The organism is Pedobacter borealis DSM 19626 (assembly GCF_000708285.2).
Lineage (GTDB): Bacteria > Bacteroidota > Bacteroidia > Sphingobacteriales > Sphingobacteriaceae > Pedobacter > Pedobacter borealis.
Genome location: NZ_JAUG01000027.1, coordinates 1 through 48,598 on the forward strand (window position 1 = coordinate 1; position 48,598 = coordinate 48,598).

The 48,598-nt window shown below is 38.0% G+C and carries 45 protein-coding genes and 1 tRNA gene; 19 read left to right on the forward strand and 27 right to left on the reverse strand.

Going from position 1 to position 48,598, the window contains the following annotated elements; translation table 11 throughout:
* Positions 1-504: 504 nt before the first annotated feature.
* The 10 genes from AW17_RS09760 to AW17_RS09805 form a co-directional block, all read right to left on the reverse strand.
* Positions 505-1,035 (reverse strand): hypothetical protein, encoded by a 531-nt coding sequence (locus tag AW17_RS09760; RefSeq protein WP_029275949.1) that lies wholly within the window; start codon positions 1,033-1,035, stop codon positions 505-507.
* Positions 1,032-3,329 carry a patatin-like phospholipase family protein gene (locus AW17_RS09765; protein WP_245235035.1) on the reverse strand — a complete coding sequence of 766 codons (2,298 nt, stop codon included), beginning with the start codon at positions 3,327-3,329 and terminating at the stop codon, positions 1,032-1,034. The genes AW17_RS09760 and AW17_RS09765 overlap by 4 nt, the downstream gene beginning before the upstream one ends.
* Positions 3,330-3,377: 48 nt before the next feature.
* Positions 3,378-3,851: a TspO/MBR family protein gene (locus tag AW17_RS09770; protein ID WP_029275951.1), complete on the reverse strand. Its 474-nt coding sequence runs from the start codon at positions 3,849-3,851 to the stop codon at positions 3,378-3,380.
* Between the two features lie 45 nt (positions 3,852-3,896).
* Positions 3,897-4,661: a M28 family metallopeptidase gene (locus tag AW17_RS09775; protein WP_245235036.1), complete on the reverse strand. Its 765-nt coding sequence runs from the start codon at positions 4,659-4,661 to the stop codon at positions 3,897-3,899.
* A gap of 11 nt (positions 4,662-4,672) precedes the next feature.
* On the reverse strand, positions 4,673-5,206 hold the full coding sequence (locus AW17_RS09780; protein ID WP_055726091.1) for a carboxypeptidase-like regulatory domain-containing protein: 534 nt from the start codon (positions 5,204-5,206) through the stop codon (positions 4,673-4,675).
* A 643-nt stretch (positions 5,207-5,849) separates the two neighbouring features.
* Positions 5,850-7,214, reverse strand: a complete 1,365-nt coding sequence (locus AW17_RS09785) for an ABC transporter permease (protein ID WP_029275954.1) — start codon at positions 7,212-7,214, stop codon at positions 5,850-5,852.
* A 9-nt stretch (positions 7,215-7,223) separates the two neighbouring features.
* Positions 7,224-8,669: an ABC transporter permease gene (locus AW17_RS09790; protein WP_029275955.1), complete on the reverse strand. Its 1,446-nt coding sequence runs from the start codon at positions 8,667-8,669 to the stop codon at positions 7,224-7,226.
* Positions 8,669-11,176, reverse strand: coding sequence for a TonB-dependent receptor (locus tag AW17_RS09795; protein ID WP_051691740.1), 2,508 nt, complete (start codon positions 11,174-11,176; stop codon positions 8,669-8,671). Before AW17_RS09795 ends, AW17_RS09790 begins: the two co-directional genes overlap by 1 nt.
* A gap of 15 nt (positions 11,177-11,191) precedes the next feature.
* Positions 11,192-11,887, reverse strand: coding sequence for an ABC transporter ATP-binding protein (locus AW17_RS09800; RefSeq protein ID WP_029275957.1), 696 nt, complete (start codon positions 11,885-11,887; stop codon positions 11,192-11,194).
* Positions 11,888-11,973: 86 nt separating this feature from the next.
* Positions 11,974-12,330 (reverse strand): hypothetical protein, encoded by a 357-nt coding sequence (locus AW17_RS09805; protein WP_029275958.1) that lies wholly within the window; start codon positions 12,328-12,330, stop codon positions 11,974-11,976.
* 319 nt (positions 12,331-12,649) lie between these two features.
* Here AW17_RS09805 and AW17_RS09810 point away from each other — a divergent pair, with 319 nt between their 5' ends.
* The 3 genes from AW17_RS09810 (at position 12,650) to AW17_RS09820 (ending at position 15,071) form a co-directional block, all read left to right on the forward strand.
* Positions 12,650-13,189 (forward strand): RNA polymerase sigma-70 factor, encoded by a 540-nt coding sequence (locus AW17_RS09810; protein WP_051691741.1) that lies wholly within the window; start codon positions 12,650-12,652, stop codon positions 13,187-13,189.
* 159 nt (positions 13,190-13,348) lie between these two features.
* Entirely contained in the window at positions 13,349-14,494 is a 1,146-nt protein-coding gene (locus AW17_RS09815; RefSeq protein WP_029275960.1) for a FecR family protein, read from the forward strand.
* A 16-nt stretch (positions 14,495-14,510) separates the two neighbouring features.
* Positions 14,511-15,071, forward strand: coding sequence for a phosphatase PAP2 family protein (locus tag AW17_RS09820; RefSeq protein WP_280739956.1), 561 nt, complete (start codon positions 14,511-14,513; stop codon positions 15,069-15,071).
* A 176-nt stretch (positions 15,072-15,247) separates the two neighbouring features.
* Here the strand turns inward: AW17_RS09820 and AW17_RS09825 are convergent, their stop codons facing one another.
* From AW17_RS09825 to AW17_RS09835, 3 genes are read right to left on the reverse strand one after another with little or no spacing between them, the layout of a single operon-like run.
* Positions 15,248-16,174: a metallophosphoesterase family protein gene (locus AW17_RS09825; RefSeq protein WP_245235037.1), complete on the reverse strand. Its 927-nt coding sequence runs from the start codon at positions 16,172-16,174 to the stop codon at positions 15,248-15,250.
* Entirely contained in the window at positions 16,174-17,964 is a 1,791-nt protein-coding gene (locus tag AW17_RS09830; protein ID WP_029275963.1) for a RagB/SusD family nutrient uptake outer membrane protein, read from the reverse strand. The genes AW17_RS09825 and AW17_RS09830 overlap by 1 nt, the downstream gene beginning before the upstream one ends.
* A gap of 31 nt (positions 17,965-17,995) precedes the next feature.
* Positions 17,996-21,205 carry a SusC/RagA family TonB-linked outer membrane protein gene (locus AW17_RS09835; protein ID WP_029275964.1) on the reverse strand — a complete coding sequence of 1,070 codons (3,210 nt, stop codon included), beginning with the start codon at positions 21,203-21,205 and terminating at the stop codon, positions 17,996-17,998.
* A 194-nt stretch (positions 21,206-21,399) separates the two neighbouring features.
* Between AW17_RS09835 and AW17_RS09840 the strand changes: the two genes are divergently transcribed.
* A complete protein-coding gene (locus AW17_RS09840) occupies positions 21,400-22,023 on the forward strand; it encodes a TetR family transcriptional regulator (RefSeq protein WP_029275965.1) in 624 nt (207 codons plus the stop codon).
* Here the strand turns inward: AW17_RS09840 and AW17_RS09845 are convergent.
* Both AW17_RS09845 and AW17_RS09860 read right to left on the reverse strand, forming a co-directional pair.
* Positions 21,995-22,255 carry a CBU_0592 family membrane protein gene (locus tag AW17_RS09845; protein WP_157280255.1) on the reverse strand — a complete coding sequence of 87 codons (261 nt, stop codon included), beginning with the start codon at positions 22,253-22,255 and terminating at the stop codon, positions 21,995-21,997. The two genes, AW17_RS09840 and AW17_RS09845, sit on opposite strands and share 29 nt — an antisense overlap.
* A gap of 899 nt (positions 22,256-23,154) precedes the next feature.
* Positions 23,155-23,877: a class I SAM-dependent methyltransferase gene (locus AW17_RS09860; RefSeq protein ID WP_029275969.1), complete on the reverse strand. Its 723-nt coding sequence runs from the start codon at positions 23,875-23,877 to the stop codon at positions 23,155-23,157.
* A 91-nt stretch (positions 23,878-23,968) separates the two neighbouring features.
* On the opposite strand from AW17_RS09860, the gene AW17_RS09865 reads away from it, so the two are divergent.
* Complete coding sequence (locus tag AW17_RS09865) at positions 23,969-24,856, forward strand: LysR family transcriptional regulator (protein ID WP_036669561.1); 888 nt, start codon at positions 23,969-23,971, stop codon at positions 24,854-24,856.
* A gap of 362 nt (positions 24,857-25,218) precedes the next feature.
* Here AW17_RS09865 and AW17_RS09870 read toward each other — a convergent pair whose 3' ends face one another.
* Complete coding sequence (locus AW17_RS09870) at positions 25,219-25,863, reverse strand: helix-turn-helix domain-containing protein (protein ID WP_029275971.1); 645 nt, start codon at positions 25,861-25,863, stop codon at positions 25,219-25,221.
* Between the two features lie 278 nt (positions 25,864-26,141).
* On the opposite strand from AW17_RS09870, the gene AW17_RS09875 reads away from it, so the two are divergent.
* Positions 26,142-26,522, forward strand: a complete 381-nt coding sequence (locus tag AW17_RS09875) for a hypothetical protein (RefSeq protein ID WP_157280256.1) — start codon at positions 26,142-26,144, stop codon at positions 26,520-26,522.
* Positions 26,523-26,587: 65 nt separating this feature from the next.
* Here AW17_RS09875 and AW17_RS09880 read toward each other — a convergent pair.
* A tRNA-Arg gene (locus AW17_RS09880) sits at positions 26,588-26,659 on the reverse strand.
* 295 nt (positions 26,660-26,954) lie between these two features.
* Here AW17_RS09880 and mgtE point away from each other — a divergent pair.
* Both mgtE and AW17_RS09890 read left to right on the forward strand, forming a co-directional pair.
* Complete coding sequence (mgtE, locus tag AW17_RS09885) at positions 26,955-28,331, forward strand: magnesium transporter (RefSeq protein WP_029275973.1); 1,377 nt, start codon at positions 26,955-26,957, stop codon at positions 28,329-28,331.
* 43 nt (positions 28,332-28,374) lie between these two features.
* Positions 28,375-28,956 carry an HAD hydrolase-like protein gene (locus AW17_RS09890; RefSeq protein ID WP_342421707.1) on the forward strand — a complete coding sequence of 194 codons (582 nt, stop codon included), beginning with the start codon at positions 28,375-28,377 and terminating at the stop codon, positions 28,954-28,956.
* Positions 28,957-29,985: 1,029 nt separating this feature from the next.
* Here AW17_RS09890 and ychF read toward each other — a convergent pair.
* Positions 29,986-31,086: a redox-regulated ATPase YchF gene (gene ychF, locus AW17_RS09895; protein WP_029275975.1), complete on the reverse strand. Its 1,101-nt coding sequence runs from the start codon at positions 31,084-31,086 to the stop codon at positions 29,986-29,988.
* Between the two features lie 282 nt (positions 31,087-31,368).
* Between ychF and AW17_RS09900 the strand changes: the two genes are divergently transcribed.
* The gene (locus tag AW17_RS09900; RefSeq protein ID WP_029275976.1) at positions 31,369-31,830 is read left to right on the forward strand and encodes a hypothetical protein; all 462 of its coding nucleotides are present in this window, start codon (positions 31,369-31,371) and stop codon (positions 31,828-31,830) included.
* 70 nt (positions 31,831-31,900) lie between these two features.
* Here AW17_RS09900 and AW17_RS09905 read toward each other — a convergent pair whose 3' ends face one another.
* Entirely contained in the window at positions 31,901-32,224 is a 324-nt protein-coding gene (locus AW17_RS09905) for a DUF3276 family protein (protein ID WP_029275977.1), read from the reverse strand.
* Positions 32,225-32,303: 79 nt separating this feature from the next.
* Positions 32,304-34,094 carry an ABC transporter ATP-binding protein gene (locus AW17_RS09910; protein WP_029275978.1) on the reverse strand — a complete coding sequence of 597 codons (1,791 nt, stop codon included), beginning with the start codon at positions 34,092-34,094 and terminating at the stop codon, positions 32,304-32,306.
* Between the two features lie 455 nt (positions 34,095-34,549).
* On the opposite strand from AW17_RS09910, the gene AW17_RS09915 reads away from it, so the two are divergent.
* From AW17_RS09915 to AW17_RS24440, 8 genes are all read left to right on the forward strand, one after another.
* Entirely contained in the window at positions 34,550-35,638 is a 1,089-nt protein-coding gene (locus tag AW17_RS09915; protein WP_029275979.1) for a Glu/Leu/Phe/Val family dehydrogenase, read from the forward strand.
* A 50-nt stretch (positions 35,639-35,688) separates the two neighbouring features.
* Positions 35,689-36,639 (forward strand): transcription antitermination factor NusB, encoded by a 951-nt coding sequence (gene nusB / locus AW17_RS09920; protein ID WP_029275980.1) that lies wholly within the window; start codon positions 35,689-35,691, stop codon positions 36,637-36,639.
* Positions 36,640-36,641: 2 nt separating this feature from the next.
* Complete coding sequence (locus AW17_RS09925; RefSeq protein WP_029275981.1) at positions 36,642-37,100, forward strand: DUF1573 domain-containing protein; 459 nt, start codon at positions 36,642-36,644, stop codon at positions 37,098-37,100.
* A 67-nt stretch (positions 37,101-37,167) separates the two neighbouring features.
* Complete coding sequence (gene yajC / locus AW17_RS09930; RefSeq protein ID WP_029275982.1) at positions 37,168-37,488, forward strand: preprotein translocase subunit YajC; 321 nt, start codon at positions 37,168-37,170, stop codon at positions 37,486-37,488.
* 124 nt (positions 37,489-37,612) lie between these two features.
* The gene (locus tag AW17_RS09935) at positions 37,613-38,560 is read left to right on the forward strand and encodes a YbbR-like domain-containing protein (RefSeq protein WP_029275984.1); all 948 of its coding nucleotides are present in this window, start codon (positions 37,613-37,615) and stop codon (positions 38,558-38,560) included.
* Entirely contained in the window at positions 38,560-39,177 is a 618-nt protein-coding gene (gene coaE, locus AW17_RS09940; protein WP_029275986.1) for a dephospho-CoA kinase, read from the forward strand. The genes AW17_RS09935 and coaE overlap by 1 nt, the downstream gene beginning before the upstream one ends.
* A gap of 43 nt (positions 39,178-39,220) precedes the next feature.
* Positions 39,221-40,162 (forward strand): exonuclease, encoded by a 942-nt coding sequence (locus tag AW17_RS09945; protein ID WP_029275987.1) that lies wholly within the window; start codon positions 39,221-39,223, stop codon positions 40,160-40,162.
* A 94-nt stretch (positions 40,163-40,256) separates the two neighbouring features.
* Complete coding sequence (locus AW17_RS24440; RefSeq protein WP_162799929.1) at positions 40,257-40,400, forward strand: C1orf53 family protein; 144 nt, start codon at positions 40,257-40,259, stop codon at positions 40,398-40,400.
* A 54-nt stretch (positions 40,401-40,454) separates the two neighbouring features.
* On the opposite strand, the gene AW17_RS09950 is transcribed toward AW17_RS24440, so the two are convergent.
* The 7 genes from AW17_RS09950 to AW17_RS09980 all read right to left on the reverse strand — a co-directional run bounded on the left by AW17_RS09950 (position 40,455) and on the right by AW17_RS09980 (position 45,229).
* Positions 40,455-41,060, reverse strand: coding sequence for a Uma2 family endonuclease (locus AW17_RS09950; RefSeq protein WP_029275988.1), 606 nt, complete (start codon positions 41,058-41,060; stop codon positions 40,455-40,457).
* Between the two features lie 30 nt (positions 41,061-41,090).
* The gene (locus AW17_RS09955) at positions 41,091-41,735 is read right to left on the reverse strand and encodes a Uma2 family endonuclease (protein WP_051691744.1); all 645 of its coding nucleotides are present in this window, start codon (positions 41,733-41,735) and stop codon (positions 41,091-41,093) included.
* 70 nt (positions 41,736-41,805) lie between these two features.
* Positions 41,806-42,411: a Uma2 family endonuclease gene (locus AW17_RS09960; protein WP_051691745.1), complete on the reverse strand. Its 606-nt coding sequence runs from the start codon at positions 42,409-42,411 to the stop codon at positions 41,806-41,808.
* Between the two features lie 70 nt (positions 42,412-42,481).
* On the reverse strand, positions 42,482-43,087 hold the full coding sequence (locus tag AW17_RS09965; RefSeq protein ID WP_029275992.1) for a Uma2 family endonuclease: 606 nt from the start codon (positions 43,085-43,087) through the stop codon (positions 42,482-42,484).
* A gap of 130 nt (positions 43,088-43,217) precedes the next feature.
* Entirely contained in the window at positions 43,218-43,934 is a 717-nt protein-coding gene (locus tag AW17_RS09970) for a ZIP family metal transporter (protein ID WP_029275993.1), read from the reverse strand.
* 3 nt (positions 43,935-43,937) lie between these two features.
* The gene (locus tag AW17_RS09975) at positions 43,938-44,501 is read right to left on the reverse strand and encodes a phosphatase PAP2 family protein (protein ID WP_029275994.1); all 564 of its coding nucleotides are present in this window, start codon (positions 44,499-44,501) and stop codon (positions 43,938-43,940) included.
* Complete coding sequence (locus AW17_RS09980; RefSeq protein WP_029275995.1) at positions 44,498-45,229, reverse strand: class I SAM-dependent methyltransferase; 732 nt, start codon at positions 45,227-45,229, stop codon at positions 44,498-44,500. Before AW17_RS09980 ends, AW17_RS09975 begins: the two co-directional genes overlap by 4 nt.
* 271 nt (positions 45,230-45,500) lie before the next feature.
* On the opposite strand from AW17_RS09980, the gene glmM reads away from it, so the two are divergent.
* Positions 45,501-46,886: a phosphoglucosamine mutase gene (glmM, locus tag AW17_RS09985; protein ID WP_029275996.1), complete on the forward strand. Its 1,386-nt coding sequence runs from the start codon at positions 45,501-45,503 to the stop codon at positions 46,884-46,886.
* Positions 46,887-47,019: 133 nt separating this feature from the next.
* A complete protein-coding gene (locus tag AW17_RS09990; protein WP_029275998.1) occupies positions 47,020-48,168 on the forward strand; it encodes a cysteine desulfurase family protein in 1,149 nt (382 codons plus the stop codon).
* Positions 48,169-48,598: the final 430 nt, after the last annotated feature.

Here is a 48,598-nt window from a genome sequence, read left to right on the forward strand (position 1 = left end):
TCATTTTGTGGCGTTTTAATCAAGTTTTCTGTTAAGACGGTCGTCACCCTGAATTTATTTCAGGGTCTTTCACGCTAAAAAGATGCTGAAATAAATTCAGCAGGACGATAAAGCGGGATTAGGCGTAAATAAGATATAATTTTCAGCAAATAATTATCGAACTCAGGTTTATAGGAAGGCAATTGCAGAAGTCATTGCTCTCTGTAGTCCCGCTCCCGCTTCTGCCGATTGAAATAATCGGCATCTCGCTTCGATCGGGCTTAGGTGGCTACAACAGTACTGCTATCCGTGGTAAAATAAACCCGACCGACAGCGTTATCCCGATTTAAGACGATTTTTTTTATCGTTATAATTTTATCGGGATTAAGCAAAGGGCGGGACTGGTATAACCGAAGCACCACAGGCCTTGCTTTTCAAAAAAGAATAAGAGAATTTATAGCATGAGATTGCTTCGTCGTTCCTCCTCGCAATGACGATTCGTGATGAAAAATTAATTCAAAAACATCAAACGAGGTTTTTTAACCCATCGAATATGCTTTCGAAAAAGGTAGAAAGGTTTAAGCCATTGCTGTGGTTAAAATACACAAATACCAGAAAAACAATGACCACAAATATGATCAGTTTGCGGAAGGCAAAGGCAATAATTACCAGTATAATCGGAATAATGAAAAGCCATAAACTATTTATGGCATACGGACTTAAATCGGTATCTTTTTTATACACATACACCAGTTTGCTGTGGGTGCCAGAGTCGTTTTGATGTTTAATGTAAACGAAGGTAGATTTATCAATTGGTAAAGGTAACACGGCTATGCCATCGTTAAATTTCAATACCTGTGTAAAACCACTTACACTAAAGGTGTAGGTTCCGTTTATATTTTCGTTGGGGTTGTTTAATGAATCGGCGGCTATTATGGCCAGTTTATTGTTTTTAAGCAAATTTTCTTTTACCAGAAAATTATTGATTGCTGCGTTTTGCGCATGGCTGAAAAACCAGGTTAAACACAGCGAAAGCAAGAGTAAGATTCGTTTCATTCGATAGAACGTTTATTGTAAATTAAATAACCGATATGCAATAATACACCATTTCTTTTAACTGCATCATTATATAAATTATAACTTAGGCTTATAGGGCCGAGCGGTGAATGGTAAACTAAACCTGCAGTACCTGCATAGCGTATTTTTGTGATGGCTTTGGCATAATCTACATCCTGAAAATTATTCAGCTCAAACTCCTTATGGGGTAAAAATAAATAACCTTCCAATCTAAAATCGAGATTTTTTTTAACATTATAAATGTTTTTTATTCCGCCAGCAGCATAGGTTGTGGCCCTGAATTTATCCAGGAATAACGATCTGCTATCTTGCAAAGGATAAAAGGCTGGAGCAGTTAAAAGCGTAGCGTAATAATTGCTAAATAAAGGTTGGTTAGAGAAAACGCCTTCCACAATATAACCCAATGTATATTTTTTGATGTGTAAAAAGTAGTTTTCCTGGGTAAGTTTTATGCTTCCCCATTGGCGCAAATGACTGCTGCCCGGAATTTTAACAAAACCTGGAGTGGCTCGGAAAATATTGCCTGGATTATAGTTTTCGCGGCCTGTGGTGTAATTGAAACTTAGCGAAAAGCTTTGACCTCTGCTGGCATACTGTTTCCGGTTTAATGAATTTTTTTCGAGATTTAAGGATCCCCTAAATCCATTAAAAATAGTTTGATCGAGCAGATCGCCTACCGCAAAGGTATTGTTTGGGCTATAGCGATCATTATTATTTATAAATGTAGAATGAAGAACAATTTTGGTATTGTAATTTAAAGGCATTCCCATCATAAGGTCAATCTTACGGTCAGATTGTTCGATGTAAATGGGGCGTGGGTTTTCGATAAATATCTGGCTGGTATTATAAAAATTCCAGTGATTATGGGTTAACTCTGCGGCCAGAAACAAGGGTAATCTGGTTGGATAATCTATCCGGCCATTAACCTGTACCGATTCGTAAAAGCGGCCTGAGTAAAAGCTGGTTCCAAAAGTATACGATTTTCGGTTGAGGTAATTGTACTGGGCACCCAAAAAAACATTGCTGATGGGCCTTGTAGATATATTGCCGCCTAATTCGAGTTTAAAGCTTTTTTTTGGCTGTGCCACCACCTCAAAAGTATAACTGTCTGTTGCAGCCTGATATGAAATTTTAGGAAATACGGTTTCGAAAGTTTGGTCGGCAACCAGTTTATAATACCCACGTTTAATATCCTGCAGGTTAAAAGTAACTTTATCGCTTTTGAAAAGCCTTTCTACATATTTTTTCTGCTGACTGTTTACACCGGTTACGATGATGTTGCTGAACTTTAGATCTGGCTTTCTCGCATTAAATTTTTCCCTTCTTTGTGCCAGTTCTTCATCGCTCACTCTTTTGCTGATTAAAGCTTTAATTCTAGGCATATCGGCCATTGTTGCATCATAGCCTTTTTTGATCAGCTCTTCTACAGGAGCAAAATTAGTTACACTATAAGTAGCTAAATTGGGCTGGATATATACGCCATTTTTTCCGATCATGGTAGAATCTGATTTGGATAGAAACATGTATACCAAAAAGCGGTTCATTAAACGATCGTCGATGTTTTTAGGGTATTCGTTATAGGTTTTTGAAGAAACATTGGCGCCGATCACATAATCTGGCTTAAAGTCTCTTTCCATTACATCAGCAGGGAAGTTATTGTACAAGCCGCCATCAAAAACATATTTTCCATCTAGTTTAATGGGCCGGTAGATAATCGGAACCGTCATGGTTGCCCTTACTGCTTCCGCTAAACTCCCCTTACTTACCGTGATACTTTTTTGCGAAAGCACATCAGCAACCATACAGCGATAGGGAACAAAAAGATTGTCGAAATTATCTTTAGAAACGGCAGAGGCCTGCGAAAAAAGCTCAAGAAAAGCAAAATTTAATGGAATATCGTTAATGAGGTTAGAACGGAAGCTAAAATGAAAACCTGTATCTATAGCCACTTTCGCCGTGAGCATCGAAGCATTAGGTGCATTTTTCTGGAAATAGTAGGTATAATCACTGGTATAGCGGCCATTTAGCCAATTTTGAAAATCATTGCTTAGGGCTATTTTTTCTATCTCCGCCGGGCTATAACCTGCAGCATACATGGCGCCAACAATGCCACCCATCGATGTGCCTGTAATGTAATCGATAGGGATGTGGTTTTCTTCTAAAGCCTTTAATGTACCAATGTGCGCCAATCCTTTTGCACCACCACCGCTAAACACAAGACCTACCTTTTGCGCCTGCAATTGGTTACAGCACAGAACGAAGAGGATCAGCAAAAATCTTTTAAAAGCTACCACTCCCTAAAAATAGGGTTTTCTTTTAAATTAGTTCAATATGAAAATGTTGTATGTTAAAAATGATGCAAAACTTACCCAAAGGATGTAGGGGATGAATATTAAACCCGCCCATTTGTTTATTTTATAGAACATGGATGCATTGATCACAATGATGATCAACAGTAAAATAATTTCGGCCAGGGCAAAACCCAGCTCGTGCAGGTAAAAGAAAATAAACGACCAGCCCAAATTTAAAATTAACTGGATTAAATAAATGGCAACTGTTCGCGGGAAATGAACAATTTTATCGCGTCTAATCCATACCAGATAAGCTGCAATACCAATAAGTATATAAAGTGTAGTCCAAACAGGAGCAAAAAGCCAGTTTGGAGGATTAAAGGATGGTTTGTTTAACGTTGGGTACCAGGTTTTAACCGATTGAGCGGTTGCCCAGCCTCCTAAAGCACCAATACTCAGTGTGATGGCTATATTAACAATAAAAGCTAAAGGTTTAAATTTCAAGCGCTAAATTTGAGTTTAAACAACGGTAAATCCTAAATGTTTTTATTACCTGCCAATACCAGGCACTATTGGTAGGCTTTCAGTGTCGTCATTTCCGATGCTTTGTACCGCGAATAAATAATTGTCTTTACTATAAGGTAATCGTAATTCGGTGGCAGAAGTGAAAAATTTCTTTTCCCAAATGGCGCTGCTGGTTTCGCGCATTAAAACATAATAGCCCTTTACTGCGCCATTAACAGGTGCTTTCCAGTATAAAAAGGTAGAGTTGCTCAGGTTTTTTACATCAACTTTTACTTCGCTAGGACTTGAGGGAGCTTTGGCCAGATTGGCCAAAACCGCAATATTTATACCTGTATTTTTACGTAAATATTCGAAATCCATAAATTCCTGAAGGTCGCCATACTTAATGCCTTTCTCAGTTCTAAGGTCTTGGTGCTGGTGATCGAAGTTTTCGTTCATTTCGGTTATGCGAACCGCTGTAAATCCATTTTCTACGAATGGGGTATGATCTCCACCCCGGAGAAATCTGTCGTTCCTGTAAATTAATTTAATTTCTAACTGATCTACATAACGTTCGCCTATTTCTTTAACATACCGTGCCAACTGACGGCTTTTACCATCATTCTCTAAACCAAACTGACGGATGCTCTTCGCATTTTTATCCAGATCAAAGCTGGGTAAGCCCTCACTAAATACACGGAGCCTGGTATTGTCGATGATTTGCGTTTCGCTACTGTTGTTGCTGCCAATCATATCATTGTTTAACATGGCATCTACATTCCAGTTTTCTTTTTTTGCATTTGCCGCCATAAAACCAGCGCCTAATAACGATTGTTCTTCCCAGGGCGTTCATTCGAAGTGATATCTACACCTGCTGCTTTGCCTTGCATGGCCTGTAAGGCATTGGTTACCGGCCTCGATCTGATTTCTTTAGCACCCACGCTTACAACCGCTCCGGTTAAATCACTTTTCTTTACAGTGTTATAACCAACAACTACAACCTCATCTAAATCATTTGTAGCGCTTTTTAATTGAATATTTATAGTCGTTTTTCCATCTACAGGTACTTCTTGTGTGGTATATCCAATGTACGAAACCACCAAAACCGGGCTGCTTACGGTTGATGGAATAGTAATGGAGAAAGCACCATTGGCGTCGGTAGAAGCAACAATGGTAGTGCCCTTCACTCTAATGCTAACGCCAACCAAAGTTTCACCTTTTTCATCAACAATCTTTCCTTTAAGGTTAACAGCTCGTTTGCTCGTTGAAATGTTTGTATCCACAGTTCCTGGTGTCGTTTTACGGTTGGCCGCATTTGCAGTATTCGCCACGCAAAGTAAGCACAATGCCGACATACCCGTAAGCAGGATTTTTTTGTACGAAGAGCCTTTTCGTCGTTTTAGATTTTCTGGATAAAAATTAAGATCTATAGTTTTATTGGTTATGTAAATATTTGGTTATTTAGCCAAATAGCATGTTAGATGGAGTATGCTATCTGTTTTGAGGGCATATAATTAAGCAATTAATCCATTCTTTCCTGGATGTATTACCTGTTTTAGGATGAAAAATGAGTTAGTTTTTAATGTTGACTACAATAGTCGTTTCTTTGCCTTAAGGCTTTAAAATGGTGGTATAGGGGCGATTAGGTGCAAACGATTGCATTGTTTGACGTGTAATTTTTCTTGCTCATATAGGTATCGATTAAAAGAATTGATGATATTTGGTTATACGAGATTAGAACTTTTATTTCGTTAGTCCATCCTGTAAGGTATAGCCAGATGTAAAGAATTTTCTTCTTTGGCTAATAGGTTTTAGTACATTGTTCAATAGGTTATTTGGCTGCAACGTGGAATTAACTCATACTGCTTTTGACTTCGGCTAATTTCTATTCGACAGGCCGTCACCTATTCGATATTTATAACTTCTTAACGGTTTATGATAAAAAAAATGGTCCATGTAAACACAGACCATTTTTATATTGTTTCAACCACAGTAAACCTAAAATTGTTCCTGCCTTTTAAAGTTAAAAGCTGTTGTTCCAATTAGGATTACGGTTAGGATCGATATAGATAGCAAATTAACCCAAACTGAAGGCGTTTGCTGCGGACTATATTTTTCCAGTTTATAGTCCTTAATATCTGTACTGTCTACTGCTTTATTAAGAAAGATGCCTGGATAAAAATGCAAGCGGATCTGCTCATGATATTTTCTAACCGCCTGCTGGAAATCGAGGTGGGTATTAAGATCCGATCCAGCCATATTGTTTATCCCCAACTGGGCTTGTATCGTAGGGAAGAAAAATGCAAGCGTATTTGTAAATCGCTGTCTGGCGGCCAGTTTATTCTCAATTGCGCGCCTACTTGGCATTGCCTGGTCATCGCCCATTTGTTGCATGGCATAATACCAGAACCAGCTAAAAGTTTTCTCTTGTGGGAAGGGATATTGCTTCAGTTCCGGATAATGTTCAAAAAATGGTTTCATGGTAACTTCTTTGGCCATATCCCATTTTTCGTGATAACCCTCGCGTTGGTTAATTACATTTTGCAATGCTTCTGGCATGGGATATTTTCGGGTAAGAAAAAGGTTAAGTGATGCTGGAATTACAATGCAGATCAGTACCCAAATGGCAACCAATGCCGATGCATTAAAATTCGATGATTTTGCTAAAGAAATGATAAAAAATGAAACTGCAAACCAGAAAGCCAGATAAAAGATAATGAGTGTAGTTATTGAAAAGAAAATGAAATCTACAGGCAAATGCAGATAAAGAATAGCTACAAATAATAGTAATAAAGCAACAGAAAAAATTACGGCTACCCTAACTAAAAATTTTCGCCAGATTACCTGAAAAGACCGGTTGGTTTGCGCCCTTAAAAGCGACCAAACTCCACTTTCTTTTTGCTCCGAAAGTAAGTTATAGTTAAAGGCAATAATCACCAGGGGAAATAAAAAGATAAACACAAAACTCAGATCCATATTGCCCAAAAGCAGGCTTACCGGGTTATTAATATCTGTATCGTAAATCTGACCTTCTAAACCCAGCATGGTTACCGAGATTAAATAAGGGTTAATATCCCGCTGCCCATTAGCAAAGGCGGCCCAGGCATTGGGCGCATTAGCCAATGAAAATTTATTGTGGTAAAACAATAAGCCAATATCTTTACCAAAATGATCGATATTGCTGAGGGTGTTTTTCTTTTGTAACATTGCTGCTTTTTCAATTACGGCCTGTTGGTTGGCAATAAATGTTTTGCCGAAATACAAACCGGAAAAGCCTGTAATCAGCAGCACAATGATGCCTATCCATGAGGAGCTGTTTCTAAAAAACAGTTTAAATTCGAGGTTATATATACTTTTTTTCATCCTTAATAGCTATATCGTTTTAATCCACCTGGCAATGTATTGTAGCAGTAGGATCGTTGCCAATAACCAACAGGTTAAAGCACTCAGTGCCAATAACTCATTTGTTATTACTGAACTTAATTTGCCAAAGTGGTAATTGAAATCAGGTTGTTCGGCCCAGTTTGCCTTACTAATGGCCAAAGGTTTTTCTTCTTCTCCTGGAGCAATGTTACTGATCTTATCAATTTGTAGTTTATTCATCTTTTGAGCCAGCTGATAGCGGTAGGCTTCTGCCTGGTTCTGAAAATCAACAAAGGTGTCAAAATCAGAGGCTGTTATGGCCATCGAAATATGCTTGAGGGATAAGTAAGGGTTCATGAAACCTGCTACCTTTGTAATGCTGTTCTGCTTTTCAAAAATTTTATTCAGTTCCTTTTGGTGGTTGCTGTAAATTTTTGAGGTTATTTTTTCGCCCTCTGCCATAATATAACCACCATAGTTAAAAGGCAGTTTTTTTACATCGGTAACACCGTAAGTTTTGAGTAGTGAGTCTTTAATCGCAGCATAATGTGGGTCATCTGGATTATGGCTATCGCCCTGTTTATGGATGTCGGTAGCAATGGCATCGGCAAACTCTATTTTAGATGGGGAGGGGTAAATTTTTACGCCGATTGCCTGGGTGATCCTCGGCATAATGACCATAAAAAATATCCAGCAGGCGAATAAAGTAGTTAGGGCTGATTTAGAACTGCGTGCAAAAGCCGAGACCAAAACCGTAACAGCAGATACAATGAAGAAATAGATCGCATAGCTAAATATCAATACCATTAAGCGCAAACTGGCATCACCACTAATCTGCCAATGACTTAGCGAGGCCCATAACAAAATGGTAAGCAGCATAAGGGGGGTAAATATCGACAAACAAACACCAATTATGCCCAATGTTTTGCCCCAGAGGAGCTGTTTCCAGCTTACATTTTGGCATAGCAGGATCTTTAATGTCCCCGATTCGCGCTCAGCCGAAATACTGTTGTAACCTAAGAAGAAAATGAGAAGTGGTACCAGGAGTTGCAGTACCATGGCCACACTAATTTCGCCGAAGCGCAACATTCCGTTAGAAAAACCTGCTTCACTAAAATTCACTGTGTTTTGTTTGTGCGCTTCTAAAAAGATCGATACACCCGCAAAACTTTCTATCCCAAAATCGAAGAAACTCAATTCATGTTTCTCGCGAAAGGCGAGGTAACCATAGTGCGCCATCCGGTGTGGGTGTTTATCTGGCTTTGCCAGCCATTGTGCCCTAACCAATTCTTTATAATGCAGGCGCTGATTGTTTTGTGTTTTAAAATTCTGCCAGCCTACATAGGTAGCCAAACAAAGTGACAAACCTAATAAAAGGGTTAAGGCTAAGGTGGCCCTGTTGTTAAGGACGGTTTTAAAAGTTTGTTTGGCTATAGTGCTTATTCTATTTGGCATTATATTCTATAGGTTACGTTAAACATTACATTTCTTGGTGTACCGGGGAAAAGGCGTAGATAGTTTTGTGCGCCAACCCAATAGGTTTTATTTAAAATGTTATTCATATTTACAGCCAGTTGCACTTTAGAACCAGCAGGCGAATAATAGAGCGCGGCATCTAACAAGGTATAAGCAGGCAGTACAAAATCTCTGATGTACAAGGGAAGTTTCGTACCACTGTACTGTAAACCTGCTCCAAAACCTATTCCCTTTAGCTTACGGCTTTCAAAGTTGTAGCGTGTCCATAAACTGGCACTGTGTTTTGGCGTGTTCTGCACCCTTTGACCAATTAAATCAGGATTAAAATCATCCTTAATAATGGCATCTACATAACTATAACCCGCATTAAACTGCCAGTTAGACCTGATAAAGCCAGAGGCTTCGAATTCGACACCACGGCTGCATTGGGCACCGCGTTCTATCAGGCGGTTTACATCCAATGGATCATTTGCATTCATCAATAGGTTTTTCTGGTTGATTTCGAATACCGAAATGTTAACCATTAAACGTTTATTCAACCATTCGGATTTTGCACCAATCTCTTTTAAATCACTTTCTAAAGGTTTAAAATTGGTGCCTAAAGGTGGCGGAACAATAACCAGGGTTGAGGTATTGCCTTGCGGCTGGTACCCTTGTAAATAGGTTGCGTAAAGGTTAATGTTTGCGTTTATGGCATAGGTAATTCCGGCCCTTGGCAAAAGCTTATGCTGATAAATTTTCTTTTCGGTAGCCAATTTGTAATTGCTGTAATCCTCGTACCACTCTTGTCGTAAACCCAATGTTAAGGTAAGCTGATGATATTTTATCTGATCCTGTAGATACACTGCATTAACCAAATTATATGCAGCCGGAATTTCTGTTTTGGTAAAAACGTAATCGCTTAAATTTTTAATGGTATAGCTTGGGTTTGCTAGATTAAAGTGCTCTACATTGGGCACTGGTGCATTTATACCATTTACGACCTTAAATAAATAGAGGTCTTTCTTTGTGGGATCGTACCTAGCTGCAATGGTTCCATCTTTTAAACGGTAGCCCTGAGCTGAGTTTTCGCCACCGCCCCGCAGTTTCTGGGTGTTTATTCTATCGTACCCGATTACCAGCTTGTGGCTAAAGCTAAAAGTATTGGCGTTTATACTGAAATAGGCGCTTAGATTGTCGGTTCGCCACTTTTGCTGACGCTGAACGGCACGCATGGCTGCTAACGTAGGGATAGGTTGATTGTTTTCATCAACGCCAAAAGCATTGGTAGTTCTATTTTCTAAAAGATCTTCGCTCCAGTTTTGCTTCATATAGGCCACATTAAATACAATATTCTCTGTAAGGTTATGTGAAAAATTGGTCATCAACATTAAATCCTGGCTGTTAAAGCGGTCGTTACTGGCGCCCATATTGAAACTGATCGGTGTACTTTTTAGATCTGTTTTACCAGCAATTGCACCAAAAATAGCCTGCCCACGGTCTAACCTCGAATTGCTGTTGTTCATCACCACTTCTACATTTAAGCTGGTTCGATCGTTCGGGATGTACGAAAAAGAAGGAGCAATCAGGTAACCCTTTCTGTATTGCAGGTCTCTGAAGCTTTTACTGTCTTCATAACCTACATTAAGCCGGTAAAGCAGCGTTTTATCTGTGTTTAAAGGGCCTGTAAAATCTAAAGCGCCTCTAATGGTGCTGAAACTTCCGGCCGAGAGACTAATCTCTTTGCGATCTTCAGTCAGCGGTTTTTTTGTTACCAGATTAATGCTTCCCCCTGGGTCTACACTCGAAAATGTAGCGCTCGCCGGACCTTTTATTACCTCTATCCGTTCCAGGTTATTGGTTAAAGGCTGGTTAAAATAATATTGGCGGGTACGCATGCCATTAATTATAGCACCCTCTTCGTTCTGGTTAATTCCCCTGATCGAAAATTGGTTGTAATAGCTGCTTTGTGATACGCTGGTTACATTTTTAACCGCATCGGCCAGTACAGCCGCCTGCCTGTCGGCAATTAATTCTTTCGAAACCGAAGAAATAGACTGTGGAATGTCCTTGTTCAAAGTAGCTGTTTTAGTGGCCGAAAAAGAATAGTTGCCATAGTACTTTTTGCCATTGGTACCTACCACTTCAACGGTCTGCAATTCTTCGTTGGCGCTTTGTAGCACAATTGCATCCAGTTTTAAATCACCAATGTCATTAACGGGGTAAATGCGATTAAAAGTGCTGTAGCCTATGGCACTAATGGTGATGGTATAATTGGCCATTTGAGGTAGAATAACTGAGAAATTACCGAGCGAATCGCTACTTGTATTCAGTTGATCTTTCCCATTCTTAAATTTAATAGTGGCTTTTTGGATAGCTTGATTTTGGATATCGATCACTTTTCCACTCACCTTAATCTGAGCAAAAGTGATCAGGCTAAATGTGCTGAAGAGCAATAGCAAACAGATTGAACGGAAAATAGGAAGACCTTTATATATTGGGTACATGAAATGGATTTGTTTTTAAATAGTTTGTAAGTATAATTCCTGAAGATCGGCTGCAGTGATGTCGCTGGCTTTAAGTGTATGGATTAATTCGCCTTGTTTCATAATGCCAATGTGCGATCCTACATTTACCGCATTAAAAATATCGTGCGTAGCCATCAGAATTGATTTACCCTCGGCAGCTAATTGTTTAACCAGTTGGGTAAATTCTGCGGTGGCTTTTGGGTCTAATCCACTGGTAGGCTCATCCATTAAAATGATTTTTGCATTTTTGGCTAACGCAATTGCAATCCCTACTTTTTGGCGCATGCCTTTACTGAAGCCCGATAAATGCTGGTGGTGGGCAGCTTCCTGTAAACCACATTGCTTTAAAAAACCGGTCAAGCTTGAAGTGCCATAGTTAAAGCCTGCCAGTTTAGAAAAATAATCGAGGTTTTCGATGGCTGAAAGATTGCTGTAAAGCATAACCACTTCAGGAATGTAGGCGAGATGTTTCCGCCGTTCGTCATCGTGCGCAGAGATTTCCTCGTTATCGATTAAGATTTTTCCACTACTTGGCTCAATAAAACCTAAAAATAAATTAATGGTAGTGGTTTTTCCGGCACCGTTTTGGCCCAGAAGGCAAAATACTTCACCAGGATTAACGGTTAAATTAAGCTGATTTAAGGCGCGGTAAGATTGATAATTTTTGGATAATGAAATGGCTTGAAGCATAATAAAATATTGGCGCATACCAAACAGGCATGTGCATTAAACAGAGTAAATTTGAAGGTTATGAAAAGAAACTTCTTATACGAAGGTTAAGCCGTTAGGGTAGGCGGGCCTTTATTGGCACAGGATAAGGTATAAACAACAGAATGCCTCATGTGGTAAACGCAGGGTTTAATCGTTGGTTTAACTAAGGATAAAGCAGAGGCAATAGGAGCAGGAAAATCGAAAAAGTGCGATCGGTGTTTCAATACCTCGCACAATTTACATTTTAGCTTTGCCGAACTCAATTGTTTAAGCAGGTGCGCTTCACTGTAGCTTTGCTTGCTGTAACCGGTTTTTTCGGCACCATGATGATGCAGGCTTTCTATCAGTGTTGCATTAAGAAATACCGCCAATAGCAATACCGCCCATATACGGGCAAAAATTTCTTTACGATATGTGTACACTGAATATTTCAATGCAACAAAGTTACATTTAAAAAATTAAAATCAAATCTTTTATTAGGATTGGTTCATTGACCTGATTATTAAACATTGACCATTAGTTCACTGGCCATAGGTCACTTTCAATAACAGCTGCCAACCACCAACTATTTCTTCAATAGTTCACTTCTCCTGTCTCTTCAATAATGCAACATTTGTGCTACTTTGCGAAAAATAAGTAAATTGAGCCGTTATTTTTTTGCTTAGTATTGCAAAGATATTCCTTATACTAAGGAAACCTGATAATTTACAACTATGGCCTGATAGTTTGCTTGTTAGCGATATGCAAAGCAATGATCGGTCTGCGTTTGAAAAAATTTACAACAGGTATTGGAGCAAGTTATATTTATCAGCCTATCATATTTTACGCAATAGGGAGGCCGCTGAAGATATTATCCAAGAAATATTTGTAAGCCTTTGGTTAAAACGGGAATATACCTCAGTCGATAATCTCAATAATTATCTGTTTACTTCTGTTCGTTTTCAGGTATTTAAAGCCATTAGAGATGGGAAGTTACTCACCGATTTACTTCATGATACCGACCTTTTGGTGAGCCCTCACAATGCCGAAAATGCTTTTGCTGAAAAAGAGATTGCACAACGTTTAGATGAGAGTATTGAGCTGCTACCTCAAAAATGTAAAGAAATTTTTATCCTGAGCAGAAAAGAGCATCTTAGTGTAAAAGAAATTGCCGAGCGATTAAACCTTTCACCAAAAACGGTAGAGAACCAGATTACCATTGCATTACGCCGCCTGCGTACCGATATGGGCGAATTCTTATTTTGGGCCATTTTATTACTGGCCGGCATCTGGGATAAATAAATCAGTCCCTATCCTCTCCTGCAAATTTCAATCTGATTGTTTACAACAACTTAACTTTGTTTAATTTTAATTGGCTGTTTTATAGTGTGTTATGTGAAATTTAAAATTTCTTTTGGGGGATGTACTTCGGTTTGGGTACATACACCAAACCACAAGCAATTGAAAAAAGCAGAATTAACAAGTTTAACAGAAAAATACATAGCTGGTACTGCCAGTGGAGAAGAACGCCTTAAGTTAGAATCCTGGTACAACGATCAATTGAACCAAAATACTTTGGCGGATGAAAAACAGATTGATGAAGAAGATCAAATTGAAGTAGGCGAAAAGATTTTTAATAAGATTAATCAACAAATAGATCAGCAAGAGAAAAAACGACCGAGCAGGTATTTTTATCGTATAGCTGTTGCCGCCTCATTAATTGCCGTTTTAGGATTTGGTTGGTTTATTTTAAGTAAACGTACCGATCTTAAAAAAATAAATAAATCAGCTAGCTTAATCAAACCCGGTGGCAATAAAGCCTTTTTAACACTTGCCGATGGAACTAAAATTAATTTAGATCAGGCGCTAAATGGCACAATAGCCAGGCAGGAGGGAATTCAGATTACCAAAACAGCTGATGGACAATTGGTTTATACCATTTTAGAAAATAAATCAAGCTCGGCTAAACCAGGATTAAACACCATCAGTACACCAGCTGGCGGCCAGTATCAGGTTACGCTGCCCGATGGGACCAAAGTTTGGCTAAATGCGCTGTCATCATTAAAATACCCTACCACTTTTACAGGCAAATACAGAATGGTCGAGCTTACTGGTGAAGGTTATTTCGAAGTAGCTAAGAATAAAAACAAGCCTTTTAAACTTAAAACAACAAATCAAGAAGTAAGCGTTTTGGGTACCCATTTTAATGTGAGTGCCTATGCAGATGATGCCGAAATTAAAACAACCCTTGTAGAAGGTGGGGTAGCCGTTAAAAACTTTAATCCGCAGGCCACAGGTTTGCTAAAACCCGGGCAGCTGGCTGTTTTTCACGGTACAGGTTTCAAAGTGAGCAATGTTGATGTAGAAGAATATATCGCCTGGAAAAATGGGTTCTTTATGTTCAATAATGAAGGGATTAAAGAAGCCATGCAAAAATTGGCCAGGTGGTACGACGTTGATATCGAATATGTTGGTGATTTTGATGGGATTTATTTCGGAGGATCTTTTTCTAAACACAATAACCTGCAGGAAACCTTAAAAATATTAGAATCTACCGATAAGTTTAAATTTAAAATAGAAGGAAGGAGGATTAAAATTTTAAAATAACCCGTTAAGTTTTAATCTGAAAAACGGAAACAGTACTGCATTTTTAGATGTATTAACCGGGTTTTTCTACCTCATGTGGGTACCTGTTCCGCTGGCATTTGCTACTTATCTTTTCTTTAAGAATAAGGAACAGTTTGTTCGGTTTTCGCTCACCTTTGTTTGGGTAAATCTGTTAGGATTTGTGTTGTACTACGCTTTTCCGGCTGCACCACCATGGTATGTACAGGAACATGGCTTCGAATTTATCGCGAAAACAGCTGGCAATACCGCTGGATTGGCCTGCTTTGACCATTATTTTAACATTACACTTTTTCATGGCATATACAGCAAAGGTTCTAATGTATTTGCGACCATGCCATCGCTACATTCATCCTATCCTGTTATTGTTGTTTATTATGGTTTAAAAAACCGCTTGGGGAAAATCAATATTTTCTTTGTTACTATAATGCTCGGGATCTGGTTTTCGGCCGTTTATACCAGTCATCATTATACCCTTGATGTATTAGCCGGTTTAAGCTGCGCCATATTGGGTATTATCTCTTTCAATTATTTAATGCTATTTAATGCGCAATACTAAGCTGAAACAGCTTGTAGCGAATATGATAAGCGCCATTCGTAATTAAAAAAGCCCAATATCCGATCTTAAACAATCAGCTATTGGGCTTAGGGGCACAAGTTATTGGAATTAGGAATGAAACTAATTATTTAACACTTATTCATTAGTTTGAGCATGTGATCTGGTGCTCAATATTATTAGAAAGTGTGTGGGAAATATTCATTTTCAACTGTTCCATCATCGTACATTTTAAGTATTGCATACCCGGGAGGTGTTTCCAGGTAATAACCAGGGCCTGCCGATTCTGCATCGCCCTTGCCCCACCAAAAACCACTCATGGCTCCATTGCAACAGTATCGAACACCATTGTAAACGGTTTGATCGGAAAGATGGTTATGGCCGCTCAGGCAGATTTTTACCTTATCCCGGTGTTTGTAGAAGAGATCTTTCAGTTTTTTACAATCCGAATGTCCGCCACCAACCAATACCTGGGTGGTGCCCAGGATTGGATAATGTGACATAAGCAGGGTAGGTGTACCAGCAGGCAGGTTTTTTAATTCCTGCTCAAGCCAGTTATACTGCTCATCATCAAGCGAAATTTTGCTGTTATTTCCATCAAGGATAATAAAATGCCAGTTCTTTTTGGAGAAACTATAATAACGGTTAGGAATCTTTAGCCGTTTCACCACATAGTTCTTGCCATACATTTCATCCTCTTTTGTAGGTGCTTTCCACCAGGTATCATGGTTGCCTATACAACTGTGTATTTCGTATTGATCAATTGCTTTAATGCAATCATCCCAAATACCCCATTGTTCGGTTACCTGATTGCGCACTACATTATCGTAAGAAGCATCGTTAATCGAATCTCCTCCGTTTAAGAAGAAATCAACTTTATGTTTGCTGATAATCTGTTTTAAACATGCTTTAAATCGCTCAGGAGCATTTTCTCCTGCACGTATGTGCACATCGGTAATATGTGGAACAGTAAGCATCAGTTTTTTGCCTTTTGGTTTATCCAAAAGTGCTTCTGAAGCCAGCGCTGGTAATGTACCTGAAAATGCAGCACCTGCTGAGATCCCTATGGCCTTTAGTAAAGACCTTCTTTTTATTTCTGTCATCATTACCAACCAAAAATTTGTTTCAGTTTAGGGTTTAGGATTACTTGTTGTTGCGGAATAGGGCGATAATAAAATTTTGGTTCCTCAAAAATTCTAACCACATTTTCTGTTACGATATTACCTCCAGTGTTGCCGTTCTTTAAATAAACCGTTGCATCAGTTCCGATTAATCCTGCACGGTAATAAATAAGTTTTATCCCAAGTGAGTTTTTTTCTTTCTGGTCTTCGCCAGGTATGGTTGCCGTTCTGTCAATCAGAATAATATCATCAACTCCGTCACCAGTAAGGTCGTATTTGCCCAATCCAGCGAAGTACATGCCTTCAGGACTTTTGGTAAGCAGTTTACCCACCTTCCAGCGCATTAAATCATCAAAGCGCATGTTTTCGAAAGCATATTCTACCCTGCGTTCCCTTCTAATTTCAAGTATAACACCTGCGTTAGCGGTAACATTTGGATATTGCAACTGCAATGCTGGATCAGGATTTGCATTTGCCGTTGCCAGATTAAGATCAGGCAAGCCTGCTCTTCTACGAAGCAGATTTACCGATTGGTCTAGCTGGGTTTGTGTTAGTGTACCTAATTCGGCAAGTGCTTCAGCATAGGTTAATAGCACTTCTGCATAACGGTATACCGGAAAATCTACACTATTTAAGATCGAGTTATCGGTACTGTTTACATAACCTTTCAACTGATGGTAACCTGTAAAGTTTTTATTTAAGCGCTGAATATATGGTGTAGGATCCGGTACTCTTATCCACCCCGGGTAAACCATGGTCTGCGACATCCGTGGATCGCGGTTTTTAAATTCTGCTACAAAACCCAATTGTGCGTAGTTTGCTACATCAGTAAACCTACTTCCATCTCTCATTAAGTAGGTTTGTAACAGATCTTTCGCTGGTGCCTGCTCATAATCGCCAAATACCGTCGAATTCACATTCTGGCTTTTACTCTTACTTAGGTCGAAGATGTTAACTAATATCACTTCGCTATTGGCAGTTAAATCCTGACTGGAGAAAAGCGTTGCATAATCTTGTTCCGGCTTTCCTGTATTGTAAATGTTAAACTTTTTGCCAGCGATGATCTCACCAGAAATTCTTGCTGCAGTTTCTAAAAAAGTATTTGCCGAACTGCTTAAATTCAGTTCGTTATGGTATTTACGATAAGTACCCTCGTAAAGTGCTGCCCGCGCATATAAGGTAGCTACTGCCCATTTTCCTGGGGTACCTACCGGAACACTTTCCCTTACGTTTTTATAGGCAAAATCAAGGTCTGCCATTATACTGTCGGCAATCAATGTCCTTGGATCGCGGGCTTTGTAAAGTTCATCATCACCTGGTTCCAATGTACCCGAATACCAGGGTACATCAGAAAAACGCTTTACTTTGTCTAAATAGAATTCCGCACGATAATACCTGGCCAAACCTGCATAGTGGTTTTTAACGGAAGCAGAAACCTGTGCTTTTCCATAGTTTTCCAGAAAGTAGTTAATGTTTCTTAATCTGCCCCAGCTCCAGCCAGATGTAATATTCTGGGCATTCGTGTTACCCGTCATGACATTTTTTATCTCAACTGCCGCGGTGGTGGCTACGTTATCTGTACTCTGATCGTTAAGATAAGTATTGCGGTCTGGCTGAGAGAGTAGGCCATTTACGTAAAGTGAAAGATCACTTTCGGTATTAAAGAACAGGTTAGGTGAGATGGATGTTTGTGGAAAACGGTCCAGCCCAGCTTTTTTACAGGCTGCGAGCATACCCGCAGCTGCAATAAATACGATATATATAAACTTTTTCATTTTTAAAATGATTTAAATGTGAGGGCTTAGGTTAAAAATCGAGGTTTAAACCAAAAGCATATCTGCGTTGGTAAGGGTATGCCCAGGCACTTGGTCCTTGATTAACCGCTTCCGGGTCGATAAACTTCTTGATTGAAGAAAACTCATATAAGTTTTCTCCTGTAACAAATACACGAAGACGGTTTACATGGAATTTTTTGGTCCATTGAACCGGTAGCGTATAACCAAGCGATACATTTTTGATTCTCAGGTAAGCACCATTTAGCAAATATTTAGTTTGGGGAATATCTAAACCCGATCCATAATTGGCATCAGCAAGCCACGATTGCAATACTGGATATTGCGAATCGGTATTGGCATCAGCAAGTCCGGCAGCAATATATGAAGCAGAGTGTTTAGCTCTTTGTTCTGGCGAATCAGCTGCTCCACGGTAAAAATCAAGGTTCCAGGGGTAAACGTTAGCATATGGCTGTTGATAAGGACCCCAGAAAAGGTAGTGGTGAGGATAGAAATCTCTTTTTAATACGCCTTGCAAAAACACAGAAAGATCGAATCCACCCCAATCCATATTCAGGTTGGCACCAATGGTATAACGGTCAGAACTGTTTCCAATGATTTTTAAATCTTTTGGATCGTTAGCGCTCAGTCCTTTTTCTATTTTTTTGTTCCCGTCAAGATCTACATATTTTGGCCATCCCTCAATAATAGAAAGGGCACCCCATGGAATAATTGCAGATTCATCTAAAGCGGCAATTTCTGCCTTATTACGGAAAACCCCATCATTCTGTAAGCCCCAAATCTCCCCAAGAACTTGTCCTTCACGGTAATTTGAAAATAGGTTCTGATCATTTTTGAACTTGGTAATTTTGGCTTTAGAATCGGCCAGGAATACTTTTGCATCAAAGCTGAAAGGTTTTGAACCGAGATCAAACCTGTCTCTATAGGTTACCGAAAGTTCCCATCCTTTGGTGCGTAGATCGGCTGAATTCTGACGTGGTACACCGGTACCCAACACACCTGGCAGTTCTTGTCCTGCAGTAAGCATGCCTTTGGTATCGCGGATATAATAATCGAAAGTGAAAGACAGTTTATCATTCAACAGGCCAATATCGGTACCCATATTCAAGGTAGAAACCCTTTCCCATGTATAAGTTTGAGGATCAACGCTTAGTCCCGGAGCACCATTAATTACCTGGTTCTGCCCATTGCCACCAATTAAATAACCTGAAGTGCCTGGTACAAGAGATTGGATATAACCAAAATCGCCCACATTCTGGTTTCCAAGATCGCCATATGAGGTACGTAATTTGAAGGTAGATATTGCGGGTGAAAGTGATTTGAAGAAATCTTCACCACTCACTATCCAGGCAAGCGATGCCGAAGGGAAAAATCCCCAACGTCTGTCTATCGGGAAACGTGATGAACCATCATACCTTCCGGTAGCTTCCAGGATGTACCTGTTTTTGTAGGTGTAATTTAATCTCGAAAACGCACTATTGGTTGCATAAGCCGAATAGCCCGCACTGGCTGTAGCCGTACCGCTGGTAAGCGATAAATATGGCAGAGAAGAAGAAATAAGGATATCTTTACTTGCGTTTATAATAGAATAGTTATAATCTTCGCTATTAAAACCTACCATTGCACTGAAGAAATGATCGCCTAGCGTTTTTTTATACGTGCTATATATATTAAAGGCATTGTTATACAGGTAACCATTGTTCTCGGTTACTGAACCTGTTCCACCTTCTTCGCGGATATCGTTTGGGCCATAACCGATTTTATATTTTTTGCTATCGTTATGTGTTTTCCAAAGCTCGCGTTTAAAAGATGCATCAGCATTTACCTGAAGATCACCTTTTAAAAATAAGGCTGTAGCACTGGTAATATTCTGGAAACCGAACATGTTTTGGAGGTTGTTTCCGCCATCAACAAGTTTTGCAGCCAGTTTACCAGCAGCGGTATTTGCCCAGGTACCATCAGGGTTTTTAGCCACATCGGTAGGCATGAGGTAATACAGATCGGTAATGTTTCCATTTGGAAGTGCCCGTTTGGTTTGATAAATATTCAGGTTATTATCAACTTTAAGCCATGAAAGGGGAGAAAAGCCCACTTTTGACCTTAATCCATAACGGTCCCAGTAATCGGTAGTAAGTTTATTTAGTCCGTTATCTCTGCTGTAATCTGCTGAAAGGTAATAGGTTAATGGTTTTTCGTTTACGGCAGCTCCACCAGAAAAGGTAAGGGTATGGCTTTTAGATAAACTCGAATTATTGAAAAAGTAATTGTACCAATCGTTGCTGCCCATATAGGCCCATTTGGTAGGATCTGTTGGGTTTAACCGCGTATCGGCTATGGAAGGATTATCTGACCGTTCCTTTGCCCAGCGGTAATACTCATCGTTATAATTCACATAATCCCATGGGGTATTATCCGTAGAGGTTTCCAAAACCCTCGAAAAAATATAAGGATCGGTTACTGGTTTAGGTAATAAGGTCGGTTTTCCCCAAGATTGTGTGGTATTGTAGCTAATTACATTATTGCCTGCAGCACCTTGTTTAGTGGTAATCAAAATTACGCCAAATGCGGCACGTGCTCCATAAATAGCTGCCGATGCTGCATCGCGCAATATTGTAAATGAAGTGATATCAGATGGGGTTAAGCGCAACATATCGTCATTGCTGGTAGCAGGAATCCCATCAATAACAATTAATGGTGAGCCACCATTAATGGAAGTATATCCCCTGATGTTGATGTTGGGTACACTGCCCGGCGCACCACCTGCATAAGTGATATTCAACCCGGGACTGATACCTTGTAAACCCTGCAATACGTTGGTTACCGGTCTCGATTCGAGCTGCTTGCCAGAGATCTGATCAATTGCGCCGGCAACATTGATTTTTTTCTTGGTTCCAAACCCAACTACCACTATCTCATCGAGGTTGGCAAAGTCAGGGGATAGAGCAACATCGATTTTTGTTCTGCCAGCAACGGAAATTTCCTGCTGCTTGTAGCCGATGTAGGAAAAAATAAGAGTGGCATTAGGTTTTACACTGCTTAAGGTGTAAACACCACTACTGTTGGTAGCGATGTGCAGGTTTGTCCCTTTTACCGTAATGTTTACGGCAGGGAGCGTTTCGCCCGTCTTTGCATCAGTGACCACACCTTTAATGGCGATCCCCTGAGCAAAGCCACTAGCGGATAGGATCAACAGCGTGAACATCCAGAATAGCTTTTTTTTCATTTTTCTTATTATTTAGTTGTTTGATTTTGGAATGATAGGCACTTTTCAGCGGCGCTAAATTGAGCATATCATATTAAAGTTAAGTTAAGACTAAATTAATATATTAATTGAATGTTCATTCAATCTATTGAAAAAAATAAATTTGCAGAATACAACTACTTTTGATTAGTTTGCCTAATTAAATTAACTGCACGATGGGACGTAAAAGCCTAAAAGAGACAAGACGACTGGAAATTATTAAGGTATTTTACCAGGTGGCCAAGAAAGAGGGTTACGAAAATACCTCTATTGCGAAGATTGCAAAGGTGATGGATATTAACCCAAGCCTTATTATTCATTATTTTGAAACCAAAGAAGGACTTACTTATGAACTGATCGATCATATACTCGACCGGTATTTATTGATTTATACGATAAAGCACAAAGGGAAAGCAAAATTAGACGATTTGCAAGGCACTATTGAAATGCTGTTTTCTAAAAAATGGAACCTGCTTTTTGATGATGGATTGTTTTATACCTTTTATGCTTTGGCATTTAGAGAGAAAAAGATCAAATTGAAGTATAAACTTATTTTGGATGCCCTCCGCAATGGTCTAGCTTTAATGATTGAACAGTGCAACGAACAGGATATTACACATGTGGAGACCCCTCAGGTTACCGCTGATTTTATTTTTGTACTGGTTGATGGTGCATATTTTTACCTTTCAATGGAAAGCGATAAAAAAGCATATTTAGATCGTTTAGCGTATTATAAACAAAAGGCATATGATGCCCTTTCTATACCACCCCCTAAGGCTGTTTCTGCTCCCGTTTGCTAAATTGCCTGCTTAAAGCATACAAACCAATAGACATCCAGAGCACATTTGCCGCGGCATTTGGTAGATCGTGGGTGTCTAACGCAGTTATGGCTAAACATAAACCACCCAGTATGTTAAGTGCCTGAAAAGAGAGTGAATCGGCACGGATTAATTTCATGCTTAAAAAAAGATAGCCAAGCGTACAAAATAGCACTCCCGACCATCCGATAATTGACATCACTAAATTCATCATATTTATTGTTTGCTAGTAAAGCTATGAAATAATGTGATTACCTCTAAATCAATTAGCGGGCAAAAAATCACTTCCGTTTCTATTTTGATAACCTAAATAATTGCTAAACTAGAATTTGTTTGTGGAGTTACATATTTTATCCAGTACTGTGTATTTTAAACACAAACTGTTATATTTAGCTGAAACAAAAGTAAATATGGATTCAAACATGGTTACCCTCAGCGTGATCAATTACATTAATGATTATTATAACTCGCTTACAGATTTAAATAGCGACACAAATTCAAAAACTTTTACTAAGCTGAGTGAAATCAGGGAAAGAAATAAACGTCATATTACAGCGTTTTCCCAAATGTGAAATTTCGCGATAGCAAAACCAGCTACTTGCAGTAGGTAGTTTTAAGCATGAAGTTAAAGCGAAGATCGAAACATTATCGAAGAAAGAAATAGAAGATTATCTCGAAACTTTTAAAAAAGGCGCTAAAAAAATAGCCAGGTTTTATAGAAAGATCAGGGAATAACTGCGAAAATTCCCTGATACTGAGGTGATAAACTTGTTTTTGGTTATCTATATGGTTAGTATAAGTTTTCAATTTTTTGTGTCATGACAGCAGCAATCGATTCAATCGGCAACGACCATGTTCAAGGTGCATGCCCATGTGGTAAGGGTGATAAATCGGATATGGAAAGAATTCCACGGACATTTATGATGAAAACCCTGTTATTCTGGTTACCTATGAAACGTTATAGGTGTTACCGTTGCATGCGAAACCGCTGGGTACTAGGAAGAAAATCACATCAAATCGGCCAATAAAAATCTATTCGTGTAAAACCAGATTGCTTTTACTTATCAATGTGACGATAGGCAATACCCAATAGTATCACCTATCAACATCTTCTTATTTTATTGCACCAAATGCTGCAAAATAAGAGTTTTTATGCAGGATCTCGGTAACGCTAAACCCAACTTTTTGCAATAATGCCAATTGATAGTTTAAAGAACGTGGGGTATCTTCATATTCAATATAATCAAACACTTTCTGTTTATATGCTGCACCACCAAGTGCTTCCAGGTATGCCCCGTATTGATCTTGAAAAAGATTATCGATCAAAACGGAATCGTGTGCAATGAGGTCTGAAATCCAGATACTGCCTCCAGGTTTTAAAGCCTTGTAAACTTTGGTAAAAACAAGTTCCCAATCGGTATCGGTGCGCAAATGATGAAATGTTGCAGCAGCAAGTATAATATCGAAATGATTATCGGGTAAATTAAGGTTCCGCATATCGTTCTGTATAACAGTTACTGTTCCGGTAGTTTGTACCGATACCCTATCTCTTGCACGCGCCAACATCGGTAAACTCAAATCGTTAAGTGTGCAGTTAAGGTTTGGAATTTTACTGAGCATTTTTAACGTGTAATTGCCCGCACCACATCCAATATCCAACAGTTCTTTTGCATTTGGATTAATATATTTGGCTGCTCCGGTGCAAAGCTCCATGGTAAGTGGCGCATCGATGGTGGTTTGTTGTCCACTCTCTAAGTTCGAGAAACGTTCTACATCGTTATCAAACCTTGTTTTAATTTCTTCATTTGTTGCCTTGTGCGAATAATCTTCATTCATTGCTTTAATTTTTTTGTAAAGTTAGTGCTGTTGATCATATTTGTAAAATATCAATTTTTGCATATAACGATACCTATTAAGTATTATAAATATGGAACTCAGACATTTGTTGTATTTTAAAACTGTTGCAGAAGAACTTCATTTTACTAAAGCAGCAACCAAACTTTTTATCTCGCAGCCTCCTTTGAGCAGGCAGATTAAAGAACTTGAAGAAGAACTCCAAGTACAATTGTTTACCAGGAGTAATAAGCGGGTTGCATTAACAAATGCCGGAAAGTACTTTAAGGCTGAAGTGGATGCCATGTTTGCCAAACTGGAAGAGAGTAAAGAAGTGGTTCGTAAAATTCATGAAGGCGTTAGCGGCGAATTAAAGATTGGTTATATCAGTTCGGTTTACCAATCGCACCTGGCAGAAATTTTAAAATTAATGCACCAGGAATTCCCTTATCTGAAGACAAGTTTGTTCGAAGTGCCTACACTTGCTCAAATTAAAGAGCTCGAACATGGTGGTTTAGATGTGGGGATTTTAAGAGCACCGGTTTTATCGGAAAAATTGAAAGTAGAATCTTTGTTTTTTGATCCATTTGTGGTGGTTATTCCTTTAACAGACCAAAAAATTGATGCCAAGAACGGACTTGCCGATTTTTTGAAGAAAAGCCCGTTTATATTCTTTAATAAAGATTTTGCAACGCAGTATAACCAGAAACTTATGGAGATTTGCCAGCGGATGGGCTTTAGTCCCGATATTACCCACGAGGCCAACAATGTACATTCCATATTACAATTAGTAGAAGCAGGACTGGGGGTATCTATTTTGCCATTATCGTTAAAAAAGCAATATGCACAGTTGAAAGTATCTTTTATTGAATTTGATGCTATTCCGGTTAATACCGAAGTCGTATTGGCCTATAAGGAATCGAATAAAAATCCGGCATTAACCTGGTTTATTAAACACTATGCTGAGTTAAAAATCAATTGATTTTCAATAAGAGAAGCATAATGAAATCCAGTACCGTTAATCAATATACATTGATTAAAGACCGATGAGATTGAAAGAAAGGCTGTTCTCTGACGGGAGGCAGTCGTTTTTACAAATCTCAAAATCCTATAGTCACTCATTGGGCATTATTTTTCAAAAGAAACGGTCAACTGTCTTACTAGCGCAAGTCTTAGTAGCTAGGGCAATGTTGTTGGCTGACTTGTGCTTTAAAATTTTCTTAAGAGATTAATATATTGATTTGACTAAAGCACAAGTCAGGCCTTTGCTTGTGCTTGTGGCGCTAAGACTTGCGCTAGAATATGACCTTCAAAGTTCGGTTCTTTTTGGTCAGAATTTTTTTACTACGAGAGTGACATTTTTTTTTGATAACCAGTGGGTGCCGTTCCTGTCCATCGTTTAAATGCACTTACTTCATTGTAGCCAAGCGTGGTAGATATTTCTTTTATCTGAAGAGAATCATCTTTCAAATACATTAAGGCAAGGTTTTTACGGGCTTCATCAGTTAGCTGCTGAAAATTGATCTCCTCACTTTTTAGCTTACGCTGAAGTGTATGTGGACTGGGATTAAAGTTACATGCAATATCTTCCAGGGTAACCATTTTTAAATAGGAGTTAGACCATATGTAATTATAGATACGCTTTTTTAATGCCTGGTCGATACATACGTATTTTGCCAGAGGCCCTCTCCCAAAAGCAGAACTTGCTGGTGCTTTATTAATGCGTTGAAATGGTCTTCGATTACGCTCAGATTGACATACGAAATAATTTTGTTTAATTTTTAAACAGGCTCTAAGTAAACTTAAATAAATGCCGGACAGACTATTTCGTGCTGTCCGGCCTGTGATCTTTAATATTAAAAATAGATGAAAGCAACTGAATCTTCCTCTGGAAGAGGTATGGCGGAGCCAAAGTTGGTGTTCATCTTCAGCCTTCAGAAAATGGGTAGTAGCGGTAATGATAATCAATAGCAGGATAATGTTTTTCATCTAGTTGATTATTAGTTTTCGGTTACAATATTTCCGCTTGTTTTCAGCTTCTCATTGGGCTGGCTTCCACCAATCGATAATGTGATCTCGCCTTTTAGTGGAGCCCTTCAAAAGGAAAATATAAAAGCTATTTCTATTATCACTGTATTTCACCGTGCCGATTTAGAATTAATGCAATAAAAGCAAATAAGGTTTTTGAACAAGGATTGTCTAACCTCAAACCTATTGATGGTATGCTAGATCTGTATGAGGATGCTATCAGGTATAATTTCGAAGCAATGGTGAAAGGCAGTTCTGAGAAGAAACGGATAACCAAAATGGATGTGGAGGCACTAAACAATAAGATAGATAAAATAAGAGGGCTATTGATTAATGACCAAATCTCCCCTGAAGATTATGGTGTTATCAAAAAGCAGTTGGAAGAAAAGATCTACAATTTAAAGAAAAATCTAAATTCTTTTGATAAAAAACAGGATGATTTAAATAACCTTATCAAAAATTTATCGAACACCCTTTTAAACATTGAGAAAGCATATTTTGAGGCTGAAATAGCCCTGAAAAGTGAAATTATAGCAACAATTTTCCCCGAAAAATTAGTACATCATGAGGATGGTTGTCGAACACCTAGATTGAATGAAGATGTTGGGTTATTTGTCTGATTAACAGCGAGTCGCGTAAAATAAAAACGAGACAAACCGCTTAAAAACTGATTTGTCTCGTGAGGTGCTCCCGACGAGATTCGAACTCATATCGATGGTACCGGAAACCATAATTCTATCCATTGAACTACGGGAGCATAAGGCTGCAAATATAGAAAAATCAAAATCATTTCATTACAAAAACAAGTCTATTTTTAATCTGTAAGTTCATATCAAAATTAACTTCCTGCTGTTGAGATATTTTTTATGTTAAAAAATGATTAAATCATAAAGCAACGGGCTGCTTTATTGAGTTTATTCCCCTTTATTTTTAATTTAAGAAACCTTTCTGGCTAATTTTAAACCTACACCGTTGGCTTTTTAAGAAATAAAAATGCACCTTTGCGAACCGTTAATAGAGGTTTAGGCATGTAATAAATTAGATTGTATTTTATGGAAGAATTGGTTGTGGAAGAGATTCAGGAACTGCTTGAAAAAGAAAATGATAAGGCTTTAAAGCAATATCTCGATCAACTGAATATTTCGGATGTTGAAGAACTGATTGATGAACTTCCACAATATGCAGCCAAATTTATCGAAACCCTATCCCTTAACAGGGCGGTAAACGTTTTTCGGATTCTGGATTTTCCTACGCAAGAGCGTATCATTAAAAAACTTTCGGGCAATAAACTCAATCAGATTATCAAAGATCTGCCACCCGATGACCGTACAGCACTTTTTAGCGAGTTAAAAGGCGATGTGGTAAAAAAAATGATTACGCTTTTACCACCCGAAGAACGTAAAGAATCGCTTGCACTTTTAGGCTACAAAGAAGATAGTATTGGACGTTTAATGACACCCGATTACATCGCCGTAAAACCCGAATGGTCTATCACCAGGGTTTTGGCGCACATCAGGCGCTATGGAAAAAACTCCGAAACCATTGATGTAGTATATGTGATCGATAAAGAAGGAGTACTGTTGGATGATATTAGGATCCGTGAGGTTTTACTGGCCGATCCTGAAGCAATTATTGGCGAACTTACCGATAAACGTTTTATTGCCCTAAAAGCAAACGACCCTCAGGAAGATGCAATCAATATCTTCAGGATGAACAACCGTGTGGCTTTACCCGTAGTGGATGAAAATAACATTCTTTTAGGTATTGTTACCGTTGATGATATTTTGTGGATTGCAAATGAGGAATATACAGAAGATATGCACAAAATTGGGGGTACTGAGGCTTTGGATGAACCTTATCTCGATATCCCAATCCTAAAACTGGTTAAAAAACGTGCAGGATGGTTAATCGTACTCTTTTTAGGCGAAATGTTAACCGCAACAGCCATGCAACACTTCGAAATTGAACTTGAAAAAGCAGTAGTATTATCGCTTTTTATTCCATTGATTATGAGTAGCGGGGGTAACAGTGGTTCTCAGGCCTCAACATTAATTATTCAGGCTATGGCCTTAGGCGAAGTAACCATCGCTGAATGGTGGCGCGTGATGCGCCGGGAGCTCGTTTCGGGAGCCTTGCTGGGTATTATTTTAGGCACAATTGGTTTTATCCGCATTGTAACCTGGCAAGAGTTGCACCTTTACAACTATGGCCCGCATTGGTTTTTAATTGCGGCTACCATATTTTTTACCCTTGTTGGCATTGTATTATGGGGCAGTTTAATCGGTTCGATGATGCCAATTATTTTGAAAAAACTGAAACTCGATCCAGCAACCTCATCAGCACCATTTGTAGCTACTATGGTAGATGTTACCGGAATTGTAATCTATTTCAGTGTTGCCGTATTAATTTTAAAAGGCGTTTTACTCTAAATCTAAATCATGCAAAAGTAAAATTACCACACTTTTTACCGATATCGGTGGCGTTTTATTAACCAATGGCTGGGACAGGCATGCAAGAGACGAAGCTTCTGTGCTTTTTAACCTCGACTCTGTTGATCTCGAAGAACGCCATCACCTTACCTTCGATACCTATGAAGTGGGTAAATTAACGCTTGATGAATATTTGGAGCGTATCGTTTTCTTCGAAGAACGGAATTTTAGCTACGATGATTTTAAGGAGTTTATGTTCAAAAAATCACTTCCTTACCCCAAAATGATTCAGTTGATCTGCGATTTAAAAAAGAAATACAACCTTAAAGTAGCCGTAATCAGCAACGAAGGCAGAGAATTGAACCAATATCGCATCAATACTTTTAAACTGAACGAATTTGTCGATTTTTTCGTGTCATCTAGTTTTGTGCATTTCCGTAAACCCGATGCCGATATTTTTAAGGTAGCAATAGATATCTCGCAGAGCGATGTAGAAACGAGTTTATATATCGACGATCGGATGCTCTTCGTACAGGTTGCTGAAGGTTTAGGCTTAAAAGGCATTCATCATACCGATTACGAAGATACCAAGGTACAATTGGCCGCTTACGGGTTAGAGGTTTAATTTTGAAGTTATTTCCCGCAGATTTCGCTAATTCCCGCAGAATAATTTTTCGTGATGTCAGATGTTACCATCTGACATCCTGAAACTACTTTCAATGCAACTTTATTATTAAGTTGTCAAGTTGTCAACTTTCGATTAAATTAATGCTGTATGCCAATAGCTAAAATATTTTTTTTGAAAAGCAATGGCAGTAGATATTTTAAAGCTTGCTCCCGCTTTTCATTACAAGTCCTCGCTATTGCTGTGGGCTTTCCATTTTAATCGGGTTTAAATGGCAACTTAGCTGCTAATATTTTAGGCTGGGCGCAGTAATATAATTCCGTTTTTTTGTGCCTCAGTGGCTAAGATTTGAAGAAAGAGTTTGTAAAAATAATTATTTGTGGTTAATTAAGTGCTTCGATACGCTTCGACTCCGCTCAGCATGACAATGGTGTAGGTATCCGCACTTTCTGTGTCTCCTCCAGCGTTCGTCATCCTGAATTTATTTCAGGATCTTTCACGGTTGATGTTTAGCGTTGTTACCATTTGAGAAATATAAGTTCATTTAAGCTTACTGCTTCAAATGGCAGACTGGCTGCCACAAAGAAAAGGAAACAACGACCTTAATTATCTGTGTATACCTGTGGTTAATTAGGTGTTCCAACTCCGCTCAGCGTGACAATTGCATAAATTCCATTTAACTATGTTTTCATGATAGAGATCACTTATAATACTTGAAGAGTTGACAACTTTCTGTGCAACTGTGCCATTAAAGTTGTCAACTCTAATTTAAATAGATTCCGTGTCTCCCTGCCTGAATGACTATGCAGGTTTGGCAAAGACTTGAGAAAAGTGTAAATTAATCTGTATTATCTGTGGTTAATTAAGCACTTCAATACGCGCTTCGACTCCGCTCAGCGTGACAATCGAGTGGGTATCCGTGCTTTCTATGTCTCCGTGGCAAAAAAGTCTTCAAACAAAAAAAGCCACTCTTTCAAGTGGCTCTCTATCGTTATGCTTTTTTAAAGTCCCCTTTAGGGGATTTAGGGGTTATACATTAAATCTAAAGTGCATAATGTCGCCATCTTCCACTACATAGGTTTTTCCTTCAACACCCAATTTACCAGCATCTTTGCAGGCGTTTTCAGAACCTAAGGTTACGAAATCGTTGTATTTGATTACCTCAGCACGGATAAATCCTTTTTCGAAATCAGTGTGGATAACACCGGCAGCTTGTGGCGCTGTAAAACCTTTTGTAATAGTCCAGGCCCTAACTTCTTGTACACCAGCGGTAAAGTAAGTGTAAAGGTTTAATAATTTATAAGCCGCACGGATCAGTTTATTTACACCAGATTCAGTTAAGCCTAAATCGGCTAAAAACTCCTGACGCTCCTCGTAGCTGTCCAGTTCAGCAATTTCCGATTCAATTTTAGCAGAGATCACTAAAACTTCAGCATTTTCGTCAGCAACATTTGCTTTAACTAAATCAACATATTTATTGCCGTTAATTACCGATGCTTCATCAACATTACAAACATACATTACCGGTTTTTGCGTAAGCAAGCCTAAATCTTCAATAAAATCGAAATCATCTTGAGCCAACGCTGCAGTACGGATAGATTTGCCAGCTTCTAAATGTGCTTTAACCACCGTTAAAATTTCATAGGTACGTTTAGCATCTTTATCGCCACCTGTTTTAGCCATTTTTTCAACTTTTTGAATTCGTTTATCAACGGTATCCAAATCTTTAAGCTGTAGCTCAGTATCAATAATTTCACGATCACGGATCGGATCAACAGAACCATCCACGTGAATTACATTTCCGTCATCAAAACAACGTAGCACGTGAATAATTGCATTGGTAGCACGGATATTTCCTAAAAACTGGTTTCCCAGGCCTTCACCTTTCGATGCACCTTTTACCAAACCCGCAATATCTACAATCTCGATTGTATTCGGTTGTACTTTGTTTGGTTTAACCAACTCGGCCAGTTTGGTTAATCTATCGTCAGGTACGGTAATTACGCCAACATTGGGCTCAATAGTACAAAAGGGAAAGTTTGCAGCTTGCGCTTTTGCATTTGATAAACAGTTAAAAAGAGTCGATTTTCCAACATTTGGTAAACCAACTATACCACATTGTAATGCCATTATTTATTAGTCTTTATATCTTTAGTTTTTTGGCCATTGGTCCATAGTCTTATAGTCAATAGCCATTGTGTTTCGTTCTCAAGCTTTAGTTTTTTGGTCATCTTCCATCAACCATTTACCTTTTCCGCCTTCCGCCTTCCGCCTTCCGCCTTCCGCCTTCCGCCTTCCGCCTTCCGCCTAAAATTCCGCGCAAAGATAAGCTTTTAAAACCTTTATTTAAACCCTTGCTATTGTATCAAATCTATATTTTATCTAAGTTTAGCCCAAAATAGATAGAGATAAATGGAAGATTTTGAAAATGAAGTGCCCCAGGAAGTAAAATTGGTTGTTACCGAAGAAATGCGGAGCTATTTTTACGATATGAGTAAATGGGCAAGATTTTTATCAGTTGTGGGTTTTGTTATCTCGGCATTTTTAACCTTAGGTTCATTTGGAATAGGGGCTGCGGTAACGGCTAATCCAGGGATGCTTAATCAATTGGGGCCATTGGGCGGTATTGGCGCCACAGGTATCACCATATTTTACCTGCTGTTGGCTTTGTTCTTTTTTTACCCAAGTTTATTGCTGCTGCGCTTTTCTGCCAAAGTTAAACAAGGGGTTTTGTTCGGCGATCAGGAAAATTTAAATGATGCCATTGCTCATGTAAAATCGCTCTTTAAATTTTGGGGTGTAATTACCATCGTATTAATAGCCAGTTATTTTCTTTTGCTGTTGGCAGTACTCGCAGGCGGAGGCATAAAATAAAATATTACGCACACGAAAAAGCCTCTCAATTTTTAAAATCAGGAGGCTTTTTTATTGAAATTATAATTACTTAAAAAGTAAAATCGTCGCTTGCTTTAGTGCTATGTTCTCCATTTTCAGAATATTCATAACGTTTTTCAACCACATCTTGGTGAGTTTTGATGTAATCAACAGTTTCATTTAGTCCTTCAGCAAATTTTTCGAAATCTTCTTTGTATAAAAAGATTTTATGTTTTACAAACACACCGTCTTCTAATCTTTTCTTACTCTCGGTAACTGTTAAATAATAATCACCCGATCTAGTAGCCTTCACGTCGAAGAAATAAGTTCTCTTACCTGCTCTTACTTTCTTTGAAAAAACTTCTTCTCTTTCCTTGTTGTCGAATTCTCCCATGGTTGGTATTGATGTTGGTTTTTGGTTTCGGTAAATATAAAGCAAATATTTAAAGTTCAAAATACAATTTTAATACAATTTAAATAGTTCGGGTTTCCTCCTCCAAAAGTTGGTGGTTATAAAGCTCGGTATAGCTGCCATTTAAACTAAGTAATTCATTGTGTGTGCCTTGTTCAATGATTTTGCCATTATCCAGCACCAAAATCTTATCCGCATTTTTAATGGTAGAAATTCTATGGGCAATTAAAATACTTGTTTTTCCATCCATAATTTTACCAAGATTTTGTAGTATTTCCTCCTCGGTTTTAGTGTCAACCGCCGAAAGACAATCATCGAATATTAAAATCTTAGGTGATTTAATCAATGCTCTGGCGATAGAGACGCGTTGTTTTTGACCTCCAGAGAGGGTTATTCCACGTTCGCCCAGCATGGTTTCGAATTTTTCTTCAAAATCGATAATATTGGTATAAACCGAAGCATTTTTAGCAGCATTATGCACTTCTTCATCGGTAACCGTATCTAATCCAAAGGCAATATTGTTTTTAATGGTATCCGAAAAGAGGAAAACCTCCTGTGGTACAAAGCCAATCTGGCTACGATAATCTTTAAGGTTTAAAGCCTTAATGTTTTTTCCATCAATGTCTATAGCGCCATTTTCCACATCATACATCCGCATAATCAGGTTGGCCAATGTCGATTTTCCCGACCCTGTTTTCCCGATAATGGCTACAAATTCACCACTATTGATCTCGAAATTCACATCCTTTAAGGCTTCAATGCCAGTATCTGGATAGGTAAAACTCACATGATCGAACTTGATTTTACCGCTTAGCTCAATTTCTGCTGTTTCTTTTGATTGGATATCAGATGGGATATCTAAAAATTCGTTTATCCTTTTTTGCGATGCAGCAGCCCGCTGGATTAAAGAAGTAACCCAGCCCAGCATGGTTACCGGAAAGGTTAACTGGTTAATGTAAATGATAAATTCGGCAATATTCCCCGCGGTGATACTGCCATTCATCACCTGGATACCGCCAATGTATATGGTTAAAATGGTACTCAGGCCAATTAATAAAAGCATAGTAGGGTAAAACAAGGCCGATACCTTAACCAGGCTCATCGAATCTTTTTTATAATCGTTGCTCTGGATGGAGAACATGTTTCTGGTATAATCTTCGCGAACGTATGATTTAATGATCCGGATACCCGAAAAACGCTCCTGCACAAAACTCGAAAGATCCGACAAACGTTCCTGTATCTTCCCGCTTTTTTTAAAGATCAAAGTGTTTACGTAGTAAATGATCACCACCAGGAAAGGAAGTGGTAGTAAGCAATAAATGGCCAGTTTAGCATTTACATCAAACATCGACCAGATAATAAGCACCGATAAAACAAAAGTGTTAATGGTGTACATAATCGCCGGACCAACATACATTCTTACCCGGTTAACATCTTCTGTAGCACGGTTCATTAAGTCGCCAGTGTTATTCCGGCGGTAAAAACCCAGGCTAAGCTCCTGATAATGCTGGTAGATATCGTTTTTCATATCGAACTCTATATGCCGCGACATTAAAATAATGGTTTGGCGCATAAAGAACAGAAAAAGCCCCCGCAATAAATAAAGTGCAATAACCAGCAAACCAAAAAATAGAAGATTGCTGCTAAATATATCGTAAATTATAGCCTGGCGATCGAAACCGTAAAAGAGATTAAATACCTGAATGTTTTCGGTAATCAGGTCAACCGCATAACCAATTACCTGGGCTGGCACTACACCAAAAATATTAGAAATTACCACGAAAATACTTCCAGGTATGATCCACCATTTGTATTTAAGAAAGTATTTGTTTAATCGGCTTAAATGTTTCATTCCATACAAACTTAGCTAATTTTGTTATTTCATGATGCATATTTATCTATTCTGGTCTAAGCTTTAAAAATTAATGACACTTGAGGACGTAAAACAAAAGGTGAAAATGTTTTTGCCATAAAAACTTAGAATAAATTAATTCTATTATAGCAGCAACTTCGTCCATATTGTCATCCTGAGGGACGAAGGATCTTTTCGTCGGTTGCAGATCCTTCGTGCCTCAGGATGACAAATAGAATTAATTTCTTACGCCTTGGTTCGTGTCCTCACGAACCAAACATTAGTGAATTTAACCGCGTTTTTTTAATCAATTTATTATAATTCTATAACGTTTTAAAAATCTCAAAGGTTTATTAATTTAGCTACAACCGAATTAATTTTGTTATAGTTTCGTTAAATACGTGTAATAATGGTTTTTTATTTTAATTTTGCAGCAGGTTAGCCGAACGTTCAATATGCCAGCAAATTCTCCGTCAGATTTTTCAATTTTAGATCAATTAAGTGTCTATGGCCATAAAAAATTGGTTTTTTGCAACGATCCAGATACAGGTTTAAAAGCAATTATTGCTATACACGATACCACATTGGGCCCTGCTTTAGGCGGAACACGTATGTGGAGTTATAGCACAGAAGGCGAAGCTTTAGAAGACGCACTGCGTTTATCACGTGGAATGACTTACAAGGCAGCGATAACTGGATTGAATCTGGGTGGTGGAAAAGGCGTAATTATCGGCGATTCCAGGAAAGATAAAACAGAAACTTTAATGCGTAGCTATGGTAGGTTTATTAAAAACCTAAATGGCGAATTCATTACGGCAGAAGAAATGGGTACCAATACACGCGATATGGAATATATCCGTATGGAAACCAATTATGTTACTGGCGTTCCCGAATCAATTGGTGGTGCTGGTAATCCAGCTCCTTTTACCGCGCAAGGTGTTTATTTAGGCATTAAAGCAAGTGTTAAAGAGGTTTTCGGTACAGATATGCTAGCCGGAAGAACGATTGTAGTACAAGGTATCGGAAATGTTGGTGAGCATTTGGTTGCATTGCTAAGAAAAGAAAATGCTGAGGTTTTGATCAGCGATATTAACCAGGAGCAATTAACTTACGTTGCCCGGAAATATAAAGCAAAACCGATCGAAGCCGATAAAATTTTTACAACAGATGCCGATGTTTATGCGCCATGTGCAATGGGTGCTACCGTTAACAACAAAACTATCGAAAAAATGAAGTTTGCAATTATTGCAGGTTCAGCAAACAATCAGTTAAAAGATGAGGTTTTAGACAGCGAATTACTTTTGAAGAAAGGGATTTTATTTGCACCTGATTATTTAATTAATGCTGGTGGATTAATTTCTTGTTATTCTGAGTTAACGGGTTTTGGTAAAAAACGCACCGTACAGCTTACAGAGAATATTTACGATGCTACCCGAAGTGTAATTAAGTTAAGCAAAACCGAAAATATATCAACAAATATTGCAGCCAATCGCATAGCCGAGAAACGGATTGCAGATGTTAAAAAAATTAAATCGTCATATTAAATCATAATTATTAAAACAGGTTTTAAAAAACCGCACTCGTTCTTACATTCATGTTAAACAGAAGGCACTTAAGAATCAAAGCTTTGCAAAATATTTTTGCTTGGCACATGGCAGACAAAAAAGACATTAAAGGTGATTTGAAAACCTTAATGCAGAGCATCGATAGCGTGTACGAAATGTACATCTGGATGTTATCTTTAATGGTAGAAGTTACCGAATTTACTGCTAACGACGCCGCAGAGCGCGCAAATAAGTTTATTAAAACCGCAGAGGATATTAATCCCAACATGAAATTGCTGCACAATAAGTTTAGCGTTTTAATGCAGCAGAATCCCGAGTACGTTTCTGCAGTTAAAAAATACAAGGTAGATTGGGGTTTCGATCCGGAAATCCGTAAAACAGTTTACAATTCCTTAAAAGCATCAAAAGAATATGCCGAGTATCTTGCCGATCCAAACGAAAGTTTAGAGTCGTCAAAAGATATCATCAAATACATTTTCAGGAAAATCATCTTAAAAAACCAGGCCATTTTGCAGGTTTTTGAAGAGAAATTTATCAACTGGCAGGTAGATCACGAAGTAATGAAAGGGATGGTGGCCAAAACGTTGAAAAACTTTACATTTGAAGATCCTTTTAAAAATAAACTGACCGAAATTAGTGCAGATTGGGTTGAAGACAGCAAATTTGTTCAGGATCTTTTTGTGCATACTTTGCAGAACGATGCAAAATATCAGGAAATGATTGCCGATAGAACCAAAAACTGGGAATCGGAGCGTATTGCATTAATGGATACAATTTTAATGAAAATGGCCATTTGCGAATTGTTAAACTTTCCATCTATTCCGGTTAAAGTAACCATCAACGAATATTTAGAGTTATCAAAAGATTACAGTACACCGAAGAGTAATTCATTTATTAACGGTATTTTAGACAAAATTTTGGGCGATCTTAAGAAAAACAACACCATTAAAAAGATTGGCCGCGGATTAATCGAAGATTAAAAATGAAAAGAACATTTATCCTGGCTATTGCTGCGCTTTCATTTGCAGCATGTCGTAATGCAAATAATCAAACCAGCGAAACTGCGAAGGCTGTTTCAGTTGGCAACGATACTTCAAAAACAGCTAAAGTTGCTCCGGCAGATGCGCCTGTTATTGTTTTCGAACGCGATATTTTCGATTTCGGTAAAATAACACAAGGTGAGAAGGTTAAGCACGATTTTAAACTTAAAAATACAGGTAAAAGTCCGCTGATTGTTTCAAATGCAACCGCAACATGTGGTTGTACTGTTCCGCAGGTACCAGGCGAACCTATTTTACCTGGTAAAGAAGGGGTAATTAGCGTCGTTTTTAATAGCGAAGGTAAAATGGGCATGCAAGATAAGGTAGTAACCGTTACGTCAAATGCAAATCCAACGGTAAGCACTGTTCATTTGGTAGGAGAGGTGCTGGCTAGAAAATAAATTGGTTCGATTGTTTATGGCATAATCCATAATGATCAAAATTCACAAAAACACAAATAAATAAGAAATGACATCAACAGTAATATTACAGACAGCAGCAGGTGGTAGTAACATGCTAACTACAATTGTACCAATGGTACTAATCATGGTAGTTTTCTACTTTTTCATGATCCGCCCGCAAGTTAAAAAAGCTAAAGACCATAAAAAATTGGTTGCAGAATTGAAAAAAGGGGATAAAATCGTAACTACGGCAGGTATTCACGGTCGCATTGCCGATATGAACGAAACGACTTTTTTAATTGAGGTTGAAGGTGGTGTAAAAATCCGTTTCGATAAATCAGCAGTTTCTTTAGATGCAACAAAAGCAGTTGTAGCGCCTAAAGCCTAATAAATTAATTAAAATTTAAGCGCAGTCCCGAAAATTTTCGGGACTGTTTTTGTTTTACTACATTTGATTAAATGCATTTTGGATAATATTTTTCCAGCTTACAGCTAATATTTAATTTATTATTATGCCCTTTATTAGATTAACTAAGATTGAAAAAAGACGTGTATTTAGCTTATTGGCCTGTTTGTTACTGGCCATAGCGGCATGGCTTTTTATGGCATTAAACAACAAGTATATTTATGTAGCAAAAACCGTTTTGGTTTTTAAAAATACACCTACCAAAAGAGCATTTTATCCCTTGCAGTCTGATACGATAGATTTACAGGTTGAAGGCACCGGCTGGCAATTGCTTTTTGCCCGTTTACGCATCAGTCCACCATCTGTTTCTGTTAATTTAAGTCAGCTCAATACCAAAGATTTTATTGTTTTTTCCGATCAGCTTTTCAATATCAACAGGCAATTAGAAAGTACACAAAAGGTAATTTCTGTTAAACCCGACACCCTTTATTTCGATTTCACCAAACGGGTAGTGAAAAAAGTTCCTGTAAAACTGATCGATAAACTGAGCTTTGAAAAGCAATATGGCATCTCTAGTGAGGTTATCCTCAACCCGAAATATGTTAAAGTGGCGGGCCCTGTAGAGGAGCTAGCCAAAATAAAGTTCTGGCCTACAGATACCCTTAAGCAGGATAAAATACAAAGCAGTAGTACGACCAGGATTGCCTTACAGCACAGTATCCATAAAAATGTAAGTATTTACCCTTCATCTGTAGAGGTTAGATTACCTGTTGATGAGTTTACAGAGAAGACTATCGAAGTGCCGTTAAAAATTACAAACAATAGGAATTATAACAATCTTAAACTATATCCTAAAAAAGTTAAAGTTACCTTCTTAGTCGCGTTAAGCAATTACGATCAGGTTGACGAAAGTTTTATTACCGCTACCATTGATGTAGACGAATGGCAAATTTTAAAGCACCGTCAGTTTACGGTGAAGATAACCGAGTTTCCTGATTATTGTAAACTGGTAAGCGTAATGCCTTCCAAAATAGATTTTATTGTAGAAAAATAATGTATAAAGTAGGTATAACAGGTGGGATAGGCAGTGGTAAAACAACGGTTTGTAAGGTTTTCGAAGTATTGGGGATCCCTGTGTTTTACGCCGATACTGTTGCGAAAGAAATCATGTGCAAAGATGTTTTGTTGGTGGAGGGGATAAAATCTGCTTTCGGGAAAGAAAGTTATTTTGAAGATGGAAGCCTAAATAACAAGCATATCGCTGGCATTGTTTTTAATAACGAGGAAGAGCTTGCAAAATTAAATGCATTGGTTCATCCAGCAGTTTTTAGGGCATTTGATGCCTGGGAAGAAACCATTCCGGCCAATACGTCATATACCTTAAAAGAGGCTGCTTTGTTGTTCGAAAGTGGCTCTTATAAGATGTGCGATACTACAATACTGGTTACTGCTCCTTACGAAATCAAAATGAAGCGGGTAATGCTGCGTGATGGGGTAACAGCAGAGCAGGTTAAAGCACGTATGGATAAACAGTTTAGCGACGAGGAAAAAGCGAAAATGGCCAACCATTTTATCATAAATGATGAGCAGGAATCTATAATTGAACAGGTTTTAGCTTTACACCAAGAATTTCTTAAGACGGCCGAAGAATATAAAAATTTTAATGCCTAATCTACTCAAATCATTCAATCCTTAAATCCAATTCATTCCAATAATGATTTTAGAAGATTTTATCACCATTACCCCAACGGGTTTATACTGTGTTTACGGCGATTTTTACCTCGATCCACAACAACCAGTTAAAGAAGCGGTAGTTTCACATGCACATGGCGATCATGCTATTGGAGGAAGTCAAAATGTGTACTGTACTGCTGCTACCGCAACTTTTATGAAACACCGTTACCGCAAATTTGCCGCGGTCGATTTTTTTACCAAAAATTATCACGAACCCTTCAAAATAAAAGACGTTACCATTACTTTCTATTCTGCGGGTCATATTTTGGGCTCTGCACAGGTTTTAATGGAGTATAAGGGTGTAAAATACCTCTATACTGGCGATTATAAGATTGAGCCCGATAATACCTGTGAGCCTTTCGAATTTGTTGAAGCAGATGTGTTGATTACGGAAAGTACCTTTGCTAATCCAGAAACCAAACACCCTTCACCAATAGATGAAATTAAAAAGCTGAACGAAACCAATGCGAATATCATGCTTGGTTCTTATGCATTGGGTAAAAGCCAGCGGATTATCCAATTGCTCAACGCGCATTGCCCTACGAAGAACATTATGGTTCACCACAGTATTATGCCTTTTGTGAAAATTTATGAAGATTATGGCATAAAAGTAGGGAATTACAACATGTACGATAGAAAGGTGATGAAAAATAATCAAGAACATCAGGTTTACATTGTACCACCAATGGTTTTTCACAGTTACCATAAGGCGATTAATGTAGTACGCGCCTTTGCCTCCGGATGGAAGAACCTGCAACAACAAAACGGGATTTCACTTTATATTTCTGACCATGCTGATTGGGATGCAATTTTAGAAACCATAGAAAAAGTTAAACCAAAACAAGTATGGACTTTACATGGTGATGGTAAACAGCTTAAAGATTTTTTTAGAGACAAACTAGAGGTTAAAATACTCAATTAGTAATTATAATTGGAGAGTGGCATCAAATATCGGCTGTTTGTCATCCTGATCCGATAGCTATCGGATTTGTTTCAGGACAATTAATGGATCACATATGAAAGAAGGCGAAGATTTTTACTTTAACGAAGATGGACTAATGGTTTTTACTGAAGCCTACCATTTAAAACGTGGTTATTGCTGCAAGAATAAATGTAAGCATTGCCCATGGGGTTATGGGAAGAAGAAAGAAAAGAAGTAATGTAGTTGGTAGTTGGCAATTTCAGTTTACATTTCTTAATTTTTATCTACAAACTCATTCCTCCTTATTAAAGCGAACATGATCATAAATATCGCTTAGCGCTATATCAAAACCCATCGAAACAAGAGTTAGTCTATCAGATATCTCCTTGTGTTGATTGAGTACCCAGTTTTTTTCTTCATTAATGTAATAAGCTTCAACCGAAATAGATTCCAAATCGATCATAATGTATTCTTTTAATGATGGAATATCTTTATACAGGTTAAATTTTTTCCCTTTGTCGTAATTTTTGGTTGATGGAGATAGGATTTCGATAATCACAGTTGGTAAAATTGAGGTATCCTCATCAGCATCACTATGTATTAATCCATTACAATAAATCGATATGTCAGGATAGGTAAATAAAGTATTCTCGGGAATATTCATCCGTTTATCACTTCCATAAGGCCTGCAGGGCTTGCCTTTAAGTTTTTGAACTATTTCTCCAAAAACATTGCTAAAAATCTCGTTATGATTATCACCGGCACCAGACATTGCAAATATCTCCCCTTGGAAATACTCGTGCTTTACTGTTGATGCTTTTTCCATCTCAAGATATTCTTTAACAGTATAACTTCTTTTTTGATAAGCTACAGCTGGTTCATTTACAATTTCATCCATATATAAATTTATTGAATTTTGTCCGAAAGGTTAATTGTTTAAAATTGCCCAATTGAAATTGCAAAGGGAATCACATTGCAGCGTTAAGGAAACATGGTTATAAATATCGGTTAAGGCTACGCCGAATCCCATCGAAACAAGATTTAGCATATCAGAAATGTCTTCGTGTTTATTGAGTACCCAACTTTGCTCATCATCAATGTAATAGGCCTCTACCGACACTGATTCTGAATCAATCATAATGTATTCTTTTAATGAAGGAATATTTTTATATAAGTTGAATTTTTTTCCTTTGTCGTAATTTTTGGTTGAAGGAGACAGGATTTCAATAATCACAGTTGGTAAAATTGAGGTGTCTTCATCAACATCGCTATGTATTAATCCATTACAATAAATCGATATATCAGGATAGGTAAATAAAGTATTCTCGGGAATATTCATTCGTTTATCACTTCCATAAGGCCTGCATGGCTTGCCTTTAAGCTTGTTTCCAATTTCAATAAAAACATTGCTAAAAATATCATTATGGTTATCACCGGCACCAGACATTGCAAATATCTCCCCTTGAAAATACTCGTGCTTTACCGTTGATGCTTTTTCCATCTCAAGATATTCTTTAACAGTATAACTTCTTTTTTGATAAGCTACAGCTGGTTCATTTACAATTTCGTCCATATATAAATTTATTGAATTTTGTCCGAAAGGTTAATTATTTAAAATTGCCCAATTGAAATTGCAAACGGAATCACACTGCAGCGTTAAAGGAAACATGGTTATAAATATCGGTTAAGGCTACGCCGAATCCCATCGAAACAAGATTTAGTATATCATATATCTCTTCATGTTTGTTGAGTACCCAATTCTGTTCATCATTAATATAATAGGCCTCTACGAACACTGATTCTGAATCAATCATAATGTATTCTTTTAATGAAGGAATATCTTTATATAAGTTAAATTTTTTCCCTTTGTCGTAATTTTTAGTGGATGGAGATAGGATTTCGATGATTACTGTTGGTAAAATTGCTGTGTCTTCATCAAATTCACTATGCAAATAATTATTACAATAGATAGAGATATCAGGATAAGTGAACAACGTATTCTCAGGAATATTCATTCTCATATCACTTCCGAAAATGTAACACGACTTTCCTTTTAGTTTACTGCCAACTGCTAGGAAAATATTGGTAAATATCCAGTTATGATTTGCACTTGCACCAGACATAGCAAATACCTCGCCTTGGAAATACTCGTGCTTTACTGTTGATGCTTTTTCCATCTCCAGGTATTCCTCAATAGTATAATGCCTTTTTTGGTAAGCTACAGCAGGTTCGTTTACAATTTCGTCCATATATAAATTTATTGAATTTTGTCTGAAAGGTTAATTGTTTAAAATTGCCCAATTGAAATTGCAAAGGGAATCACATTGCAGCGTTAAAGGAAACATGGTTATAGATATCGGTTAAGGCTACGCCGAATCCCATCGAAATAAGATTTAATGTATCAGAAATCTCTTCATGTTTGTTGAGTACCCAATTCTGTTCACCATTAATATAATAGGCCTCTACCAATACAGAATTTGAATCAATCATAATGTATTCTTTTAATGAAGGAATATCTTTATATAAGTTAAATTTTTTCCCTTTGTCGTAATTTTTGGTTGATGGAGACAGAATTTCGATGATTACTGTTGGTTGTAGAATAGTGCCATCATCCTCACTTAAATGTTTAATTTCGTTACAGTATATAGAAATATCCGGATAAGTAAATAATGTATTTTCTGGGATATTCATTCGCATATCACTTCCAAAAGGAATGCATTTCGAACCTTTTAATTTAAAGAAAAGTGGGCCGAAAACATTTGAAAATATAAGATTATGATTAAAGGTCGCACCAGACATAGCAAATACCTCGCCTTGGAAATACTCATGCTTCACTGTTGATGCTTTTTCCATCTCCAGGTATTCCTCAATAGTATAATGCCTTTTTTGGTAAGCTACAGCAGGTTCATTTACAATCTCATCCATATACTAATTTACAGATGTTTATTCACAAAAGTTAAATGTATAAACGATTAAACGTTTAAAACGGCTACTAAGCTAATGACGTGAATGGTTAATCGACTGCCGACTAAGGACTCTAGACTAAGAACTAACCCTAATGTCCTGCAAAGAAACCAATTAATGCTACACCAATCCCCAACAAAACGGCAATCATTTTGCGGGTATTGATTTTATGATCGGCACTCGATTCGAATAAGATGGTGGTAGAAATATGTAAGAAAATACCGATCACAATACCCATAATTTTATTGAAATAAGCATCAATGCCTCCAATAGTGCCATTGCTTAAGCCAACACTTACATAAAAGCCCAGAGGTGCCATGATAGCAAATACAATCAGATAAAATATAATACTGCTTTTCTTATAATGGTTTTGCATTAATATGCTGGCCAGCGCAAAAGCAGCTGGGATGTGGTGTAGTGAAATTCCGAAAATCAGCTCATTGTGCTGTTCTTTGGCTAAAGGCATCCCCTCTAAAAAAGCATGCAAACACAAACTGATCATAATCCCAAAGGGAAAAACATGTCCGTCGTGATGTTTATGAATGTGCCCATGTTCTACACCTTCTGAAAACTGCTCCAAGAAGATCTGTAATAAAAAACCAATCAGGATGAAAACACCAATCTGCCATTTGTCGGATCCGCTGTAAGCGTCAGGAATTAAATGTAAAACTGTAATGGCAAATAAATAGGCCCCACTGAAAGACAAAATCAGTTTTAGTAGTTTAGATTTATCGCTCTTTACTAAAAATATAGCTGTCCCACCTAAAAAGGCACAGAAAAAGAGTACGCAGAGTTTCCAGATTTCCATAAGTTAAAAATCAGGTTGTAATTTTTTAAATATTCTAGAACAGATAATCCCTATGGTAATGCCCAGTAAAGCACCGGTAGTTACATCAACAGGATAATGAACACCAACATATACCTGAGCAAAACTGATGATAAACGCCCAGAAAAGGCCAATAGGCAAAATAGGTTTCCATCGGCTATAAAAAATGCAGATTAAAAAAACGGCAATCGCAAAGTGATTGGTGGCATGTGCAGACGGAAAGCTCAGGCCACTTCCACAGGGAACACGGTGGATAATGTCGTTCGCCAAACTTAAATCATTACAGGGCCTAACCCGGGCTACCCAAGGTTTCACTACTTTTGAGGCAATTAAATCGCCCATGGCGAAGGTAAAGAGAACCATGCCGATAATGTAATAACCTTGTTTTTTATATTGTTTAATACAAAAAACAATAATAAAAAGGTAAAGGGGCGACCAAAAAAAACGGTTACGCATTAAAGGCATCAACCAATCAAAAAAGCTGTTTGAAAGCCCACGGTGGATTTTCAAGAACAATTCTACATCAAATTGCTGTATGCTTTCTATCATGCTTTTTTACAGATTAAAATTAACCGGTCAGAACTGTTTTCGTCAAAATCGTCTAAACCATAACTGCCAAAAGTTTTTTCGATAACCATCCCTGCCTTGGTAAGCATGCGCTGGAAATCCTCAAAACTAAATGCCTGCACCCGTTCTTCGAAATTGTATACCTTTTGTTTGTCTTCGAAATTTATCTTTTTGATAATTTTTCCGTCGATCACATTTTTGGTGATATTAAAAGTTATGCCATCAAGCGATTTTGTTTCGCAATGATTTAAGTTGCGGATAATTTTTTCGGTATTAAAATAATCGAGCACCAAAATCCCCTCAGCTGTTAAGCATTTTCGAAAGGTTTTAAGTGCATTTATATGGTCTTTTTCGGTATCGAAATAACCAAAACTGGTAAACAGATTTAAGGCCACATCAAAGTAATTGATGTAAAATAACCTGCGCATATCGTGTACAAGAAAATGTAATTTATTGTTTTCGAATTGCTTGGCGTATTTTATACTTTGTTCCGAAAGGTCTATTCCGGTAACATCGAAGCCTTTTTTGTTTAAATAGATTGAATGTCGGCCTTTGCCACAGGCAATATCCAACATTTTAGCATCGGCCCTCGGGTGTAAAAACTCCGTAAGTTTATCGATGAAAAATTCGGCTTCAGCATCATTCCGTTGTTGATAAAGAATATGATAATATGGCGAATTAAACCAATATTGAAACCACTTGCGTTGCATATAAAAGCCGTTTGTATCTTAAAAAGATGCAAATATAAGGTTTTACAGTCGCTAGTAAAGTTAGAATATGCTTTTATGCAATAAAGTTGCAAGAATATTATGAATACGGTATCCAATTAAACACACGTTTGTTTTTGGCCATAGTCTCAATTCTAGAAAACTGATCGTGCAAATAGATATAAAAGCAATGTAAATTAAGTGTACAAACACTCCTAAATAGCTGCTATCTTGTTTTTTTTCTTATTTTTGAGCCTCAATTAAATTATATACAGTGACTTTAATAAAATCAATTTCAGGAATACGAGGAACCATTGGCGGAAGGGCTGGAGACGGCTTAACCCCATTTGATATTGTGAAATTTACAGCTGCCTTTGGTAGCTGGGTGGTACAAAAAACAGGCAATAAAAGAATAGTTTTAGGTCGCGATGCCCGTATTTCGGGTGAGATGGTGAATAACCTGGTTATCGGAACTTTACAGGGCTTAGGCATTGAGGTAATCGATTTAGGTTTATCAACCACGCCAACTGTAGAAGTAGCTGTACCTGATGAAAAAGCAGGTGGCGGTATCATTTTAACCGCAAGCCATAACCCAAAACAGTGGAATGCCTTAAAATTACTAAATGCGAGCGGCGAATTTATTAGCGACGCTGACGGAAAAGAGGTTTTAGATTTGGCAGAAAGCGCTGATTTTGATTTTGCTGAGGTAGATAAATTAGGTAAAGTAATTAAAAACGATACTTACCTTCAAAAACACATCGATAAAGTTTTAGCATTACCACTGGTTGATGTTGAGGCAATTAAAAAGGCCGATTTTAAAGTCGTAATCGACTGCGTAAATTCAACCGGCGGTATTTTTATCCCTGCTTTGTTAAAAGCTTTGGGTGTGAGCAAGGTGGTAGAATTATATTGTACACCAGATGGACATTTTCCACACAACCCTGAGCCGCTTCCTGAAAACTTAACCGAAATATCGAAAGAAGTTCAGAAGCAAAATGCCGACTTAGGTATTGTTGTTGATCCGGATGTTGACCGTTTATGTTTTGTGAACGAAGATGGTAGCATGTTCGGTGAAGAATATACTTTGGTGGCTGTTGCCGATTATGTATTGAAAAATACACCAGGAAATACGGTTTCAAACCTTTCATCAACACGTGCATTACGCGATGTGACCGAAAAAGTAGGAGCAGAATACAATGCATCAGCAGTAGGAGAGGTGAATGTAGTGAACAAAATGAAGGCAACAAATGCCATTATTGGTGGCGAAGGAAACGGTGGGATTATTTATCCCGAATCGCACTATGGAAGAGACGCCTTGGTTGGCATTGCCTTATTTTTAACACATTTAGCTAAATTTGGCAAATCGATCTCGGTATTAAGGGCTAGCTATCCACAATACCATATTTCTAAAAACAAAATTACCCTTACGCCAGAAATGGATATCGATAATCTGTTGAAACAGGTAGAAGAAAAGTATAAAAATCAGCCATACAGTACAATTGATGGATTGAAGATAGAATTTGATAAAACTTGGGTACATTTGCGCCGTTCGAACACTGAACCGATTATCAGGATTTATAGTGAAGCAGAAAATGAAACCATTGCCGAGAATTTGGCTAACAAAATTATTTCTGACATTAAAGAAATATTACACCTTTAATCGCTAAAGGATTTCAGGATTAAGCATACCTGTTCAGGGTTTTAATAAAACGATTAAACCCTGAACATTTAAAACAAAGACTGCCACTAGCAAGGTATCTTTGCAACACACTAACTTTTAAATATTCGTAGAAATGAAAAGGGTCTATTTAGATAATGCGGCCACAACGCCTTTAGATGCAGCAGTAATTGCAGAAATGACAAATGTAATGGAAAACTATTTTGGCAATCCATCTGCTATTCATGCGCTTGGCCGCGAGGTAAGAACGCTGGTAGAAAAAGCCCGTAAAACCGTTTCTGGTCTGTTAAATGCATCTCCATCCGAAGTTTTTTTTACTTCTGGAGGCACCGAGGCCGATAATACAGCCATCCGTTGTGGAATTTCAGCTTATGGAATTAAACATGCCATTACTTCGAAAATAGAGCACCACGCCGTTGAGCATACTTTAAATACGATGCTTAAAAATGGTGAAATCGATAAATTAAGTTTCGTTAATATTGACGAAAAAGGGAATATTGATTACAACCATTTAGAAGAATTGCTTCAAAATAACGAACGTACTTTTGTTTCGTTAATGCATGCCAATAACGAGTTGGGTACACTGACCGATATGGTTAAAGTTGGCGATATCTGCGAGAAATACAATGCCATTTACCATGCCGATACCGTTCAAACCATGGGGCATTACCCGCATAACGTACGCGAGCTTAAAGCACATTTTATTGTTTGCGCAGCGCACAAGCTCCATGGACCTAAAGGTGTTGGCTTTTTATATGTAAACAGTAACATTAAAATTCCACCGATGATTTATGGTGGGGCACAAGAGCGCAACATGCGTGGTGGTACCGAAAATGTATATGGTATTGTGGGCTTAGCTAAGGCTTTAGAAATTGCCTATGCCGAAATGGATCAGCATCAGGCCTATATTCAGGGCTTAAAAGATTACCTGAAAGCACAGTTAATTGCCGAAATCCCAGGTATTGCTTTTAATGGCGAAACCGATGCCGATAAAAGTTTATATACTGTACTGAATGTATCTTTTCCCGAGATGGATATGGCCGATATGTTGTTGTTTAATTTAGATATCAATGGTATCTGTGCTTCTGGTGGCAGTGCCTGCTCTTCGGGTTCGAATATTGGCTCGCATGTGTTAAATGGTATTAATGCCGATCCAAATCGTCCTTCGGTGCGCTTTTCATTTAGCAAATACACTACAAAGGAAGAGTTAGATTATGTAATAGAAAAAGTTAAAATGGTAGTAAAGCAAAATGCTTTGGCTTAAAATATCATTAACCAAATAGGAGCGTCCCGGTGAGAATCGGGACTTTTTTTGTGCGATAAAACATAGTTTGAAGTCCTTTTTTTGGAAAGCAAAGACAGCATTTCATTTTAAAGTTAGCCCTGCTTTCCGTTTCAAGTCCTCGCTGCGCTGTGGGCTTTACACTCCAATCAGGTTTACATACAGACGTCGGTGCTGCTATTTAAGGTTATAGCATAACGCAAAAAGAAGAATTAATTTTATAAAACAAATCTCTGCACCCTGCAGCCCAAAATAATATCACAGGCTGTGCCACCTAAACCTGATCGGAACGAACATCCCGTTTTTCACCTATCGTGTGGACACATCTTTTTGAGGTTATTTTTAGGCGTTCTGCTAGCTTCCTCGAATGACACATTGTTTTAACCGAAGAACGCCGTCAATCCCAAGGGCC

Coding starts and splice junctions, on each gene's coding strand:
- AW17_RS09925 (WP_029275981.1), top strand. CDS start 36,642: ATGAAAAGAACATTTATCCTGGCTATTGCTGCGCTTTCATTTGCAGCA.
- AW17_RS09870 (WP_029275971.1), bottom strand. CDS start 25,863: ATGAAAAACATTATCCTGCTATTGATTATCATTACCGCTACTACCCAT.
- ychF (WP_029275975.1), bottom strand. CDS start 31,086: ATGGCATTACAATGTGGTATAGTTGGTTTACCAAATGTTGGAAAATCG.
- AW17_RS09950 (WP_029275988.1), bottom strand. CDS start 41,060: ATGGATGAAATTGTAAATGAACCAGCTGTAGCTTATCAAAAAAGAAGT.
- AW17_RS09845 (WP_157280255.1), bottom strand. CDS start 22,255: ATGATGAATTTAGTGATGTCAATTATCGGATGGTCGGGAGTGCTATTT.
- AW17_RS09915 (WP_029275979.1), top strand. CDS start 34,550: ATGCCAGCAAATTCTCCGTCAGATTTTTCAATTTTAGATCAATTAAGT.
- AW17_RS09955 (WP_051691744.1), bottom strand. CDS start 41,735: ATGGACGAAATTGTAAATGAACCAGCTGTAGCTTATCAAAAAAGAAGT.
- AW17_RS09970 (WP_029275993.1), bottom strand. CDS start 43,934: ATGGAAATCTGGAAACTCTGCGTACTCTTTTTCTGTGCCTTTTTAGGT.
- AW17_RS09810 (WP_051691741.1), top strand. CDS start 12,650: ATGCAAAGCAATGATCGGTCTGCGTTTGAAAAAATTTACAACAGGTAT.
- AW17_RS09780 (WP_055726091.1), bottom strand. CDS start 5,206: ATGTCGGCATTGTGCTTACTTTGCGTGGCGAATACTGCAAATGCGGCC.
- nusB (WP_029275980.1), top strand. CDS start 35,689: ATGTTAAACAGAAGGCACTTAAGAATCAAAGCTTTGCAAAATATTTTT.
- mgtE (WP_029275973.1), top strand. CDS start 26,955: ATGGAAGAATTGGTTGTGGAAGAGATTCAGGAACTGCTTGAAAAAGAA.
- AW17_RS09860 (WP_029275969.1), bottom strand. CDS start 23,877: ATGAATGAAGATTATTCGCACAAGGCAACAAATGAAGAAATTAAAACA.
- AW17_RS09965 (WP_029275992.1), bottom strand. CDS start 43,087: ATGGATGAGATTGTAAATGAACCTGCTGTAGCTTACCAAAAAAGGCAT.
- AW17_RS09790 (WP_029275955.1), bottom strand. CDS start 8,669: ATGCCAAATAGAATAAGCACTATAGCCAAACAAACTTTTAAAACCGTC.
- AW17_RS09865 (WP_036669561.1), top strand. CDS start 23,969: ATGGAACTCAGACATTTGTTGTATTTTAAAACTGTTGCAGAAGAACTT.
- AW17_RS09795 (WP_051691740.1), bottom strand. CDS start 11,176: ATGTACCCAATATATAAAGGTCTTCCTATTTTCCGTTCAATCTGTTTG.
- AW17_RS09905 (WP_029275977.1), bottom strand. CDS start 32,224: ATGGGAGAATTCGACAACAAGGAAAGAGAAGAAGTTTTTTCAAAGAAA.
- AW17_RS09990 (WP_029275998.1), top strand. CDS start 47,020: ATGAAAAGGGTCTATTTAGATAATGCGGCCACAACGCCTTTAGATGCA.
- AW17_RS09975 (WP_029275994.1), bottom strand. CDS start 44,501: ATGATAGAAAGCATACAGCAATTTGATGTAGAATTGTTCTTGAAAATC.
- AW17_RS09900 (WP_029275976.1), top strand. CDS start 31,369: ATGGAAGATTTTGAAAATGAAGTGCCCCAGGAAGTAAAATTGGTTGTT.
- AW17_RS09945 (WP_029275987.1), top strand. CDS start 39,221: ATGATTTTAGAAGATTTTATCACCATTACCCCAACGGGTTTATACTGT.
- AW17_RS24440 (WP_162799929.1), top strand. CDS start 40,257: ATGAAAGAAGGCGAAGATTTTTACTTTAACGAAGATGGACTAATGGTT.
- AW17_RS09760 (WP_029275949.1), bottom strand. CDS start 1,035: ATGAAACGAATCTTACTCTTGCTTTCGCTGTGTTTAACCTGGTTTTTC.
- AW17_RS09775 (WP_245235036.1), bottom strand. CDS start 4,661: ATGGCGGCAAATGCAAAAAAAGAAAACTGGAATGTAGATGCCATGTTA.
- AW17_RS09910 (WP_029275978.1), bottom strand. CDS start 34,094: ATGAAACATTTAAGCCGATTAAACAAATACTTTCTTAAATACAAATGG.
- AW17_RS09980 (WP_029275995.1), bottom strand. CDS start 45,229: ATGCAACGCAAGTGGTTTCAATATTGGTTTAATTCGCCATATTATCAT.
- coaE (WP_029275986.1), top strand. CDS start 38,560: ATGTATAAAGTAGGTATAACAGGTGGGATAGGCAGTGGTAAAACAACG.
- AW17_RS09800 (WP_029275957.1), bottom strand. CDS start 11,887: ATGCTTCAAGCCATTTCATTATCCAAAAATTATCAATCTTACCGCGCC.
- AW17_RS09875 (WP_157280256.1), top strand. CDS start 26,142: ATGGTGAAAGGCAGTTCTGAGAAGAAACGGATAACCAAAATGGATGTG.
- AW17_RS09935 (WP_029275984.1), top strand. CDS start 37,613: ATGCCCTTTATTAGATTAACTAAGATTGAAAAAAGACGTGTATTTAGC.
- AW17_RS09825 (WP_245235037.1), bottom strand. CDS start 16,174: ATGATGACAGAAATAAAAAGAAGGTCTTTACTAAAGGCCATAGGGATC.
- AW17_RS09960 (WP_051691745.1), bottom strand. CDS start 42,411: ATGGACGAAATTGTAAACGAACCTGCTGTAGCTTACCAAAAAAGGCAT.
- yajC (WP_029275982.1), top strand. CDS start 37,168: ATGACATCAACAGTAATATTACAGACAGCAGCAGGTGGTAGTAACATG.
- AW17_RS09840 (WP_029275965.1), top strand. CDS start 21,400: ATGGGACGTAAAAGCCTAAAAGAGACAAGACGACTGGAAATTATTAAG.
- AW17_RS09830 (WP_029275963.1), bottom strand. CDS start 17,964: ATGAAAAAGTTTATATATATCGTATTTATTGCAGCTGCGGGTATGCTC.
- AW17_RS09785 (WP_029275954.1), bottom strand. CDS start 7,214: ATGAAAAAAAGTATATATAACCTCGAATTTAAACTGTTTTTTAGAAAC.
- AW17_RS09835 (WP_029275964.1), bottom strand. CDS start 21,205: ATGAAAAAAAAGCTATTCTGGATGTTCACGCTGTTGATCCTATCCGCT.